The following is a 52,459-nucleotide window of genomic DNA, read 5'->3' as shown; positions in this document are numbered from 1 at the left end:
CATCGAGACGGCCTTGGAGTTGGAGCTGGCCGAGGGCGAGGTGGTGGCGGACACCCTGGAGGGGGAGCGCTGCGTCTTCCTGGCCGGGCTCTACCGCGCCGAGAGGGTCATCGCCGAGCGGCTGCGCGCCCTGGCCCGGGGGCGCCACCCTGGCCTGACATCGACACCGCGCGGGCGATCCCCTGGGTGGAGGGCAGGACCGGCCTCTCCCTCGCCACCCGCTCCAAGGTGCTGGTGATCACCGGCGGCCCCGGGGTGGGCAAGACCACGCTGGTGAACTCCATCCTGCAGGTGCTGTGTGCCAAAGAGGTGGAGGTGGCGCTCTGTGCCCCCACCGGCCGCGCCGCCAGGCGCCTGTCCGACAGCACCGGGCTGGAGGCCCGGACCATTCACCGCCTGCTGGAGATCGACCCCAAGACCAGCGGCATCAAGAGAGGCGAGGAGCGCCCGCCGGATTCCCACCTACACCGGTACCCTTCGGCGACCCGCAAAGGAAAGCTTCTGAGGTCAGAAGTGGTTCTAGAACCTCTTGCTAGTAGCTAGCCTGCCAGAATTTTTCTCTCGGGTACTGGAGGTGCCGATGGATAGAGGGTGAGACCCCGCTTCTCATCGATATGAACCCTCGCCTCGGGGTAAGCTGCTAGCGCGAGATCAAGCGAAGGCAACACGTCACGCCGGAAAAAGCGCAGCTCCTTGTAGCTCTCGCCGAACTGCGACTTGAGGGCTGGCCAGCTGACCTCGACTGGTCCGGACAGGACGTGCAGCCGGTAAGCCAGCCAGACGTAGATGTCGATCGCCATGGAACGACCTGAAACTGCTTGAATTGCCTTCTCCCGGAGAGGTAGTGGGTGATCAATCAGCGACTGGTAGAACCCTTCGTCTAGCGTGACTTGCTCTTGCCAAAGTGGCATCTGCCCGTGAGTAGAGTCCAAGGGTAGAATTGAGTCGCGTACGAACGCGCCATTTGTCACTAACTCAGAACCGCCTGAACGGCGAAAGAACGTAAGGCGACACCGTGAAAGCCGCCGCGATTGTTCACGGACGAGTTGGTAAGTCTTCCCACCAACGGGCAAGCCCATTGCGCTAAGCCAAGCATTCATCGACGCGCCCAGTTCTACCTTGCGGCTCCGAGTTCGAACGGCTTGTGTCTGCAAATAGATCAAGATTAGCCGAGCTAGTGATCCATAAGGGATGCCGATCGGCTGTCGGTTCGTGTCGAGACCGCTCTCGACAAGCAATTTGACTGATCCTGCTTCGCGCTCCCAGATCGTTTCAGCCGTCTTCTTGTGCGGCAGCGCTGCCATGGCAAAGCCGGCATGAGCAATGCCGATCTTGCCTGCCTCGTCACCCATGACCTCGAAAGCGGCCTCGACGCACAGGCGCTGGTTCGCGCAGGCACCATTTGCCTCGCGCCTTGCTGCCTCAATGCCTCTAGTCAGGATTAGATGATGAACAGCCCCCATGCCTTCCATCCGAGACGAAGTTACCCTCTGACGCAAGTTGGACTGTCCTCACGCAAGCTATTTGAAGGCTATTAGATAATTCTATTAGCTTGTGTGAGCAAAGTCCTGGGGATAAGCCCGATTCGCGTGAGTAGAGTCCAATTCTTAAGCGTGAGTAGAGTCCAAGCCGCCTACTGGGGATGGAACCCGGTGGCCGTGAGTAGGGTCCAACCGAATCGGCAGAACCTCCTGTGCCAAAGCCGGGAAGTTCTGACATCAGAATTCGAGCAACGCCTCAATGCGCGTGCGCAGAGTAGCCAGTCCATGTCGCTCAGCCTCGCTCAGCTTCTCGCCCTTCGCCTTCCGGTGCTCCAGCTTCAACGTCATTCGCTCAAGCGCTGACCAGTAGTCGGTTGACGAGGGTCGTCTGGGAGGAGGTGGAGTTGCCGCACGAGCATCACGAATTGCCCGCACTGTTAGAGAGCCATCGGTTGCCTTCTGCATCAGATGGTTCCGCACCGGACCATCTTCCAAGCGGGCTAGCTCCACAAGTACATTCCGCGGCACATCTACTGCTTGCTCCAGAAACTCCGGTGGCAGGGTTAGCATTCGCAAGCACGCACTCACCTCCGCTGGGCTGCGCCCCAACATCTCTGCCGCTGCCGCTTGGCTTACCCCCTTCTGCGTCAGCAAGCGCTGCAGCCCGCGTGCTTCCTCGACAGGTGTTAGGTCGACCCGTTGAAGGTTCTCCAGGAGCGCAGCAAGGTCGGCGTCACCTGTGTGTTCTATAGCCAGGATAGTGGTCCAGCCGCTAAACTGGGCGGCGCGCCAACGGCGTTCGCCAGCCACTAGTATCCAGGCACCGCGCTGTTCGGGATCGCGCCGCACCAGCACGGGCTGCAACTGCCCCTCGGCCTGCATCGTCGTCGCGAGAGCTTCGATATCAGCGTCGTTAAAGCGCCGGCGCGGTTGGTTCGGATCAGACCGGACGCGAGCGATTGGTGCTTCGAACGAGTGACGAAAGCGGCTATTGCCAGCCACTAGCCCTTCTGATGCCTCACCGATGGCCGCCATTGCTGCACCCAGCATAGGAGAGGGAGGCTGCTTACGCTGCTGACCCATGGCGTTAGGACTCCAATAGTTGAGGCACAAGGGTGGCATGAGGCAGGGCGCTGCCGGTCGCGAGCGCAGCAGCCAAGCGACCGTAGACTGCCGCTGCTGAACTGGGAGAAGCATCGAGTGCGATACGGCCATTGCGGGCGGCGTGCCCAAAGACGGCGCTGGCCTGCACTGGCTCCAGCACCGGAGCTTTGCCAGCCATCACAGCTACCAGATGCTCAAGCACCTCTCGATCCACCGACTTACGGGCACCGAACTGGGTGGGCAGAATTCCGCTTAGACGAAGAGCAGGGTTGAGTCGGCGCTGCACCTTGCTGATTGTGCCCAGTATCAAGCCCACACCCATACTGTCGTAGGGTTCAGTGCGGACGGGGATAATTACCTCGTCTGCGGCAGCCAAACCCATTACCGTCAGCATGCCAAGATTAGGGGGCGCATCTAGCACGATGAAATCGTAGCGCTCGCGCGAGACCTCCAGTGCCTCCCGGAGCGCTACGTCGAAGCCTGGCTCACGCCGTCCATCAGTTTCTGCCAAGTCGATATGGCTAGGCACCAAGTCGAAGCCGCCACGCGCGACCAGTAACGGGTTATCCTGGCCGTAGATCGCCTGCTCTAGCGGAAGATCGCGCAGAATGACGTGGGCCATCGTCCGCCCCTGGCGGTAAGCATCAACACTGCCACTCGCCATCATTGCGACAGTCGCAGTCGCTTGTGGGTCGAGATCGACTAGCAGCACCCGCGCACCACGACGAGCTAGTCCACACGCGAGATTGACCGCAGATGTGGTCTTCCCCACCCCGCCCTTCTGGTTAGCCAAAATCAAAATACGCGCATGGCGCGGCTGACCATTGGCCAAGCCTGCTGCTGAATGGGCTACCTCTTCGGGTATGGGCTCGCGGCCGTTCTCCCAGCGCGACACACGCGGCTTGTCGTAGGAGCGCTGCAGCACGGCGTTGAGCGCGTCTGCTAACTCCGATTGGCTCAGGCGCAGTTGCTGCCGCAGCGCCCTCAGTTCGCCTCCGTCCATAGATCGCCCCCAGTTCCAAAGTTCTGACGTCAGAACACCTTTGCCCCTAGAAGTTGTTCCCTCTTGACTCTTCCGTCAACGTCAACAATTAAGGTTGACGTTGACTGTTTTTGCAAGTGGCTGGCGGGGCGCGTGCTACTCGTCCGCGATAGAGGTCGGCGTTCCATGAGGGGGAAGCAGCTGAACCTCGCCTATTCCAGTGGCGCCAACCACCTGTTCCGCCCGGTGGAGCTAAGGTACCTTGGATCAGGATCACGCCTGCAGTTCGACGGCTTGGTTGGGCTCTCCCTGGACCCACAGGTCGCCGAGCAGGCTGGTGTGGAGCACCAGGGTTCCGGCTGGCGCCGGGGTTGGTGAGGGCAGGGGAGGGGGCGCATCGTCGGTAGGGGCTCACTCATGGCGAGTATGGCGCACCCCTTCCGTCCGGAAATATCGGTTAGCGGACGGAACGGTAGGAGAGGGCGGAGAAGTATACCCGCCGCAGCGTGACGCTGGTCAAACGGCCAGTAAAATCAGTAGGTTAGGTTATTTAAGCGGCCTCCTACGCACGATAACAGCCTATTATCGTGCCCAAGGGTGGGATAGGGGGCGGTTGCCACAAGTGAAGGCCGGCAAGCACAATTGGGAATGGTGGGAGCACGGACTCGGAGGCGCCCGCCGAAACGGTCAGAGTGGGCCAAGAAGGTGGGAACTCTAATGGAAGCTGTCAGAGTTCGCGGCAGGGGAACCAGATTGGCGAGGAAGGGCCAGTTTGGATAAGCTCCTGACGGGCGGAAAGGCTGTTGGGAGCCTGAAATGGACCATGGTTGCCCGCACTGCGTCATGTGCCCCAACCAAAGTTGTGTTGACCGAAATCAAGGTCGTCCTCCTCGACTGCACCGTCCGAGATCGACCAGCAATACCTGCTGCAGCTACGATGCCGCGCTATCTCATGAAGGTCGCCCGCCTCGGCGGCTATCTCGCTCGCGCCTATGATCCGCCGCGCAACAATTTTGTTGGAACGAGGCTCAAGTCTCTCTAAGCTCCGCCAAAACTGTGAATAGTACAATCTGCTCGGGAGATTTCATAAAATGAAACTGGTTATTTTATTCATTGCGTTCGCTATGCTCGGCCTTCCAGAAGGTCGGGCAGAAGAATTAAAGAAAGATCATGATATAAGCCCAATTATAAGTTCTATGCTGTTAAATATGCGCCTTGATCAGGGTATACGAAGGATGTCTCCGACCCCCATCCAAAGTCGAACGGAGTGGGACTTCATAGGATGTATGCCTAATCACCATGCTTGTGAAGATGAAGCAGAAGCTCGCGGCTTTCCACACCACCGCATGCGGATCGACAGCCGCGTATGCCCCGTGCATCCGCATATCGCCTGCTACGTAGGACACCACTGATTTATCTATGCAATTGTGGGAAAGAAAATGGGGCCTCCCTGACACCCTGGAAGGGCCCTGTTGCGCAATTCGGGTGAAGAGCACGACTGCCCCTCTATTCTAGTTTGGCCAGGTCTGGTTTGGTCAGGCGACAGCGAGGGTGTTGGGCATGCCGAGCTGGTTGTAGGTGTTGGGGATGGCGCAGCGGATCTGCACCTCAGCCACTTGGCGGGCGGGATCATGTGCCGCGAGCCGCTCGCCGAGGCGTTTGATGCGTGACATCGCTGTCTCGGCCAGGCTGCGGCGATGGTAGCCGCTCCAGCGCTTCCAGAGTCGCCGGCCGAAGTGCCGAACGGCACGCAGGGTCTCGTTGCGCTCGCCTGCTCCTCGGGTCGGCGTCTTCCAAGGTTTGTCGTTGCGTCGGGGCGGCACGAGCAGTTCCGCATTGCGGGCCGCTGCGGCCGCGTAGGCGGTGCGAGTGTCGTAGGCCCCGTCTCCGCCAACGGAGGCGATCTGCTCCCCTTGCGGCACCTGCGCCAGCAGATCGGCCAAAATCTCGCCATCGCCGTGCCGGTGGTCAGTCATCTCGACAGCCCGGATCTCGTGACTGTCTGCATCGACCGCCAGGTACACCTTGCGCCAGATGCGGCGACGATTGGCACAATGCCTCCTGATTTTCCACTCCCCTTCGCCCAGCACTTTGAGCCCGCTGCTGTCCACGACAAGATGCAGTGGCTTACCTCGGGCGCGGTAAGGAATGACCACGGTCAGCGCCTGCTGCCGGCGCGAGAGGGTGCTGAAGTGCGGCACCGGCCACCCGAGCCCGGCCAGGCGGATCAGACTTCCACCAAGCCCTGGGCTGCCCGCAGCGGCAGCTGGAACAGCACCTTCAGCGTCAGCGCGCACTGGATCGCGGCGCCGCTGAACACCAGCGGCCGGCCCCGCTTGCCCGTGCCCGCCGGCGCATGCCAGGCCAGGTCCAGCGATAGCCAGACGGTCAGGTCGCCGCGGGCGATTAGGCTCCGGTCATACTCGCGCCAGTTCCGCACGCGATACCGCTTCCTCGGCCGCTCAGCCCCCGTCCCATCCTTCCTCATGGCCCATCACCCACGAGTTTTCCGCAACAACGCCCCTTCGTTCTGTCCTCATGGACGCCATCTCCCAGGCGCCCGGCCCGTCCCACCACCGACCAGAGGAGGCTTCGAGAGCATGGTCCCGTCCCTCAGCAACACCATCCAACGCGGAAGCCTTCGCAGGGCCCTGGCCAGCGCAGCCGTGGCGGGCGCCCTAGCCGCAGCGCCCTGGCCGGCCCCGGCACTCGCGCCACAGGCAGCGCCGAACGGCCGGCCCACCACGCTTCTGCAACATGCCCAGCACTACTTCACCCAGAACTACAACGCGCGTCCGCGCTACTATGCGCCCCCGACGATTCCGCCAAGCTACTATCGCCGATGGGCCTCCCCGCCGCCACCGGCCTACTTCGCACCGCCTCCGCCTACGCCCTGGTTGTCCCAGCCAGCCCCGCCGCCATCACCGTTCCTGGGCTACGACCGTTACTGAGGCCCATTACGAGGTGCCCCCTCCACACTGCTTTGGCGTGCGCCGCTTCTGTGGAGCGGTGTTTGACCTCGGCCTGCATGGTGCCCAAGCCGCTGATCGGGCCGGCAAAGGGTACTGCGGACGTAGGGTCAAGAACGACAAAACGCTCAGCCCAGATACGACGCCGGGTCGCCGTGTGTGGGGGCTGCGCAGTGTCCATGTCCGAAGTCGGACAAGGTTTCGATGATCCGGCAGTCGCCGATATGGCCGCCCATGCAGTTATGAGCCATTCGCTCCAGTTCGGCTCGAAGGGCTTGAAGTCGTCGCATTCTGGCGTCCACCTCGGCAATCTGGGCCATGGCGATGGCATGGGCCGCCGAGCAATCGTCCCCGGGTCGCTCGGCAAGGTCGAGGAGGGACCTGATGTCGGACATGGAGAATCCCAGCTCCCGCGAGTGCCGAATGAATCCAAGCCGCTTCAGGTGGACCTCCCCGTAGACCCTGTGGCCGCCGTCGGTCCGGGCAGGAGCCGGTAACCACCCCTCCGCCTCGTACCAGCGGATGGTTGTCGGCTTGACCCCAGTCTCGCGCGACAGGTCACCGATGCTCATTGGCCACTTGGGCAGGCTCATCATTGGAAGGTGGTACACCGGAAATCGGTTGCCTACTGGTGGAGCAGGACAATCACCGTCTCATCCATTTTCATACCGGAGTAAAATACCTCTTGAATCTCTAGTGGCTAGAGGTGCCATTAAAGCGTCTGTCAGGCGGTGAGCCCTCTCTGATGAGGTTCATGCTGCCCCAGGCGCTGCGCGTGACAGCCAGCATTAGATGGGTTAGAGGCGCCAGCAGCATGTTCGCCGCGGAGACATCGCCGGTCTTGTCAGCCTGCCGTCGCGGGCTCTCGGCACTCCTCTGCGCGCTGATGTTGCTCCTGGCTTTGGGCTCCGCCGAAGCCGCTCTCAGGGCGGCTCCTGTCACCGTTGGCCTCGTTGAAATCCTCAACGTGAATTCCGGCAGTACGGATGAGCCTTTGCAGCCGGACAACCTTCCCTGCCATAGCGCGCACCACTTCTGTGGTCAGATTGCACCACTGCCTCCAGCCGTGGCCTCAGGACTTCCCCTATCGGAAGGTCAACAGGCCGAGTTGATGCTCGCCCCAGAACGCGTGCTGCAGTCCGGACCGTCGGAGCTGCCAACCAGACCACCCCGCGCCTAGCGAACCGTTGTTTCCTGCGGACACAGTTCGGTCTCTCCTGATCGGAGAACTGCGCGGTCCGTGTCCGGCTCGCGATTTCAGGTGCCCTCATGACAATCAAGGCTTTCTGCCTGGCTGCGATCTTCGCCGTCGCTCCGGCCGTCCTCCACGCGCAGGATACTCGTCCGGCCGTCGCACCACTCACCGTCACCTCTCCCCCACAGGCCGTTGAGGCAGCGCTCACGGCATCACCTGCCCTCCGGGGTGCGGGAGCCGCCAGGCAGGCCGTGCAGGCTGACGCCCTGCAGGCGCGCCTGCGGCCCAACCCGGCACTGAGGGGCAGCTTCGAAAACTTCGGCGGCTTCGGCGGCCGCCAGGAGAACCGCGGCTTCCGCACTCTGGAGAGCACAGTCGGCCTCGCCCAGATCATCGAGCTCGGCGGAAAGCGCTCGGCGCGGATTGGCCTCGCGGCCCGTAGTGGGGAGGTGGCCGTGCTTGACTTCACCGGCTTCCGGCTGGAGATCGCCCGCGAGGTGGTGACCGCCCTCGCCACCGCGGAGGCCGCCCGGCGGCTGGTGGGCGTCGAGCGCGAGCGCGCTAGGCTAGCTGCCGAGACGCTCCGGGCGGCTCGCGCCCGGGTTGAGGCCGGACGCGACCCGCTGCTGCAGGCCGAGCGGGCCGAGGTGGTCCGGGCCACCGCCGACATCGCGGCGGAACGCGCCCAACGGGAGCTAGAGATCGCCGTGGGGGATCTCGCCGTGTTCATCGGCGTGCCACGCGTCGAGCTCGCCCCACGACAGCCCTGGTTCGACGACATCGGCCCCAACCCGGGGCGCCCGGTCCCGGCCAACCCACTGGCCCGCCTATCCGGCAGCCCCGAGCTGGCGCGGCTGGACGCGGCCATTAACCAGCAGCGGGCGAACGTGACCCTGCAGCGAGCCATCGCCGTGCCCGACGTGACCATCTCGGGTGATGTCCGCCGCTTCGGCGACAGCAACGAGACAGCTTTCGTGGCGGGCGCTTCCATCCCGCTGCCCTTCTACGACCGGAACCAGGGCGGCATCGCCCGCGCCCAGGCCGAGCTGACCCGGGCCGAAGCCGAGGCCGAGCGCGGACGGAACATCCTGGTCGCGACGCTGGTCGCGGCGGAGCAGCGTCTCGCCCTGGCCTGGCGGTCGGTCGACACCCTGCGGCGAACGGCGCTCCCCTCGGCCGAGCTGGCCGCCCGCTTCGCGACGCTCGGATACGGCGAGGGCCGCTTCAGCTTCCTGGAGGTTCTCGACGCGCAGCGGGCTCTCTCGGACACCCGCGCCCAACTGGTGGAGGCGATGCAGGCCTTCCATGCCCTGCGCGCCCAAGTGCAGCGCCTCCGCGGCGATCTCCCCGCCGTTCCGTCCCAGCCTGTGAACGCCCCGAACGGGAGTGCCCGCTGATGCTCCGCATCATTCTCATGGCAGGAGCCGCTGTCGGCGGCTTCGCCCTGGCCATGGCCTTCCCCGCCATCCCCGAGACCGGCCGCAGCCTGCTGGGAATGGCATCCACGCCCGCCAGGGCTGCACCGGCGGCAGCGCCTGCACCGGCTGCCGCGCCCAGAGCCGGTAACCCCGGCGGTGCCGGAGGCGAGTCCCACAATGAGGAAGGCCACATCAAAATGACGGCCGAGCAGGTTGAGGCTGCCGGGATCCGCGTGGCTGCGGTCGCTCCGGGCGTGCTGGTGACCCGCGCCGCCGTTCCCGGCGTACTGGCCGCCAGCCAGGACCGTCAGGCGCGCGTGACTGCCCGTCTCGGCGGCATCGTCGCCGAGGTCCGGAAGACCCTGGGCGAGGAGGTCGCCCGGGGCGACGTGCTGGCCGTGCTCGAGAGCCGGGAGGTGGCGGACGCCAAGGGCGAGTTCCTGGCGGCGACGCGAACCGCCGCCCTGGCCGAGACCACCCTGGCCCGTGAGACCCGCCTCTGGCGGCAGCGGATCTCGGCTGAGCAGGATTTCCTTCAGGCCCGCACCACGGCCGAGGAGGCCCGCATCAAGGTCGACCTCGGGCGAGCCCGGCTGGCCGCCCTCGGGCTGTCCGAGGCGGAGGTCGCCGCCCTGGCCCGCCAGCCCGCCGCCACCCTCCGGCGCCTGGAGCTGCGGGCGCCCATGGCCGGGCGGATTACCGCCCGCAACGCTGTGCTGGGGGCCTCTGTGGCCGCCGACGCCGAGGTCTTCGCGGTGGCCGACCTGTCCGTCCTCTGGGTCGAGATAACGGTCCCGCCGCGGAACGTGCCCATGGCGCGGCAGGGCCAGACGGTGCTCGTCACCGGCGAGGGGGACACCCGGACCGAGGGCAAGATCGTCTTCCTCAGCCCGGTCCTGGATCCCGAAACCCGCTCCGCCCGGGCGGTGGCCGAGATCCCGAACGGGGACGGCGCGTGGCGCCCGGGCGGGTTCGTGACCGCCCACCTCTCCACCGCCGAGCAGCGGGTGGACGTGCTTGTTCCCCGCGACGCCATTCAGGAGGTCGAGGGCAAGAAGGTCGTCTTCGTCCGCAATGACGAGGGTTTTGAGCTGCGCGAGGTCGAGGTCGGACGCGAGGACGCCAACGGCTACGAAATCATCTTCGGGCTGGACGCCGGAGCGGAGATCGCGGTGGCCAACGCCTTTTCGCTCCGCGCGGAGACGAGCAAGTCCGAAGCCGGGCACGGTCACTGAGGAGCGACCTGACATGATCGGCCCTATCCTCGACTTCTCCGTCCGCAACCGCTGGACCGTCGTGCTGCTGGCCGTCATCGCGGCCTGCATCGGCGCGTGGTCAGTCGCCCGCCTGCCCATCGACGCCACGCCGGACATCACCAACAACCAGGCTCAGATCAACACGTTGGCGCCCTCACTCTCGCCCTACGAGATCGAGAAGCAGGTCAGCTTCCCGATTGAGACGGCGCTCGCGGGCATCCCGGGCCTGGAGAGCACCCGCTCCATGTCCCGCAACGGCTTCAGCCAGGTGACCGCTGTCTTTAGCGAGAGCACCGACATCTACTTCGCTCGCCAGCAGGTGCTGGAGCGCCTGATCGAGGCGCGCGAAGCCATGCCGGAAGGGGTGGAGCCGCGCCTTGGCCCGGTCTCCACCGGCCTGGGCGAGGTCACCATGTGGACGGTGAACTTCGCACCCCGCAAGCCGGGCGACGTCGTGCCGGACGGGCAGCCGGGCTGGCAGGCGGACGGCAGCTATCTCACGCCCGAGAAGGAGCGCCTCACCACCGAGGCCGACCGTGCGACCTATCTTCGTACGGTTCAGGACTGGATCATCCGGCCGCAGGTGCGGAACGTGCCGGGCATCGCGGGCGTGGACGCCATCGGCGGCTACACCAAGCAGTACGTGGTCCAGCCCGACACCGCCCGGCTCATCGCGCTAGGCCTGAGCTTCTCGGACCTCAGCACGGCCATCGAGCGCAACAACGTCTCGACCGGCGCGGGTTATGTGGAGCGGGGCGGCGAAGGCCTCGTGGTCCGCTCTGCCGGCCGCGTGACGAGCGTCGCCGAGCTGGAGCAGGTGGTGGTCGCCACACGGGAGGGCGTGCCGATCCTTCTGCGGGACGTCAGCCGGGTGACCATCGGCCAGGCGCAGCGCACGGGCAGCGCCAGCGGCAACGGGCAGGAGATGGTGGTCGGGACCGCCCTCATGCTCATCCGCGAGAACTCCCGCCTCGTCGCCGAGGCCGTCCACGCCAAGGTCACCGAGCTGGCTCGTACCCTGCCGCGCGGCATCGAGGCGACCACCGTGCTGGACCGCGGCATCCTCGTGGACGCCACCATCAAGACCGTGGCCAAGAACCTCAGCGAGGGCGCGCTCCTCGTCGTCGTCATCCTGTTCCTGATGCTCGGCAATATCCGGGCGGCGATCATCACGGCCGTGGTCATCCCGGTGACCATGCTGCTGACCGCTTTCGGGATGGTCCGGGGCGGCATCTCGGCCAACCTGATGTCGCTCGGTGCGCTGGACTTCGGCCTTATCGTCGACGGCGCCGTCATCATCACCGAGAACAGCCTGCGGCACCTGGCGGAGCGCCAGCACGAGAAGGGGCGCCTGCTCACGTTGGAGGAGCGCCTCCAGACCGTGGCCGAGAGCGCCAGGGAAATGATCCGGCCTTCGCTCTACGGTCAGGCCATCATCATCCTCGTCTACGCGCCGCTGCTGACCTTCACCGGGGTCGAGGGCAAGATGTTCGTGCCGATGGCGCTGACCGTCATTATCGCGCTCCTCTTCGCCTTCGTGCTCTCCCTGACCCTGGTCCCGGCCCTCATCGCCATCTGGATCAGCGGGCGGGTGCAGGAGAAGGATGTTTGGATCGTCAGGGGCCTCAAGCGCCTCTACGCGCCCGCACTCGGGGGCGCCCTGCGCGCGCCGGTGCTGGTCATCGTCGTGGGAGCGCTGCTGTTCGCCGGGTCCCTCAGCCTGTTCGCCCGCCTGGGCCAGGAGTTCATCCCGACGCTGGACGAGGGCAACCTCTCCATGCAGGCGCTCCGCATCCCCAGCACCTCGCTCCAGCAGTCCCAGGCGATGCAGTCCGTGCTGGAGCGCCGCATCTCGCGGATCCCGGAGGTGCAGGTCATCTACTCCAAGACCGGCACGGCCGAGGTCGCCTCCGACCCGATGCCGCCGAACGCGTCCGACACTTTCATCATCCTCAAGCCGCGCGACCAGTGGGCTGACCCGTCCCTTCCCAAGGCCGAGTTGGTCCAGCGCATCGAGCAATCCATCGCGGGCATCCCGGGCAACGTGCTGGAGTTCAGCCAGCCCATCCAGATGCGCTTTAACGAGTTGCTGGCAGGCGTGCGCGGCGACCTGGCGGTGAAGGTCTTCGGCGACGAGTACGGCCCCATGTTGCAGGTCGCCGCGCAGATTTCGACCATCCTGAACGGTATCGAAGGCGCGGAGGACGTCAAGGTGGAGCAGGCGACCGGCTTGCCTTTCCTGGAGATCACCGTGAACCGTACGGAGGTCGCCCGCCGCGGATTGAGCGTTGCTGATGTGCAGGCCGTGGTGGCGACCGCAGTCGGCGGACGCGAAGCAGGCATGGTCTACGAGGGAGACCGTCGCTTCGCGATCGTGGTGCGGCTGCCCGACAACCTGCGGGGCAACTTCGAGACCCTGCGGAGCCTGCCGGTGCCGCTGCCGCCCATAGCCGGGCGCCCGGCGAACTCGGTGCCGCTCCAGCAGCTGGCGGACCTGCGCGTGGTCGAGGGGCCGAACCAGATCAGCCGCGAGCAGGGACGGCGCCGGGTCGTCATCCAGGCCAATGCCCGCGGACGCGACATCGGCTCCATTGTCGCCGAGGCGCAGGCCAAAGTCGCGGAGCAGGTGCAGCTGCCGCCCGGCTACACCATCACCTGGGGCGGCCAGTTCGAAAACTTGGCCAAGGCACGGGAGCGGCTCACTGTCGTGGTACCCGCGTGCTTCCTGCTGATCCTGGTGCTGCTCTACGCGGCGCTGGGTTCGGTGCGAGACGCCCTCGTCGTGTTCAGCGGCGTGCCGCTGGCCCTGTCGGGCGGGCTTCTCGCCCTATGGCTGCGAGACATGCCGTTCTCGGTGCCCGCGGCGGTCGGCTTCATCGCGCTCTCGGGCGTGGCGGTGCTGAACGGGCTGGTGATGGCGACCTCCATCAACGACCTCATCCTTCGGGGACACCTGTCCCTGAGGGACGCGGTCTACCAGGGCGCCATGACCCGGCTGCGGCCCGTGGCCATGACCGCGCTTGTCGCATCGCTGGGCTTCGTGCCCATGGCCATCGCCACAGGGGCAGGCGCCGAGGTGCAGAAGCCGCTGGCGACCGTGGTCATCGGCGGGCTGATTACCGCGACCCTGCTCACCCTGCTGGTCCTGCCCGCCCTCTATCTGAAGTTCGGGCAGGTGCAGGCGCCGGTGGCCGAGGAGCCAGTTCCGGCCGGAGGGCGTCACGCCCCGGCCGAGTGAGTGTGCCGGGGGCCCCTCGCGAGCAGGGGCCACCGGACCGAACCACCTCCATCAGAAAGGAATCATCACGTGCGTAAAATCATCCTCGCGGCCATCGCGACCGCTTCGCTCGCCACCGCCGCCCTCGCGCAGACGCACAGTCACAACGAGCAGGGCCCGCATGGCGGGAAGATGCAGGACGTGGTGGGCGTTCAGGCGGAGCTGCTGGCCGCCGAGCGCGCGCTCACGATCCACCTCTACGACGAGGCCGGGAAGCCCGTTCCCGCGACAGGCTACACGGCCTCAGCCCTGGTCGGCTCCGGCGGGTCGCGCCAGGTCGTCCAGCTCGCGCCGGGGGCGGAGAACACGATGTCCGGCACGGCGGCGACCCCCGTCGCCCGTGGAACGTCCATCACGCTGCAGATCAAGAACCCCGCTGGCCGCAGCGGCCAGGCGCGGTTCTGAGCCCGCAGCCCGTTTGATCGCCCGCCCGATCCGGGGCGGGCGCCTGCCGCCACGCCTCTTCGCGTGGCGGTGAAGGATTGGGGAACGTCCGATGCAGACACAATCGAGAGATCCCAGGGCCGCGGAGTGGCCCCGGCAGAGCCGGGCTATGCCTACCAGGCAACAAGTGCCCGGAGGCGGCGCGTGAACGAGAGGAACCTTGGCGGCGCGGCGAGCGAGCCCCCGCATGGCGGCCCGTTCCCGGCGGAACTGCCCCTGTCTGGCGAGGGGCGCCACGTCCTTGTGGTCGAGGATGACGAGGAGATGCGCAAGCTCCTTCTGTCGCATCTCCGCCGCAGCGGCTTCCGCGCCAGTGGGGCGCGAGACAGCCTCGAGATGGAGCGGCTGCTTGTCTCGGCGCCTGTGGACCTCGTCCTGCTGGACGTGATGCTCCCCGGTAGGTCCGGATTCGAGATCTGTCGCGAACTGCGTGCCCATGGCGATGTGCCCATCATCATGCTGACCGCCCTCGGAGAGACGTCGCATCGCGTGACAGGGCTGGAACTCGGGGCCGACGACTTTATCGTAAAGCCGCCGGAGCCACGCGAGCTGGTCGCCCGGATACGGGCCTTGCTCCGGCGGACCGACGGTAGGGATGGACATGGAGCGACACCCAGGCGCGAGGTCGCGCACTTCGTGGGCTGGTCGCTCGACACGAGGCGCCGGGAGCTGTCCCAACCCGACGGCGTGGGCGTCGACCTGACAGGAGGCGAGTACGACGTGCTGTTGGTCTTTGTGGAGCGGCCCCAGCGCATTCTCACCCGTGATCAGCTCCTCGACCTCGCCCGGAACCGCCCCTATGGCGGCCTCGGCCGCTCCATGGACGTCCAGGTCAGCCGCCTGCGGTCCAAGCTGGATTCCTTGCCCGGCGCTGAAGCACGCCCATCCCTTATCAAGACGGTCAGGAACGTCGGGTACATGTTCACGAGCCCGGTCGAATGGACCGGCTGAGGGGGCTCCTTCCCGAGACGCTCGCGACCCGAACGGTCGCAGCCCTCCTGCTCGGCTTCGTGGTTCTTTTCGCCGCAATGGTGGGCGTCCACGACTACCTCCTCCGCCACGCCGTCGACTGGAGCACGGAGGAGCTCTTGTCGCAGCGGCTGGCGACACTCCTCGATTCAATCGCCGCAGCCCCGCGCGATGCCCAGGACAGCATCGCGCGGGCGATCTCCCGGCCGGGCCTCGAAATCAGCCACTCGGCCGAGCAGGTTCCAGTCGCAGATGGCACGCTGAACGCAGCCGCCCAACGGATCTCTGAGCGCACCCAGGCCCTGGTCGCCGTCGCTAGGGATTTCCGGATCGAAGCAGGGCGGGTCGATCCCGCCAACGGGCACCTCATCGGCATCGCCGCGTCCGCGCGCCTGTCCGATGGATCGCGCCTCGACATCGAGATGAGGACATTCGACCTGCTCTCGGCGGAGCTGAAGGCGCTATACCTCTACGCGGCCGCTTTCGGCCTGGCGCTACTCGTCGCGGTCGGGCTGGCCGCCCGCGCCGTCGCGGCGCCTGTCTCGGCACTGGCGGGTGCCGTTTCCCGGATGGACCCCGCGGGCGAGGCAGAAGCTCTGGAGGCGAGGGGGCCGCGCGAGGTGCGGCAGCTCGCCGAGGCGCTGAACGGGATGGCCGGGCGGACACGGGATGCCTTCCGTCAGCGCACGCTTGCCCTGGGAGCGCTCTCGCACGACCTCATGTCACCGATCACGCGCATGAGCCTCCGGGCCGACGACCTCCCGCCTGAGGCGCGCGAGCCGCTCCGCCGCGACCTGGCCGAGATGGAGACGATGGTCTCAGACGTCCTGGCCTACCTGCGCGGCGGGGATGGCACTGAGGTCGCGCGTCCCCTGGCCATCGCCGCCCTGCTCCACAGCATTACCGACGAGATCGCCGATGCCGGGCATGCCGTCGAGGAGCGTGGGATGGACAGGCGGGCCGTCGCGACCGTGCGTCGCGTTGCCCTGAAGCGGGCCGTCACGAACCTCGTCACCAACGCTCTCCGACATGGCGAGCGGCCCTGGGTGGAGGTGGAATCGACGCCGGGCGAGGCCGTTATCCGCGTCGGCGACCACGGTCCCGGCATCTCCGCAGCGGACCTCCCCCGCGTGACCGAGCCTTTCTTCCGGGGCGACCGTGCGCGAAGCAGCGGCGGCGGCAGCGGCCTCGGCCTGGCCACCGCCCGGGCCATCGCCGAATCGCATGGCGGAAGCCTCGAGATCATGAGCGAGCCTGGCCGGGGAACCGTCGCCACTATTCGTCTCCCGGCGAGGAATCCAACGCCGGTACAGACGGCGAAAATCAAGTAATACGTTTCCGAATTGTTGCTGGCTGTTTCCAGGCTTCATCGTGTTGTTTCTGCTGTGCTGACGTGAACTAATTCTCGTTGTTCGTGCATATGGGTGCCGCACAATCGGAGGCGCAACATCACCCCGAGGAGACTTCCCGTGTCGAAGTTCACAACACCCTTCGCGCTTGTCGGTGCCTCCTTGGCCCTGGCTGCCTGCTCCGGCGGGCAGCTGGCCTCGGCACCGCCGGCGACGACGGCGTTGAGCGGCGTCGTCTGCCCGCCCGCCGGGACTGTTGCGGTACGCGATGACGGCAGCCGCGTCCGCTACGCTGGAGCCGATCCGAATGATCCGGCCGTCTGCCTGGTCCGTACGCAACAGGGAACCTCCCGCGCCCTCGGCGGCCTCCTGACCACGCATCCCATGAACGAGGGCGTCCGCCGCCAGGCTCTGGCCTCTCTGTTCCCGCTGGCGCCGGGCCGCTCGTCCACGGCCCGGTACCAGCTCGTCAACCAGACGATGCGGCCCGACCTGCAGCCCGTCCCCTTCGAGGAGAGCTTCCGCGTGGTTGGCGAGACTAGGTTCCAGACGGAGAGCGAGGAGCGTCCAGCCTGGGTGGTGGAGGGTACCCTGAGAAGCATGCTGGACTCGTCCTTCGTGCTGAATTCAACCTACACGATCGACAAGGAGACGGGTGCTACCCTTGCACAGAGCGCTACGAGTTCCACCGCCATGTGGACCGCCCGCCCCTGGCGGGTCACGGAACTCACACCTCCCTCCCGGCGATAGGCAGGCACTGCTGCGGAGCGGATGCCGGTTTCGGCACCTGCTCCGCGCCGATGACGCAAAGGAGGAGGCACAGGGACAAGCCTGGGAGGATTGTACGCGCATGCCGAGAAAGTGGTGGCAGGGATGGCAGGCAAGAGCTGCCATCCTGTTGTGCCTGCCCACGTCGTTAGCCCTGGTTGGCCCGGCCGTGGCGGACGTCGCCTGGACCGAACGCGCAGGCGCCTGGAGCGTGACCCGCTACCTCGGGGAGCGCGGCGATAGCTGGTGCGGTTGGACCACAACGTGGACCGACCCGGCGGATGGCCTGGGCCGCAGCGTCTCGTTCCAAATGCGGGGCGACGAGAGCGTCCTGTTCCTGTTCGTCGAGGGAGCGGTCATGGGTGGCCTGAGTGCCGGGAGCGAGCTGACGCTTGGTATCGACCAAACTCGTGGGATCGTTGAGGTCGACCTTGTGCGGCAGCTACCGAACGGCTTCCTCATGGCGCGCGGCGTCCTCGCCGCCGACGCTGCGGACCGCGACCGTCTTATCGCCCTGCTCTCGCATGCTTCCTCGGTGGAGCTGATCCTGCCGGGTCGCGGCGTCTGGCCGCTCAAGGCGACGGGCTTGGCGCAGACGAGGCCAGCTCTCAGGCGGTGCCTGGCCGACATGGAGGCACGCCAACCGCCGCGCTGACGGCGATGCCGTCCTTCCACTCCGGCGTCTCAACCTGCCCGTATTTACGAACCAGCAATACACTAGAAAACCATAGTTTCAGTTGAGATAAAATTCCAAATACACAAATCAAAATATTTGGGTTCGATGAAAACTGGAGGTAGGAGCGTTATCTACTCGGCACGGCGAAAAAAAATCGCCAGCATTCACACGGAGAAGAGAAGATGTTCCGCAGCAAGATGGCGAAGATAACCGCGACCCTGGGCCTCGCGACCGCCATGTTCGCGCCTCTCGTCAGCACGAGTGCCTCAGCCGAGGGCTACTACCCGCCGCGGGTTTTCCAGACGCAGGTTGAGTCCCGCGGTAACCTGCGGCCCCACACGCACGAGGACCACTACCGTCCGCGTCCGGCCGAACCCGCCTACCCAGGCATCCAGGGCTCGAACCAGACCTTCCTGGAGCAGAGCGGCGCGACGGGTGGCGGAGGCCAAGGCTCGTAGCATATCCTAGTAGGGCGGCTGCCTAGCCCAGGAGCCGCACCCGGCTCCCCAGCCCCACGCTTCCAGCAGGAGACACCTCGTGAAGAATTATGCTTTCGCCTTGGCCATCGGACTGATGGCACTGCCTGCCCTGGCCCAGTCCCCGGCGAGGCAGAACCCCTCGTCACCCCAGGTCATGGTTCCCACCGCGCCCCACCCCGGGCACCCGGCCGCGACGGTCCCGGACCAGGGCGCAGGTGTGCCGGGGGCCGCGGCCTCCCCAGCGGCCCCGCACGGCCCGGATCACAGGGGTGAAGGGCCGCCGAGCCCGCAGGCTGGCGTCCCCGGCATTCAGGACCCGTCCCAGCAGAACTAGGCGGCCCACGGCCCCGGACGCCTTAACGGGTGGCCGGGGCCAGGAGGCATGCGTTCGACCCCGCACTATCCAGTCGGGCTCGTCATTTACAAAACTAAATGTCTGGGCGCGGAACAGCTTCTCGGAAGCTGGAGTTTACGGAGAACCGAGGCGTCGTACCGAGGATGCCAGGACCGGCGGGCGGCGACGGTGGGTTTGAAGTCAGCCAGGTAGGAGAGCAAGGATGCCGCAAGAGAAGCCGGGCCCGCACCACGACCACCCGGGCCACAAGGCGGGTGACTTGGACCAGCACGGACATCGGGACCAAGCGAACCGCGAGGTTCCCGGTCAACACCACGACCATTCGGGGCACACACCGGGCGACCTCGATCCGGAAGGCCATCGCGACAGGAGCGTGACGGAGCAGCCCGGCCCGCACCACGATCACCCCGGCCATAAGCCCGGCGACCTGGATGAGCACGGTCACCGCGACAAGAGCGCGCCGCCGCTCCCGTAAACGATGGGCGGGAGTCTGAAGGTTCCCTCTTGCGGGCTTGGTCGGGGAAATCGGGCAACCAGCCGGGTCTCCCTGATCATTCCACGTCGGATGGTCATCGATGGACGGACCAAGCGGGAGTGACGCGGTCGACGTTGCCGCCGCGAAGATCAACGACACAGCTATGTCTGGGCGACGCCTCGGGCCAGAAGGCCAGATCGGGCCATAGGCAGGCGAGAGCTTCTAGACCTTTGCACTTTGTCCTCGATTCTCCAGTCACTGGAGTTCTCAAGGATCTTATGGCGCGGGCGCTAGGCGCCGCGCGGATGCGGAGATCCGGATGGGAAGCGGCATCCCGAGCTGGACGTCGTGACACCACGGGCGAGTGGCAATAGAATACTTCTATCATTCAAGAATGGTTGAAGTGTTTTGCAGGAACAGCAGGCCCTCGATGCCTTCGCATCGCTTTCCCAGGAAGCACGTTTCCGCATCGTGCGGCGCCTTGTGGTGGCCGGAGCGGACGGCATGGCAGCCGGTGCGATCGGGGAGGCCGTGGGCGTCTCCGGCTCCCGCCTGTCCTTCCACCTGAGCGATCTCGAACGGTCAGGCCTCATCCGAAGCCGCCGCGAGGGGCGCTCCATCATCTACAGCGCCATCTTTACGGCCCTGTCCGATCTCGTTGCCCTGCTGATGCGCGACTGTTGCGAGGGGCACTGTGAGGTCTGTGACCAGGCCATCTCGCTGTTCGCGCGGTGCAATGGCCGCCCCCAGGCAGTGGCCGATCAGGCGCCGCGACCGGCCCTGGTGTGTTCCGAAGCCGTGCCGTCCGGCCGCCCGGGCGCCCGCCAAGGGGTGAAGGCATGAACCGCCTGCGCGACATCCTGGAGACCCACCAGGTCGCCATCTACTTCGGGACGGTGATCGGCGCCGCCCTCATCGGCTTCCTCGTACCGGCCGCAGCCGCGCTGGAAGGCGGAATCAATCCGACGCTGGCCGTGATGCTGTTCGCGACCTTCCTGCAGGTTCCCCTTGCTGACCTGGGCCGCGCCCTGGTTCGGGTCCGGTTCATTGGCGCGCTGCTGGCCGCCAACTTCGTCGCGATCCCCGTGCTCGTCTTGGGCCTCATCCAGTTCCTGCCGCCCGATCCCATGGTGCGGCTGGGGGTCCTACTGGTGCTGCTGGCACCCTGCATCGACTACGTGGTGACCTTCTCCCACATCGGGCGCGCCGACGCCCGCCTCCTGCTCGCGGCGACGCCGATGCTTCTGCTGCTGCAGATGCTGCTGCTGCCCCTCTACCTGGGCCTGTTCCTCGGGGAGGACGCGGCGGGCCTAGTCCGGGCCGAGCCGTTCCTCCACGCCTTTGTTTGGCTCATCGCCGGTCCGCTCGTCTTGGCCGCTGCCGTCCAGTTCGTCGCTGGGAGAAGCGCTGGCGCGGCCAGGATCTCGGCGGTCCTGGGCCTGCTGCCGGTTCCCGCCACGGCGGTCGTGCTGTTCGTGGTCATCGCGTCCGTGACCCCGCAGCTCGGCATGGCCTTGGATGGAGCGGTCCGGGCCCTTCCCCTCTACGTCGCCTACGCCCTGTTCGCGCCGATCCTCGGCTGGGGCGTGGCACGGCTGGCAGGCCTCGATGCTCCCGCCGGGCGCGCCGTCGCCTTCAGCGCGGGAACGCGGAACTCTTTGGTGGTCCTGCCGCTGGCCTTCGCCGTGCCGGGCGCGATGCCGCTGCTCCCGGCCGTCATTGTCCTGCAGACCCTGGTCGAGCTGGTGGCCTCGCTCTTCTACATGCAGCTGATGCCCAGGCTCGGCACGGGCCAACAGGCCGGGCTTGCCGCCGCCGAGAAAAGGTGAGGCTCGTCCCATAAGCAGTCGGTTTCGGACACCCGGCCGCGATAGTCCCGAGCCACGGCCTCCCCAGCGGCCCCGCACGGCCCGGATCACAGGGGTGAAGGGCCGCCGAACCTGCAGGCTGGCGCCTCCGACATTCAGGACCCGTTCCAGCAGAACTAGGCCGCATCAGAGGATACCCACCGGCCCAGGGCTCCCGCCCTGAACCCGACTGACGTTTACAAAAGTAAATATTTAGAAGTGGAAAAGCGGAGCGGGAGATGAGGCTTTTCCGGAGCCGAAGCATCGCGTCGCGGAACCCATAAGGGCCGGCGGCGACGACGGCCCTGGGCCAGTCAGCGAAAATCGCAAAAATCCCGTAAGAGAAGCCAGGCCATGTACCATGGCCATCCCGGCCATCCCGGCCACACGCCGGGCGACCTCGACGAGCATTGGCACCGCGACAGGAGCGTTACGGAGAAAACCACTCCCCACCACCCTTGAAGCTCTAGTGGCTGGAGGTGCCATATGAGCGGTGCAAGGCATGGGAGTTCGCATGATGGACGGATCGAGGGCGGTTGGTGCCGGTCGCGGCGGGACCGTGTCCTGGCGTGTGGAGGGCATGGACTGCGCCTCCTGCGTCGCAAAGGTGACGAAGGCCATGGAGCGCCTGCCTGGCGTCTCCGACATTGCGGTGAACCTCATGGCCGAGCGCCTCACCGCGACCCTTGCCGATCCCGCGAGCGCAGCGGCTGTGGAGCGACAGGTCGCCGCCCTCGGCTACAAGGCCACCCGGCTCGACGCGTCTGCCGCGACGACGTCTTCCCCCATCATCTCCGCCGCGCCGACGTCCGTCGCCCCCGCGACCTTGGCCTGGAAGGTCGAGGGAATGGACTGCGCCTCCTGCGTCGCGAAGGTCGAGGGCGCGCTGCAACGCCTGCCCGGCGTCTCCGACATCGCGGTGAACCTCATGGCCGAGCGGCTGACGCTCCGCCTTGCGCCCGGGGGAACCGACACGGCCACCATCGAGCAAGCCCTTACCGGTCTCGGCTACGCCGCCCGCCCCCTGTCCGGGGGCGGCGTGACCCCTCCCGCTGCGGCACGGCCCGCCCACGACCACGCCGCGCACGATCATGCCGACCACGACGACTCCGGCCATGCGCACGCTAGCGGCGCCGGTGGCCACGCGAAGGGGGCGGACGAGGGCCACGGCGGCTTCGGCCACTCCCACGCCGACCATGACGACCCGGCCGACGCGGCGAAGCCCTGGTATGCCACGGGCAAAGCCCGGCTGGTCTGGCTCCTCGGCGCCCTGGTGCTGGGGGCCTACGCGCTCTCCCTCATCCTGCCGGAACGGCTGACCTATCCGCTGTTCCTCGCGGCCACTGGCGTCGCGCTCGTGCCCTTCGGCCGGCGCGCGATCGCCCTCGCCCGCGCGGGCTCCCCGTTTTCCATCGAGACGCTCATGGTCACGGCAGCGATCGGCGCCGCGATCATCGGCGCGGCGGAGGAGGCGGCCGTCGTCGTCCTGCTCTTCGCCCTCGGTGAGCTGCTGGAGAACGTGGCGGCGGGCCGGGCGCGGGCGGGCATCCGCGCGCTCGCCTCCCTTATGCCGAAGATGGCGCTGCGGGTCCGCGCCGACGGCTCGACGGAGCAGGTCTCATCGGACCGCCTCTCGGTCGGCGACCTCATCCTTATCCGCCCCGGCGACCGTGTGCCCGGTGATGGCCTGATCGAGGACGGCGCCTCCGCCCTCGACGAGAGCCCGGTGACGGGCGAGAGCGTGCCCGTCAGCCGCGGCCCCGGCGAGGCGGTCGTCGCGGGCTCTATCAACGCCGACGGCGCGCTGCGGGTCCGCGTCACCCGCGCTGCGGCCGACAACACTATCGCGCGGATCATCCGCATGGTGGAGGAGGCGACCGCCTCCCGCGCGCCGACGCAGCGCTTTATCGAGCGGTTCTCCACCTACTGGACTCCCGGAGCGATGATCGTCTCCCTCGCGGTGATCCTCGGCGGGCCGCTCCTCCTCGGCTGGGACTGGTGGACGGGGGTCTATCGCGGCCTCGCGATCCTCCTCATCGCCTGCCCCTGCGCGCTCGTGATCTCGGTGCCCGCCGCCATGGCGTCCGGCCTCTCGGCAGGCGCGCGGCGCGGCCTGCTCATCAAGGGCGGCGCGGCGCTGGAAAGCATCGGTGCGGCCCGCACGGTCGCCTTCGACAAGACGGGCACGCTTACCGAAGGCCGCCCACGCGTCACGGACGTGGTGCCCGCGACGGGAACATCGGACCGGGACCTCCTTGCCTATGCCGCAGGCGTCGAGGCGGGGTCCGCTCACCCGCTGGCGAAGGCAGTGATGGCCGAGGCCACCGCGCGCGGCGTCGCGACGCCCCCGGCGTCGGAGGCGGGTGCCGTGCAGGGCCGCGCGGTCACCGCCCTCGTGTCCGGCCGGCGCGTCGCCGTCGGCTCTCCCCGCTACGCCGGGGAGGCCGGCGTCGACCTCGGCACGCTCGCGGGGCGCGTCGAGGCCTTGGAGAGCGAGGGCAAGACTACCGTGGTCGTCATCGTGGACGGGACCGTTGCGGGCCTCCTCGCGATCCGGGACGAGCCGCGGGATGACGCGGCGGAGGGCATCGCGGCCCTCACCCGCCTTGGCATCGGCTCCGTCATGCTCACGGGGGACAATCCCCGCACCGGGGCCGCAATCGCCGCCGGCCTGGGCCTGGACGTGAAGGCGGGGCTGCTGCCCGACGACAAGCTGCGGGAGATCGCAGCCCTTCGGAACCGCGGGTCCGTCGTCATGGTCGGCGACGGCATCAACGACGCCCCGGCGCTCGCCGCAGCCGACGTGGGTGTCGCCATGGGGGGCGGCACGGACGTGGCGCTGGAGACGGCGGACGCGGCGGTGCTGCGGGACCGCGTCACGGGGGTGGCCGAACTCGTCGGCCTGTCACGGGCCACGATGACGAACGTGAAGACGAACGTCGCCCTCGCTGTCGGGCTGAAGCTCGTCTTCCTCGTGACGACGCTGATGGGTCTTACCGGCCTCTGGCCCGCCATCCTCGCCGACACCGGCGCGACGGTGCTCGTGACGCTCAATGCCCTCCGGCTCCTGGGCTGGAAGCCGGGCGCGACGGAGGCATAGTGGTCGCGCAGCCCGAACTCCTCGCGCCGATCGCCGCGACCGGCGTCGTGGTGGCCTTTCTGCACGCCGCGATCCCGACCCACTGGCTCCCCTTCGTACTCGCAGCCCGCGGCCAGGGCTGGAGTCGCGCACGCACCCTGGGCGTCGTCGCGCTCGCCGGCACGGGCCACGTGCTCCTGACGGCGCTCCTCGGCGCCCTGCTCGTCTTTGCCGGCGTCGAGGCTGGCGGCACGCTCGGCCGGACGTTCGGCTGGCTCGCCGGCGGAGCGCTGATCGCGGTCGGAGCCTTCTACCTCTGGCGGCAGGCACGCGGCGCGGGTCACGGGCATGTCCACCTCTTCGGCAGGGGTGATCACGGTCACCAGCACGGCCATGGCGGTCACGCGCATGACGCAAGCCATCACCATGCCCCCCATCATGGGGCCCCACGCAGCGGCGCCAGACGCCGGTCCGATGTCGCCGTAATCGCGGGTCTTTTCGCGTTGCTGACCCTCTCGCCTTGCGAGGGCTTCCTGCCGGTCTACGGTGCAGGAATCGTCTTTGGATGGGCGGGTTTCGTCCTCCTCTCCTGCGTACTCGCGGTCGCGACGGTCGCGGCGATGGGGCTCTTCACCTGGCTGACCCTGACCGGCCTCGAAGGGTTCGACCTGTCCCGGATCGCGCGATGGGAGGCGGGGGTCTACGGCGTCCTGTTCATCGGCCTCGGTCTCCTCGTCCTTGTAAACGAGGGATGGTCGTGACCGTGGGCGTGCCATGCCGAAACACAGTGAGGGTCCTTCTCTGTGCTTGGTATGTCAGCCGGAAGGGCTAAGCTTTGCCCACCGGTTGTTCACAAGCGCCACCACGCATCTGGATTTGATCCTGATGATTAAAGCAAGAGCACGCACTCCTGCCCTGTTCCTGTGCGCCGACCGCGATCCATGAACCACCCAGCTCCGGAGATCGACTTGGCTAAAGAGACTGAACAGTCGGTGGAGCGGCTCGACTGCCTGATCGTTGGCGGTGGGCCGGCCGGTTTAACGGCCGCGATCTATCTCGCGCGCTATCACCGGCGGGTCGCGGTGGTCGACGACGGCAACAGCCGGGCGCTTTGGATACCGATTTCCCATAACCATGCGGGCTTCCCGGATGGCATCGGCGGTGCGGAGCTGCTGGGCCGTATGCGTGTCCAGGCCGAGCGGTACGGCGCACGCCTAATGAACGGGCGCGTCAACGCGATCGAGGCGGCACAGGATTGCTTCCTCGCGCGCGGCGAGGATCTGGCACTGGAGGCGCGCACCCTCCTCCCGGCCACCGGCACTGAGAACCGGCGGCCGAACGTCGACCCGGCGACGCACCGTGCGGCACTCGATCGCGGGTTGCTGCGCTACTGTCCGGTCTGCGACGGCTTCGAGGCGACCGGACAGGCCATTGGCGTGATCGGCGGTGACGCGCGCGGCGTCGCAGAGGCCATGTTCCTCCGCACTTACTCGAACGACATCACCTTGCTCGCCTCGGGAAGGATCGAGATCGACGAGGACGAACGCGCCCTTCTGGGCCGCACCGGCATAAGGATCGAGGAGCGTTCACTCGAAGGACTTGACTTCAGCGAGGACCGCGTGACGGCGCGCCTGCAGGATGGTACAGAGCTGGGCTTTGATACGGTGTACCCCGCTCTCGGCTCGGACTCGAATGACGTGCTGGCGCAGGCGCTTGGCCTTCGAATGGGCGACGGGTGCTGTATTGCAGTCGACCAAAAGCAGCGCACCAGCCACGAGGGCATCTATGCGGCTGGCGACATCGTCTATGCGCTGGACCAGATCAGCGTCGCGATGGGCCATGCGGCGATTGCGGCCACCGCGTTGCACAACGACCTCCGCATGCGCGATGGCAAAATGCGAGCGGGCTAACACGTTCATACTGGCGGCATGGCGCCGGGTGGCGCCATGCCACGGAACCCCTAGCGGCTGGCAGCCGTGACCGTCATCTTGTCGCAACCCTCGGCACAGCGGCGGCATGCCTCGGCGGCCGCCTTCATCTTGCCGTCAGGGTCCTCATGCGCCTCGCAGAGCTTGGCACAGGCGCGGCAGATTTCGGCACATTCGCGACACAGATGTTCGTGGTGCGGCGACTGCCGGGCCATGAAGTCGGCTGCCGTGATACAGATCTGGGCACAGTCCAGAAGGGCCACAAGGTGGTCCTTTTCGGAATGCTGGGTGCCCCCGTGCAGAATGTGGGTAACCGTCTCCGTGCAGGAGCGGTGACAATTTAGGCAATCCTGAATGCAAGACGACAGATCCATCGCTGGCTCTCCCTCAGATGAAACTAGACAAGCGCTATAACGATTCTTGGACCGCCTGGAGTTTCCTTGAACCGCCGAGGTTTCCCCGCGACACCACAGTCAGAGCCCGGAACTCCGTACCCTCGCCGAGACAGTCATCCGCTCCTGGAAGGAGGAACTCCGCGACTGGGAGGCCCTCCTAGCCTGCTATCCCGGCTGCTGACGGCCTCTTCCATGACCGAAGCAACCACGAGAGGATCCAGGGGCACTCCGGTCAGAGCCATAACGTCCCATATCTCGCGGAAGGCAGCATGTTCGCGCGGCAGCCTCGGGAAGCGGCATACCGGCTACTCGTCGGAGTTGGCGAGAACCTCAATGACGTGACACTCGGCGATGCGTCCGTGGGTACCACGTTCCACCATCGCTTCCAGCTCTTTGCGGAGGGCTGTGAGCTGGTCAATCTTCTGCCCGACGGCAGCCAAGTGGGTGCGGGCGATCGCATCGGCCTCGTCGCAGGGCTGCTCCGGCAGGCCCGCCAGCGCCAGGAGTTGACGAATGGCATTCAGGTCGAAGCCAAGGTCACGGGCGTGCCGGATGAACTTGAGGCGCCGCACGTCCATGATGTCGTAGCCGCGACGATTGGCGCCGGTGCGGGCAGGGACGGGTAGCAGGCCGATGCCTTCGTAATAGCGAATGGTGGCCACCTTCACGCGGGCGAGCCTGGACACTGTTCCGATCGGCATTGGCTGCGACATGCCCGCTTGCTCCTCTAGTAGCTAGAGGATGTAGCAGGGTTCTCTGGCCGGTGAAGATGATTCGCTTGTGCCGGGAACTGAGCCTTGACGCGCTAACCGTTCATTACGATGCGCGTTGAAGGTAGGGGCGAGGACGTGCCAACACGGCGCGTGGTCGCTCGCGTTTGCAACCAAGAGAGGAAGCAGTCATGCCGCAAGAGAAGCCTGGTCAGCACCACGACCACCCCGGACACAAGCCCGGCGACCTCGACCAGCACGGGCACCGCGACAAGGCCGCGCAGGAAGTTGCCGGTGAGCACCACGACCACCCCGGCCATACCCCTGGTGATCTCGACCAGCACGGGCACCGCGACAAAGCCACGCAGGAGGTTGCTGGTCAGCACCACGACCACCCCGGCCATACCCCTGGTGATCTCGACCCCCAGGGTCACCGGGACCAAAGTGTGACGGAGAAGCCCGGCGCCCACCACGACCACCCTGGCCACAAGCCCGGCGATCTCGACGAGCACGGGCACCGCGACAAGAGTGCCTCGCCGAAGACCTGAGGAACGTGCCTGACGACAGGGCCGCACGGACGCGGCCCTGTCGTTACCTTTTGCCAAGCGCCGTCCTACCGCCCGGCACCGAATCCGGAAACCCAGGAGCAGCAAATGAGCGATCCGACCACTGAACGGCCTGCCGTCGGCATGCCCTGCCCGCGCTGCCGCGTGGATCTGGTCATGAGCGACCGGCAGGGCGTCGAGATCGACTATTGCCCGCAATGTCGCGGCGTCTGGCTCGACCGCGGAGAGCTGGACAAGGTTATCGAGCGCAACGCGCAGTTCCAGGCGCCTTCGGTGCCGGATGCAGCGGCTTCCCAGCCCCCTCCTCCTGGCACGGCAAGCCCGTGGATGGCTCCCGGCCAGGCAGCGCCCAGCTATGCCCCAGGTGCGCCGCCTCCTCCCGGCTGGGGGCAGCAGCAAGGCTACGATCAACATGGCGGCTACGGCGGGCACGGAGGAGGGCATGGGGGTGGGCACGGCGGGGGACATGGTGGGAGCCGCGACGGGCACAACAATTCGTTCCTCGGCAGGCTGTTCCGCTGAGCGGAGTCGTGGCAGCAAAAACCTTGACCGATCCGGAACAGAGCAAGCGTGGCGAGCCCGACCGCGCCAGTCAGGTGTTAATGCCCGGCACGACCTGCTGGCGCTTGGCTCACGCTGACCGTATGGCCGTGATTATCGATGCGGCCGACTACTTCCTCCACCTCAAGGCCGCGATCCTGCGGGCACGGCACTCCATCCTGCTCGTCGGCTGGGATTTCGACGCCCGCATCCAACTCGACCGCAGCGGCAGTGCCCCAGCCTCGGTGCCCAACAAGATCGGCCAGTTGCTGAACTACGCCGCACGGCGCAACCCGGCCCTGCGCGTCTACGTGCTGCGCTGGGACCTCGCCTTTCTCAAGATGCCGTTCCGCGGCACGACGCCGTTCTTCCTGCTCGAATGGCTCGGCGGGCATCGCCTCCACTTCCATCTGGACCAGCACCATCCGCCAGGCGGCTGTCACCATCAGAAAATCGCGGTGATCGACGACGCGGTCGCCTTCTGCGGCGGCATCGACGTCACGGGGGGCCGGTGGGACACATCAGCTCACCGCGACGACGATCCGGCTCGCCTGTGGCCCAACGGAACGCCGCACGGCCCCTGGCATGACGTGACGACGGCGGTGGACGGCGAGGCCGCACGCGCGCTCGGCGACCTCGCCCGGAACCGCTGGTTCGCGGCCAGCGGCTGGCGGCCCGACCCGCCGCATCCCGAACGGGACTGCTGGCCCGAGGGCTTGGAGGCGACGTTTCAGAACGTGGATGTCGCGATTGCCCGGACCCAACCCGCCTATCGCGGCCAGCCAGAAGTGCGCGAGATCGAGGCGCTTTACCTGGCGGCGATCGCCTCGGCCCGTCGCAGCATCTACCTGGAAAGCCAGTATTTTAGTGCACACCGGATCAGCGAGGCCTTGGCGCAACGACTTGCCGAGCCGGATGGGCCTGAGGTTGTCATCATCAATCCCGATCGGGCGAGAGGCTGGCTCGAGGAGGAAGTGATGGGGGCGGGCCGCGCCCTCCTGCTCGGGCGGCTGCGTGAGGCGGACCGTCACGGCCGGCTGCGCTTCTGCACCCCTGTGACTGCGGGCAGCGCCGCCATCTACGTTCACGCCAAGGTGCTGGTGGTGGACGACACGCTGCTGCGGATCGGCTCGTCCAACATCAACAACCGCTCCATGGGCGTGGATACGGAGTGCGACCTGGCGGTGGAGGTCCGGCCGGAAGACGCAAGAGCGTCGGATGTGCGCGCCGGCATCCTGCGGGTGCGCGACAGCCTGCTCGCGGAACACCTGGGTGTCGGTTGTGACGAGTTCCAGGCGGTCTTGCAGGCAGCGGGCGGGTCGCTCATTCGGGCATTGGACCAGTTGGCGCGACCGTCAGGCCCTACCCTGGTGCCCTTCCATCCACCGAAACTGTCGGAAGCGGAGCGCGAACTGGCTGAAACCCACGCGCTCGACCCGCACCACCCCGAGGCCATGGCCGAGACGTTTGTCCGCGCGCTTCGCCTCCTTCCACCCATTCGGGTGGCCATTGCCGCTGCTCTGGTCGCGGTCGGCGCCGGTGTGGCCGCCTGGCGCTGGCAACGCGCAGGCCGACGCCGTGGCCAGCGGATCGGGTAGGAGGAGGCGTGATGTTCGACTGGATCGTCGGCTTGGTGGAGCGGGGCGGCTATCTTGGCATCACGCTGCTGATGCTGGCTGAGAACCTGTTCCCGCCGATTCCCTCCGAGCTGATCATGCCGCTGGCCGGCTTCTCGGCCGCGCAGGGCAAGCTGAACGTTATGCTGGTCATCCTGTCCGGCACGATCGGGTCGGTGCTGGGAGCGCTGGCCTGGTACTACGTCGGGCGGTGGCTTGGACCGGATCGGCTGCGGCGCTTCGCCGCCCGCCACGGCCGCTGGCTGACCCTCTCACCGTCGGAGGTGGACCGCGCCCGAGCCGCCTTTACCCGCTGGGGGGCACCGGCAGTGTTCGCCGGGCGGCTTGTGCCGGCGGTGCGCACGCTGATCTCCGTCCCGGCCGGCATTGCCGCCATGGGCCTGGGCCGCTTTCTGGCCTGGACCACGCTCGGCACGGCGCTGTGGACCGCCTTCCTGGCAGGGCTCGGCTACTTACTCCAGGAGCAGTACCAAGCCGTGGCAGCATGGGTGAACCCGATTTCGAACCTCATCGTCGGTGCGCTCGTGCTCCTCTATCTTTACCGCGTGGTCACCTTCCGCGCTCAGGAGCCCCTGACCGGGCGAGGAACACGCTAATGCATGGCAGTCACACGCAGGCACCTACGACCGGCTCAACCACGGCACGGCACAAGCGCCGGATGGCCTGGGCACTGGGCCTGACGCTCACCTACATGGGTGCCGAGGTCGTCGGCGGGCTGCTCACCGGCAGCCTCGCCTTACTTGCCGATGCTGCTCACATGCTGACCGACGCCGGCGGCCTCGCCCTCGCGCTCCTGGCGATCCGCTTCGGGGAACGGCCGGCAACGCCGCAACGGACCTACGGCTACCTTCGCGCGGAGATCCTGTCCGCACTCGCCAACGCCGTCGTCCTGCTGGTCCTCACCATCTACATCCTCTACGAGGCGTATCGCCGCTTCGTGGACCCGCCGCAGGTGCTGGGCTGGCCCATGCTGCTGGTCGCCGCTGTGGGCCTGGTGGTCAACCTTATCAGCATGCGCCTGCTTTCCGGTGGGTCGTCCGAAAGCCTCAATGTCCAGGGCGCCTACTTCGAGGTGCTGAGCGACATGCTCGGCTCGCTCGGGGTGATCGTGGCAGCCCTCGTCATCATGTGGACGGGTTGGGAGCTGGCGGACCCGATCATCGGGGCCGGTATCGGACTGTTCATCGTGCCGCGGACCTGGAACCTGCTGCGCCAGGCCACTCACATCCTGCTGGAGGGCACGCCGCCACGTGTGGACGTGGGCCTGATGGAGCGGAACATCGGCGCCATCCCAGGCGTCGTGGCAGTGCACGATCTGCATGTCTGGACGATCACCTCTGGCTTGGACGCCATGAGCGCGCACGTCACCGTGCAGGACCCGGCCGAGGGCGCCCGGGTGCTGCGCGACGTACGTATCCTGGTCAAGGAGCAGTTCGGGATCGACCACATCACGGTGCAGATCGAGGACGAGGATCTGCGCGGGACAGAGGTCGCGATGCAGGTATGACTACTCGATCAACAACCCGGGCCAGGGAAGCGGCATGACAAGCTCCTTATGGGGCGTTTGGGGTGATGTCACGAACCACCTCGTGCGCATGGCCCTGGCCTTCCTCTTCACCTTGCCGATCGCCTGGAATCGGGAGCATGGAACCAGGAGTGCCGGCCTGCGCACCTTCCCGATCGTCGCGCTGGCGAGCTGTGGCTTCGTGGTGCTCGCGATCGAGGTGCTCGGGGAGCGCTCGCCCGGGCAGGCGCGTATCCTGGAAGGCCTGATCACCGGCATCGGCTTTATCGGCGGCGGGGCCATCCTCAAGGCCGGCAGTACCACGCACGGCACTGCGACAGCGGCAAGTATTCTGAACACCGGCATCGTCGGCGGCGCGGTGGGATTCGGCTTCTACGACATCGGCTTCGTGCTGGCGCTGGCCAACTTCCTCGTCCTCGTCATTCTCGGCCGGCTCAAGCCAGACGGTGACAACAAGCCCGGCGGAGCGGAAGGATAGCCTCTGGCCTTCACCCGGCGACACCTCCGCCGCGCCAACAACCTTTCCTCATTGCCGGTCCTGGCGGGCAAGACCTGACCGAAGAATGCCAAGGACGAGACATGCTGAGCGAAGCCGTCGGCTACACCCTGATACCGCTGGCCGGGCTGCTCCTGGGAGCCTTGGCAGCGGTGATCCGGCCACCCGGACCGCAGACCAAAAGCGCGATCCAGCACTTCGCGGCCGGAGTGGTGTTCGCTGCGGCCGCGAGCGAGATCCTGCCGGGGCTGAAGCACCAGGGAGCGGGATTGCCCATCGCCGTCGGCGGCGCACTGGGAGTAGTCGCTATGCTGCTGGTGAAGGAGGCGGGGCGCCGCGCCGGCGGCTCGGCCGGCCTCGCTGCGATCGGCGCCGTGGACATCTTGATCGACGGCCTCGTGCTTGGGATTGGCTTCGTGGCGGGTCAGCAGCAGGGCGTGCTGCTGACGGTGGCACTCACCTTAGAGGTCGTGTTCCTGGGCCTCACCACCACACTGGCACTGCGGGAGCGGATCACGTCACGCCTCGCGGTGCTCTTGGTGGCGGCCGGCATCGGCCTGTTGCTGCCCGTCGGCGGTTTCCTCGGCGGCTTGGCCGGTACGCTATCCCGCCCCTACCTGGACGCGTTCTTTGCGTTCGGTTTGGTCGCGCTGCTCTACCTCGTGACCGAGGAACTGCTTGTGGAGGCGCACGAGCAGCCGGAAACTCCGGCGGTCACCGCCGCCTTCTTCGTGGGCTTCCTCGCACTACTCGTGCTGGAGGAAGCACTATGACGGCCGTGATCGGTCATTCTCCTATCTGGCAATGAACCATCTCGTCACAGAGTACTCGCCGTGACCAAGGGTTTGTTCGTCATCGGTGTCCTTGCGGCGATCGCCCTGATCGCAACCGATGCGGCGCTCGCCCTGAAGCGCCTCTTCCCAGATAGCCTCGCTCCGATCTTTGTCGGGCCGATCATGTCGGTCGTGGGGGTCCTACTCTTTACGTGGTACCTCAGGCGGCGAAACTGAAGCCGCTCGCCCCCCCGGAGGAGCCGCTTGGCCGAGGCGCCGATCAGCCGAATGCAGCAGACAGCAGGACCAACGTGACGACCGAACCGGATTCCGGGCATGCCAGCGCCGTCGTCGGCCCGACGAAACCGCGCCTCTTCCAGGTGCTCGGTCCCGGCCTGATCACCGGCGCTTCCGATGATGACCCGAGCGGCATCGCAACCTACTCCCAGGCGGGCGCGCAACTCGGCTTCTCGATTACCTGGACAATGCTGTTCACCTATCCCTTGATGTCCGCCGTGCAGGAGATCAGCGCGCGCATTGGGCGGACCACGGGCCGCGGCATTGCCGGTAACATCCGGCGGCACTACCCCAACTGGATGCTCCAGGGCATTGTCGTCCTGCTCTTCATCGCCAACACAATCAACATTGGCGCCGACCTCGGTGCCATGGCCGACGCGCTCGGCCTCGTGGCCGGCGGGCCGCACCTCCTCTACGTCGTCCTGTTTGGCGCGCTTTGCGTCGGCCTGCAGATCCTTCTCCAGTACGCGCGCTACGTCTCGGTCCTGAAGTGGCTCACCCTCTCACTCTTTGCCTATTTCGGCACCGTCGTCGCGGTCGATGTCCCCTGGGGCGAGGTCGCGGAAGGCCTCCTCGTACCGACGCTCTCGGGCGATGCGCGGTTCTGGTCCACGGTTGTCGCGGTGCTCGGCACAACGATCAGCCCGTATCTCTTCTTCTGGCAAGCGAGCCAGGAGGTGGAGGACCAGCACGCCAGTCCCCGCCGGGAGCCGCTCGTGGACGCGCCGGAGCAGGCCCCCCGCGCCCTGGCCCGCATCCGGCTCGACACCTACGTGGGCATGGGGTTGTCGAACCTTGTGGCGCTCGCGATCATCATCACGACCGCCGCCACCCTGCACGCGAACGGCATCACCGAGGTCGAGACGTCTCGTCAAGCCGCGGAGGCGCTCCTCCCGGTAGCAGGCAAGTTCGCCTTCGTCGTCTTCGCGCTCGGTGTCATCGGAACGGGCCTGCTGGCCGTGCCGGTGCTTGCGGGGTCGGCGGCCTATGCGCTCGGCGAGGCGAGGAAGTGGCCGGTTGGCCTGGGGCGGCAACCGCTGGAAGCGAAGGCATTCTACGCCACCATCGCGTTCGCTACCACCATCGGTGTGGGACTCAACTTTTCCTCGATTGATCCGATGAAAGCCCTGTACTGGAGTGCGGTGATTAACGGCATCGTCGCGGTTCCCGTAATGGCCGTGATGATGCTCATGGCGTGCCGGCGGGAGATTATGGGCGAGGTAGCCGTGTCGGGGTGGCTCCGCGCTGTTGGTTGGGCGGCCACGCTCGTCATGGGGGCCGCAGCGATCACGATGCTCGTCAACCTCGCCTTATGAGGATGTTCCGCTACGAGAGATTCAGTAAGTTATATGTTCAGCTGGATCACCTTAAGGATGTGACCTGACCATCGGAACTCACCTTAATCACATGCAGACGGTCATTGTTTGTGACCGTAACTCTTTAGCTTACCGCATTGCCGTCGGGCTCGACTTCCGCCTCGGCGGCTCGCCCACCCACCCTCTGTTCAGCAATGACGATTGCTTGCCGGAGCGTCGTGCGCGCGTTCTGCATGTCGGTGAGCTTGAGTCGAGACTGAGGAACTGCTTGTGGAGGCACACGAGCAGCCAGAAACTCCGGCGGTCACCGCCGCCTTCTTCGTGGGCTTCCTCGCACGGCTCATGCTGGAGGAAGCACTATGACGGCCGTGATCGGTCATTCTCTCATCTGGCAATGAACCGTCTCGTCACAGAGTACTCGCCGTGACCAAGGGTTTGTTCGTCATCGGTGCCCTCACGTCCATCGCCCTGATCGCGACCGATGCGGTGCTCGCCCTGAAGCGCCTCTTTCCGGACAGTCTCGCCGCAAACTTTGTCGGGCCGATCCTGTCGGTTGTGGGCGTCCTGCCCTTTACATTGTATGTCAGACGGACAGGGTAAGTTTTGTCGGCCACCAACTGTTCACAAGCCCCACCACGCACCAAATCTGATCCCGATGATTAAAGCAGGAGCACACGCTCCTGCTCTTTTGCTGTTCGCCGACCGCGAATCCGTGAACCACCCAACCCCGGAGACCGACTTGCTCAATGAGGCGGAACAGTTTGTTGAGCGGCTCGACTGCCTAGGGCCTGTCCCCAGATGGGGGATTCCCAGGATGGCGCTGGAGTGATTCATAGGGTGTCGGCAAGTTATGGAGCAGCCAGCGAATGCGGCGATACGCGTTGCGTGACGATCAGTGGGTGCGGATCGAGGAGCTGCTGCCCGGTCGAGCTGGGCATGTCGGCATGACGGCGCGGGATAACCGCCTGTTCGTTGAAGCGGTACTCTATCGCTACCGCGCAGGTATTCCCTGGCGCGACCTGCCGGACCGGTTCGGCTCATGGAAGGTGGTGCATACGCGCTTCAGCCGCTGGGCCAAGGGTGGCGTGTGGGAGCGCCTGCTCCGGCATTTCGCGGTGGATGCGGACACGGAATATGCGATGCTGGACAGCACGGTCGTGCGCGCTCACCAGCACGCCGCTGGAGCCCACAAAAAAGGGAGCACGAGCAGGCGATTGGGCGCAGCAAGGGTGGCCTGAGCACCAAGATCCACGCTCTGGTGGATGCGCTCGGCAATCCGGTCGGCTTTGCTCTGACGGGGGGCCAAGCCCATGATCTCGCCGGTGCTGACGCACTGCTGCCCGACATGGCGGCTGACGCGCTGATCGCCGACCGGGCCTTCGATGCCGACGTCCGCGTGTTGGAACCACTGGCTGCGGCAGGCAAGGCGGCCATCATCCCACCCAAAGCGAACCGGAAGCACAAGCGCGACTACGACCGGCATCTCTACAAAGCACGTCACCTGATCGAGAATTTCTTCGCCAAGCTCAAGCAATTCCGTGCCATCGCCACCCGCTACGACAAGACCGCTCGCAACTTCCTCGGCGCCATCCACCTCGCCGCAGCCTATGTCTGGCTCATCTGAGGACAGGCCCTAATCATTGGCGGCGGGCCGGCCGGATTGACAGCCGCGATCTATCTCTCGCGCTACCATCGCCGGGTCGCGGTGGTCGACGATGGTAACAGCCGGGCACTTTGGATCCCAATCTCCCACAATCATGCGGGCTTCCCAGACGGGATCGGCGGCACGGATCTGCTGGGTCGCATGCGTGTCCAGGCCAAGCGGTACGGCGCACGCCTGCTAAACGGGCGCGTCGATGCGATCGAGGCGGGTCAGGATTGCTTCCTCGCGCGTGGCGAGGGGCTGGCACTGGAAGCGCGCACCCTCCTCCTGGCCACCGGCACCAAGAACCGGCGGCCGAACATCAACTTGGCGACGCACCGTGCAGCACTCGACCGCGGGCTGCTGCGCTACTGTCCGGTCTGTGACGGCTTCGAGGCAACCGGGCAGGCCATCGGCGTGATCGGCGGTGACGTACGCGGCGTCATGGAGGCGATGTTCCTCCGCACTTACTCGGACGACATTACCCTGCTCGCCGCAGGGAGGGTCGAGATCGACGAGGACGACCGCACCCTTCTGGGCACCGCCGGTATTAGGATCGAGGAGCGTTCATTCGAAGGACTCGACTTCGGCGAGAACCGCGTAACAGCGCGCCTGCAAGATGGCACAAGACTGAGCTTTGACACGGTGTACCCCGCTCTCGGCTCGGACTCGAATGACGCGCTGGCGCAGGCGCTTGGCCTTCAGATGGGCGACGGGTGCTGTATTGCGGTCGACCAGAAGCAGCGCACGAGCCACGAGAGCATCTATGCGGCCGGCGACATCGTCTATGCGCTGGACCAGATCAGCGTCGCGATGGGCCATGCGGCGATCGCGGCCACGACGTTGCACAATGACCTTCGCGCGCGTGACGGCCAGACGCGAGCAAGCTGACACGTTCATGTCGATGGCACGGCGCAGGATAGCGCCATGCCATGGATTTCGCGGCCCCTAGGTTACACCTGACAGCAATTCAACGGCTGTTACCCGTTCACGAAACAATGCGTTCTTTCCAACTTACATTCAGAAATAAAATGGCAAAGAATATTTACAATGTTTCTGAACGTAGTTGTGGTAGATTATATTTAATAAATAAGAAATCTTCGTACAGTGGGTTTTTCATACCGACGCAGTATCTGCCTCCGTAAACTCCGGAGGTGTTGCCGTGGATCTGTATCGTTTTGCTTTCGTTGCTACCCTGACATGTTTCGGGGCATTGTCGCCCAGCGGTGCCTCATTGGCCCAGGGACAGGCCCCATCTGGTGATCAGGTGACGACCGGCACCCGTTCCGCGACCAGCAATCCGACCTTGGCCCATGACGGCGTCAGGTGGTCCGGCATCCGGCCCATAGTCACGCTCGCGGACGGCAACTTCACAGTGCAGCCAGTGGCCCGCATCGATCTGCACGCGGGGTCCTACTTCGACCAGCCCGCAGGCTTGACCGACCGCTTCTCCAGCGGCACCAACGTCCGGCGTGGGCGGCTGGGCCTGCGGGGCACCGTTGCTCGTGACATCGCCTACAACTTTACCTGGGAACTCGCCCCCTCTACGCCGCAGGAGCCCCCCCGCGGAGGGCGACTATTCGAATTATCCGTCGCCTACACGGGGATCCAGGGCGTCAATATCCAGGCCGGCGCCTGGACGCTTCCGCATACGCTCGCCTACGCTACCAGCTCGTCCGAGCTGATCTTCATCGAGCGTCCCAGCATCACGGCGTTAGCGACCAGCATTGCCTCGGGCGACACCCGAATCGCCGCTGGCGCCGAGTTCCGCGGAAGCCGCTGGTACACCTCCGCCTTCCTGACGCAGGGTGTCGCCTCGACCCTGCACGACAGTGACCAGGGCGGCGTTGTGGGCCGCGCCGCAGGCCTGGCGCTCGACGGTACTGTGAAGGTACAGCTGGGCGTCAACGGGGCCTACCAGTCGCATCCCGGGTCTAACAGCAGCGAGGCCCAGCGGCTGCGCGACTACCCGGAGCTGCGGCTCAATTCATTCCGCTACGCCGATACCCGAAGCATCCCGGCCAACAGCTCCTGGGCGATCGGGCCCGAGCTCTCCGGCATGATCGGGAAGCTGCACTTTGCGGCCGAGTACCAAAACATTGAGATTGCCACCAAGACGGGCCCGGACCTCAACTTCGATGGCTGGTACATCAACGTGGCCTACCCGCTGCTCGGCGAGCCGCGACGCCACAATGCCAACAGCGCCACTTGGCGCCGCGGTACGGGCAAGGACGTGGACTTCCAAAATGACTGGGGCGCCCTGGAGCTTGCCGCCGGCTATAGCGCGGTGAACTTGAACGACGAGCGGGTACGCGGCGGCCGCCAGGGAATATGGAGCACGGCGCTGAACTGGTATCCCACGACGCAGACGAAGCTGACCCTCCAGTACCAGAACGGCACCATCGACATCCCTGGACGTGACCGAGACTTCCAGAGCATCGCGCTCGCCTTTATCTTCAATCTTTAGGCGGCCCCCGCGCGAGGTTAATTGTTCACGCCAGAGTAGAGGCACGGCAGGGATTCCCTGCGGTGCCTCTGCTTGCCATGGCATAGGCGCGCTGTGGCGTTTGCTCTTCCCGAGTGGCGACCTCTCTGCCTCTCTGTAGGGCGGTCCCATTTCAGGTCACGGCGCGGAGTAAAACTAGGTCACTTCACCTGCCCCTGGCGGATGCAGCGAACCTACCAGGAGATAATCTGCTCAAGCCCTTACGGCAGATCCAAGTTTGAAACCATGGGGGCTGGGGAGCTCGCCGCGGGGCGGGTAAGTGGCCTGAAATTCGGCCGCCTTCTACACGCCTTAGACGGTCGAGCAAATCGCTTCGCTTCTCAAGGGGTAGCGTCCACGGAGGTGGTGGAAAATCCGGCGTGGTCCGGAGTGTAGGGCTTGGGTGGCCATCGGACCTGGCGGCTAGGGTGGAGTTGCGAGGCTCCCACCCCTGACCGGCCGAGGACCCGATGACCGAGGACAGACTGCCACTGGCTGACCTGCTGGCGAAAGCAGGAGATGGTGACTTCCTACGCAGCGTCGCCGAGGCGGTGCTGCAGATGCTGATGGAGGCGGACGTGGAGGGGCAGATTGGCGCCGCCCGGCACGAGCGCACCGGCGAGCGGCTGAACTACCGCAACGGCTTTCGCGACCGCACGCTGGACACCCGGCTGGGGTCGCTGCAGCTGCGGATCCCCAAGCTCCGGCAAGGCAGCTACTTCCCACCCTTCCTGGAGCCCAGGAAGACCAGCGAGAAGGCGTTGGTGGCGGTGATCCAGGAAGCCTGGATCGGTGGCGTCTCCACGCGACGGGTCGACAAGCTGGTGCAGGCCATGGGGCTGTCGGGCATCTCGAGGTCGACCGTCTCCGAGCTGTGCCGCGACATCGACGAGCGGGTCACGGCCTTCCTTGACCGACCACTGTCGGGTGAGTGGCCCTATCTCTGGCTGGACGCCACCTATCTCCGCCAGCGCGAGGGCGGCCGCATCGTCTCGGTCGCGGCGATAATCGCCGTGGCCTGCGATGCCGAGGGGCGGCGCGAGATCGTCGGCCTGCACATCGGCCCGTCGGAAGCCGAGACCTTCTGGGCCACTTTCCTCAAGAGCCTGGTGAAGCGCGGCCTAAAAGGCGTGAAGCTGGTGGTCTCCGATGCCCATGAGGGGCTGAAGGCGGCGATCGCCCGCGTCCTCTGCGCGACCTGGCAGCGGTGCCGCGTCCACTGGATGAGGAACGCCCTGGCCCATGTCGGCAAGGCGCAGCAGTCCATGGCCTCGGCCGCGCTGCGCCAGGCGTTCCTGCAGTCTGACCAGGAGGCCGCGCGGCAGACCTGGCGCCATGTCGCCGATCAGTTCCGGACCCGATGGCCCAAGCTCGGCAAGCTGATGGACGACAGCGAGCATGACGTGCTCGCCTACATGGCGTTCCCGGCGCCGCACCGGACCAAGCTGCACTCGACGAACCCGCTGGAACGCCTCAACAAGGAGGTGAAACGCCGCGCCGACGTCGTCGGCATCTTTCCCTCTGAGGCGTCCATCATCCGCCTGATCGGCGCTGTGCTGCTCGAGGCCAACGACGAGTGGCAACTGCAGCACCGCTACATGGGCGTCGAGGCCATGGGCGAGATGCTCAACCCGGCGCCCACCAACGAAACCCTGCAGCTCCCACCCAAAGCCGCCTGAGCCGTGTTCCCCTCAAGCCCAAATGCAATTTCCACCACATTGACGGACGCTACCTCTCAAGGCGTCTGTCGCTTCTCGCCTGAGCCGTCGTAACACGCCGCCGGAGACTGTCAGACGACGCTGCCGCTAGGATGGAGAGTAAGGCTGTCGCACGAGAGCAAGTCCGATATCGTCCGCTGTCTCAAACGCTCCATGGCCCGCAAATTTTTTTGGCACCCCTGCCGCCCTGGGCCATTCACTCCGGGCAGCTACAACGTCCACTTGAAGGCTGTAGGAGCTTCGATGCCGACCGAGATTGTGAACCAACTCTCGTAACGCCCTGCGAGAATTGCTTACGCCTGCACGACAGCCATTATGAGTTCGCACCGGATTCCGGTCGTTGAAAGACATTGTGTGTCCGGGCTGTTTACTTTCTTTTCTGAAGCCTCCTTCGGCTGAAAGCGGGTTTAATCGGCGTCTCCAACACAGCATTTGATGTAGGGATGCCCAGTAGCAGTAGGGTTGCTGGATCGAACAGAAAGGACCGACATGCTTCAGCTCGGCGACACGGCACCGGACTTCGAGGCTCAAACTACCCAGGGGTCGCTCCGCTTTCACGACTGGATGGGCACCTCCTGGGCCGTCCTGTTCAGCCATCCAAAAGATTTCACTCCGGTCTGCACGACCGAACTCGGCACTGTCGCCCGGCTTAAGCCGGAGTTTGACCGCCGCAATGTCAAGGTGATTGGCCTCTCAGTCGATCCGATCGAGGATCACCACGCCTGGGCCAGTGACATCGCCGAAACCCAAGGACAGGCGCTGAACTTCCCGCTCATCGCCGACGCCGATCGCTCGATTTCCAAGCTCTACGGGATGATCCATCCTCAGGCGAGCAACACCTTTACGGTCCGCTCAGTCTACGTAATCGGGCCGGACAAAAAACTGAAGCTTAGCCTAACCTATCCGGCCAGCACCGGCCGCAACTTCGCGGAGCTGCTGCGGGTGATCGACTCCCTACAGCTGACTGCCATGCACAGCGTTGCAACGCCCGCCGACTGGCAAGCGGGCGAGGACGTCATTATCGTCCCCTCCATCACGGACGAGCAGGCGCGGGAGAAGTTCCCGGGCGGATGGACGACGGTGAAGCCCTACCTCCGCGTCGTGCCCCAGCCGGGAATCCGGTCGGAGAAGGATGACAGTGGCTGCTGATGCAGGACCACCCAATCGTCCGGGCCTTCCACCACCCGCCGACAGGCAGCTTGGCCTACGTCGCCTCGGACCCGGGCACAGGGCGCTGCGCCATTATCGATCCGGTGCTCGGCTTCGACCGACGCTCGGGGCAAGTGGACACGCAGTTTGCCGACACCATGGCGCTCCACTTGCAGACCGAGGGGCTGAGGGCAGAGTGGGTGATCGACACCCACCCCCACGCCGACCACTTCTCGGCGGTGGCCTATCTAGGCGAGCGCCTTGGCGCGCGGACGGCGACGGGCGCGACCGTCACCATGGTGCAGGAAATCTGGACCAAACTCTACAACCTGCCCGAGCTGCGCTCGACGGCGTGGTGGGACCGACTGCTGATCCCCGGTGACCGGCTGGAGCTCGGCAGTCTGTCGATCGAGGCGATCGCTAGCCCCGGCCATACCGCTGCCTCGGTCACCTATCTGATCGGAGACACCGCCTTCATTCACGACACGCTGTTCATGCCTGATATCGGCACGGCGCGGGCAGACTTCCCGGGCGCCGACGCCCGCGCGCTTTATGAAAGCATTCAGGGCCTCCTTTCCCTTCCGGAAGGCACGCGCCTGTTCACCGGACATGACTACCCTCCAGAGGGCCGAGCGGCAGCATGGGAAACCTCCATCGTGCAGCAGCGCGCCACTAATATTCATCTGCGCGGCAACCCAGACGCGGCAAGCTTCATAGCCATGCGGCAGGCGCGCGACCAATCCTTGCCCTTGCCCGATCTGATGCTGCTCGCCCTGCAGGTCAACCTGCGCGGTGGTCGCCTGCCTGAGCCAGAAGCGGACGGCCATGCTTACCTCCGACTGCCGCTGGACCGTTTCGCAGCCGCTCCTGCTCGGCCTCGCACTGGCGCTCGACCGCCCTCTCCACCGCTCCGTGCGCGATGTGCCCTCGGCTCTCCGTCCCGACTACCCGGTTAAGGAGACCTGTGCGCGGATGTGTGTGGACCCGGCGCGACATAGGCCCATTCACTGCCTGTGTAGACGAGGGAGGTCAACATGTCGCGGCGGCGGATCGGTCAGGAAGATCTCATCGCACGGGCGGAACCGTGAGCGGCACTGCCGCTGTTGGAACTCGCCGTATTGCTGGACTGGACTGAGATAGATCGTCACTCGGCTGATATCTCGGCTGCGGCAAAGGGCGAACGTGGCTGGCCCCCACTGGCTCTCTTCCGTGGCTTGTTGCTGGCCACCTGGTATGACCTGTCGGACGTGAAGCTGGCCGAGGCGCTGGACGACCGGACCAGCTTCCGCCGGTTCTGCGGCTTCGCTGCCTACGAGCCGACGCCCGAGCGCACCGCCTTCGTCCGGTTCCGGCGGGAGTTGGTGTGGCGCAGCCTCGACCGCGGGCTGTTCGAGGCGGTGACCCGCCAACTCGAAGCCAAGGGCTTGATGGTGCGCACCGGCACGCTGGTGGACGTGACGCTGATCCCCTCGGCCCGCATCCAGAAGGACGATGGTTTGACGTATACGTCGAACCGCTGGGCCGGGCATCGCCGCCGCAAGCCCGTGCACGGCTGCAAGGCGCATGTGGCGACCGATGAAGGGGCGGCCCTGATCCGCGGCCTGGCGGTGACCACGGCCAACATCCATGACGCCGCCGAGCTGGAAGCTGTGCTGCCGCCCGAGGCAGGAAACGTCTATGCCGATAGCGCCTTCAACGGTGACAAGCCTTGGAAAGCAATCCTTGCGCGTGGCGGCATGCCGCAGGTCGTGCAGACGGGTACCTGGGACGGGGCCGCGGCGCTCGCACAGCTGAAGACGCACAACGCGCAGGTCCGGCGCATACGCCGTCGGATTCAAAAGGTGTTTGGCACCTGCAAGCGCTCCTATGGCCTGCGGCGGATGCGGTGGCTCGGTCTGGCTAAAGCCGGACTGCAAGCCCGTCTCACCGCCATTGCCTACAATCTCCAGCGCACGGTCACCCTGCTGCACGCTGCCGCTTAGGGCTTGTCAGGGGATAACCGCTTCATCTGAGTTGCTGCGCGGGTGGATGGTGTAGTTCCATTCGCCATGAAAGTCGTGGCGGGTGATGTTGAGGGAAGCCATCTGCTCGTCGGAGACGGCGGTACCCTTTGGATAGTGGGTTTTGTCGAGCTCGCAGTGTACGGTCAGGCCGGTGGTCGTGGTGGTGGCGCTGATCAGGTCGACGATGACGCGGTAGCTGACCAGCGGCTTGGCACGCCAGTTTATGCTGATGAACGAGAACAGGCGATGCTCGATGCTGTTCCACTTGCTGGTGCCGGGCGGTAGGTGGTGCACCTCGATGCCGAGGCCGATCTCGTCAGCCAGGCCTTGCAACGCGTACTTCCACAGCCGCAGGCGCGAGCCGTTGCTTCCACCGCCATCGGCGGTGATCACCAGACGCTCGGCCGCGGGATAGCGCACACGGCCGACGTCTTGCCACCAGCGGCGGATTGTCTGCACCGCGAAGGTGGCGGTGTCGTGGTTCATGCCGACACTCACCCAGCCCGCATTGGCTGCCAGGTCGTAGAGGCCGTAGGGCACTGCACGGCCGAGTTCGGGCAGCAGGAAGTCGTGCACCCGCACTTCCTCCGGGTTGCCTTGCGGGCGCCACTCGCGGCCCGCGTTCTTGAAGTCGCCGACGAGTTCCTTCTTTTTGGTGTCTACCGAGATCACCGGCTGCCGTGCGGCCAGCGCCGCGGCCACGCTGGCGTTGATGTGGGCGAACTGCGCATCCCGGTCGGCATGCTCGCTGCCTTCCCGCGTCTTGCAGTTGGCCTGCAGGCTGAACTTCTCCCGCGCCAGCAGCTTTCCCACCACCGTGCGGCTGACCGGATGGCCGCGCGCCGTCAGTTCCGCCGCCAGCCGCCGCAGGCTCCTGCAGGTCCAGCGCAGGGGCGACATCGGATCGCCCCGTGCCCCTGGTTCCACCAGCGACAGCAGGTCAGGCAGTAGCCCGGGGTCCCGCTCCACCGCCGTCTTGCCGCCGCCACCGGATTTGCGAACACGTCCCGGCGGTAGCCCGCACGCCAGGTCTTTCAGGCCTCGACCAATCGTGCTCGCCGCCAGCCCCGTCGCCCGCGACACCGCAGCGATCCCGCCATAGCCCGCAGCGCGCGCCTCTGACGCCGCAAGCAACCGGCGACCGCGTTCGTCCAAATGCGCCGATAGATCCGAAAACCGCGCCTGGACCCCCTCGATGTCGATCATCCCGCTACGCTACGTCTCGGCCTCACGCAGGAGAATCCCTGCTCCATAGCCGCAACCCCAAAGCCGATTCACTTATCGGTGGACGGGCCCTTAGTACAGGACGAGTCTGCCTGGATCACACCAGCAGGCCGCACCACGCTGCTATGCGGGCACACCTGCCACCTCGACGGCGCCCAACACAAGAAATGGCAGGAAACCCACGCCTGCCCGCACATCCGCGCACCGGTCTCACAAGGCTCTCTTGCACCGCGTCCACCACCGCCGCGAGTTCCGCCGCCTCGTCGGGCTTGCCCGCTGTCTCGCGCGACCAAACCTTCCATCACGCGCCTCCGTTCGCCCTTGCTACGTCAAGCTTGCCCTATGAGGGTGTTCCGCTACGGAAGGTTCAGTGAGTTATCTGTCCAGCTGGATCACCTTAAGGATGTGACCTGACCATCGGCACTTACCTTAATTTCCTGCAGACGGTCATTGTTTGTGACTGTGACTCTGTAGCTTACCGTATCGCCATCGCGCTCGACTTCCGCCTCGGCGGCTCGCCCACCCACCCTCTGTTCAGCAATAACGATTGCTTGCCGGAGCGTCGTACGGGCGTTCTGCATGTCGATGAGCCTGAGCCGAGTGAAAAACTCCTCCATCTGCTGGCGATCGGTCCTCGTAACCTGCCCGGAGTTGGCATCCACGAAGTGCCTCATGATCATGCCGTCGGCGCCGAGCACTTTGATTTCATAATACCCACCCCCTCCGATTTCAAAGCCAGCCTCGATAGCGCGCCCGGACTCTCGGCTCTCGGCCGCTTCGACGGCCTCCAAGAGCGGAACCCTGACCGTCTGCTGCTCTCGCAGATCGCTGGCACGGTGACCTCCACCGGCACCGCGCGAGTCGATTACTCTCCCCGCAGTCACGCCTCTCTCCCTGTTGGTCGGAGAAGGTCGATCCGTCTGGGCTAGTGCCAGCGTCGTCATCAGCGCGAAGGGACTAACAGCGGTATATAGCATTGCATGAAACCGCCATTTGCAGAATTGAAGCATCGGATATCTGTTTCCGCATTGTGTGAACATCTGACGTATAAAAACCTGGTCCATCAAGCGCGACGTCGCTTGTGACTTGGTCGGGCTGGAGCCAACCTTGAGCCGTCGTCTCGGCTGCCTTCCAAGGCAGGCTTCTAAAACGCTGTTCGGAGCCGCAAGGCGAACACGTGCACAGGCCCACGATCGCGATTGTAGCCTGGGTTCACGACGAGCTGGTAGTTCAGAGCGGCGTTGATTCCCGACGCGACACGCATGTCGTAGTAAGTTTCGGTCACAACCTCCGGACGGTAGTTCAGGCGACCGTCGCCTACGATGAACCCGATCCCGCCTGCTTCGAGGTAGCGACGCTGCCCCGTGGATAGCCAACCGACGTTGGTCGCGAGGCCGACGGTGTCCGCAGGGCGTCCCCACTGCGCGCCGCGGAGCGAGAGCCCGCCGGATGCCGCACGGTCCATTTGCGTGAACATGAAGTTTTGAATCCGGCCGTCGCTCCAGGAGAGCCGCGCGAAGGCGCCGAGATCGGCCGTGATCTCCTGCTCGATGTTCAGGGTCGCATTGTGTTTGAGGCGGTAGCCTGATGGGTTCTGATAGTAGGTGTCGAAGCCGTTCTCGGAGATCTCCCCCCAGGAGGACTGGCGGGCGCGGGTCGCACCGTAGATGAGGCGCACCGCGCCCGGCCGTCCGCCTACCTCGTAGAACCGATCCACCTCGCCGAGTACCTGCCAACCCCGGGTGAGAGCCGTATCGAGGAACAAGCCATTGGCGCGGCGAGGAACGCGGAAGGCACCCGTGCGGACACCCCAGGCGCCATCATCGTACTCGACCGCGATTCCCTCGGTCCAGCCGCGAGCATCGGCCGCATAATCGAAAGCGGCGCCCCCAACGAGCCCCCAGTTGAGGAACTGGGTGCGCGGATCATGGGCGTACTTGTTATCATCAAAGATGTCCCACACGCCGAACTTGCCGGCTGTGATCGTGATCCGCTGCCGCGGCAGCGCCCCCTCGAAGCGCAGCGAATCACCGTCGTAGGGAATCGTGTCCGCCGAGAGGCCGATCGTTTGCCGTACGAAGGCGCGCGGCGTGTAGACGTAAGGCTCCGTCGTGCCGAGCCGGAACGCCTCGTTGTTCGGAAATGCCGCGACGCCCACGGAGTTGGAAAGACCGAAACCGCGCGTGACCGACACGTCCACGATCGCCTCTGCCCCGTCCCAAAGCCGACGCCCGAGGACAAGGTCGATGGAGGTCGTGTTGCGGGCCTGTGCCGCGGGGCGAAGGCTGGCGTCCGAGCGGTAGGGAGAGCGGAAGCCGGCCTGCCCCTGGAGGACGAAAGTGCCCTGACCCCGCAGGATCCATCCCGCCTCCTCCAGCCGGTCCTGGTACTCCGCCAGCGCCGGGAACAGCGCATCGGACGGCGGGCCGGAGTTCCCAACGGCGGGGCTCCCGAAGCCCTGACCTAGGGCGGGGCCGGCAAGGACGGTAGTGAGTGCGAGACCTGCCAAGCGGCTCGTGTATCGGCGAATGATCATGGAAGTAGAGTCACGAAAACATGCGCAGGGGCAAGGCATGAATTCGTGACGGAGGTTCTGCCGAAATCCGCGGCATGAGCCTGCCGCGATCACCCGACCTGCCGTAGGGTCCAAGCATCAGCTGAGCGAGATGCAAATGGCGAAGAGACCCGAAATCAGAGTTGCCGTTGTCCTGTTCTGTGCGGCGCTCATGTCCCTTCCCAGTCGCGTGGCGCTTTCGCAGCCCGGTCCAGGACGTTCTCCCGCCGGGGAGCGAATGACGGAGACGCAGCTTGACCGCTCCGTCGCTGCGCTCGTCGCGGAGGGCTGGCAGATCGTCGCCGTATCCCAATCCGGTCCCGCCTTCGCCTATCACCTTGTCCGCGAGGGTGCCCTCGCGCTCTGCTACTTCAACCTCGCCGAGCAGCCGCCGAACAGCCTCTGCTACCGCATGGCACCCGTTCGATAGCGGCCCTGCCTGCCCTGGACATGCGTGACGAGGTGGCACTTCGTGCCGGGTTCAACCCGGCCTTCGCGTCCCCATGTTTTTACAGGTAGCTATGTGGCTCTCAACCCTCAGCGTGTTTTCGCCTTTTGCGCAGAACTCTCAGCCCGGGGAAGTCGCCACCCCTTTACGGTTGCATAGATTGCCGGGATGACCAGCAGGGTCAGCACCGTCGAAGACACCATCCCACCAACCATGGGGACAGCAATCCGCTGCATGAGTTCCGACCCCGTACCAGTGCTCCATAGGATGGGCACCAAGCCTGCCATGATGGCTGTCACCGTCATCATCTTGGGCCTCACCCGCTCGACTGCGCCCTCCATGATGGCGTGGCGGAGGTCCTCGCGAGTCAGTGGCCTTCCCTCGGCACGACGCTGCTCTATTGTCTCCGCGAGAGCGTGATCCAGGTAGATCAGCATGATGACACCTGTTTCGGCTGCGACCCCGGCCAGGGCGATGAAGCCGACGGCGACGGCCACGCTCATGTTGAAGTTCATGAGGTACATGAGCCAGACGCCGCCGACCAAGGCGAACGGAACCGAGAGCATGACGATGAGCGTTTCGGTGAGGCGGCCAAAGTTCAGATAGAGGAGCACAAAGATCAGCAGCAGGGTCACCGGCACCACGATGGCCAGCTTTGCCTTTGCGCGCTGCATGTACTCGAACTGTCCACTCCACTCGACATGGTAACCTGGGGCCATGCTGACCTGTTCAGCGACAGCGCGCTGGGCATCCGCGACGTAGCCGCCGATATCCCGGCCATGCATGTCGACATAGACGTAGTTCACAAGCTGGGCGTTCTCGGTTCGGATCGTCGGCGGACCGCGGCGTAGCTGGACCGCCGCTAACTGCCCCAGAGGTATGGCGGCTCCCTGGGCGGTCTGGACGAGAACCTGGCTTGCGATGCCCTGCGGATCGCTTCGGAGCCCGCGAGGATAGCGGACGTTGACGGTGTACCGCGCCCGGCCCTCGACGGTGGTGGTCACCGGCTCTCCGCCCAGAGCGGTGGTGATTGTCTCCTGGAGGTCGCCGACCATCAGGCCGTAGCGGGCCAATGCCCCCCGATCGGGCTCGATCTCCAGGTAATAGCCGCCCTCTACCCGCTCGGCGAAGGCACTGGTCGTGCCAGGCACCGATCGCACGGCGGCCTCGACCTCACGCGATAGCCGATCAATGCCAGCGAGGTCTGGGCCATAGACCTTGACGCCCACCGGGGTGCGGATGCCCGTGGAGAGCATGTCGGTGCGGGCCTTGATCGGCATCGTCCACGCGTTGCTGACGCCCGGCATCCGCAGCGCGGTGTCCATTTCAGCAATGAGGGCGTCCACAGTGATCCCGGGCCGCCATTCCTTCTCAGGTTTTAGGTTGATGATGGTCTCGAACATCTCGGTCGGAGCGGGGTCCGTCGCTGTCGCGGCGCGACCAGCCTTTCCGTAGACGCTCGCGACCTCGGGAAAGGTCCGGATGATCCTGTTTTGGGTCTGAAGAAGTTCGGCTGCCTTGGTAATCGACATACCGGGCAGGCTGACCGGCATGTACATCAGTGTTCCCTCGTTCAGGGTCGGCATGAACTCGCTACCAAGGCGTGCCAGCGGCCAGGCGGTCAGGCCAACGGCTACAACGGCGACCATGATGGTCAGCGTCTTGGCTCGGAGAACGCCTGCAATGAGCGGGCGGTAAACCCAGATCAGGAAGCGGTTCACCGGGTTGCGGCGCTCCGGCATGATCCTGCCCCGGACGAATAGCACCATCAGCACTGGCACCAGGGTTACCGAGAGCAGCGCTCCCGCGCCCATGGAAAAGGTCTTTGTGAGTGCCAGGGGCCGGAACATCCGCCCCTCCTGATCCTCGAGGGTAAAAACCGGGAGAAAGGACACGGTGATGACGGCTAGGCTAAAGAACAGCGCCGGACCAACCTCCACTGCGGCCTCTGTCAGCACCTGCACCCGGGATGCTCCAGGCGCGGCCTGCTCAAGGCGCTTGTGCGCGTTCTCGATCATCACGATGGCCGCATCGACCATGGCACCCAGCGCGATGGCGATCCCACCCAACGACATGATGTTGGAGCTCAATCCCAGGAGATGCAGGAGTGCCATGGCGATGAGGACGCCGACCGGCAGCATCAGGATGGCCACCAGGGCGCTCCTGACGTGGAGCAGGAAGACTACGCAGACGAGGGCGACGATGACGCTCTCCTCGATCAGCGTTCCTTTCAGGGTTTCGATGGCGCGCTCGATCAGAGCGGAGCGATCGTAAACCGGGGAGACAGTCACCCCCTCAGGCAGGCTACCCGCGATCTCAGCGAGACGCTGCTTCACGCTCCCAATGACGGTCAGAGCATTCTGTCCCTCCCGCTGGAGCACGATGCCGCTGACCACCTCGCCCTCACCGTTCAGCTCCGTGATGCCACGACGTTCCTCTGGGCCGAGCTCTACCCGGGCGACATCGCGCAACAAGACGGGGACGCCGTTCTGCATGGTGAGCACGATCTGCTCGATATCCCCGATACCACGCAGATATCCGCGCCCTCGAACGAGGTACTCCGTCTCCGACATCTCGACGGAGCGGCCACCAACGTCCCGGTTGCTGGCCCGCACAGCCTCGGTGACCCGGGACAGCGGGATGCGGTAGGCCTGGAGCCGCTGTGGATCGACCACGATTTGGTACTGCTGGACGAAGCCGCCAACGCTGGCGACCTCGGCCACGCCCTCGGCTCGGGCGAGCTGGTAGCGCAGGAACCAGTCCTGAACGGACCGGAGTTCAGCCAGGGTCCTCTGCGCCCCTGTGACAGCGTACTGGTAGACCCAACCCACCCCGGTGGCGTCGGGCCCCAGGGATGGCGTCACTCCCTCAGGAAGGCGCCGAGCGGCTTGGCTCAGGTACTCCAAGACCCGGCTGCGCGCCCAGTAGAGGTCTGTGCCGTCCTCGAATACCACGTAGACAAAGGAGGAGCCGAAGAACGAGAAGCCTCGGACTGTCTTTGAACGGGGAACCGTCAGGAGCGCCGTGGTCAGCGGATAGGTGACTTGGTCTTCCACGACTTGAGGCGCCTGACCGGGATACTCGGTGTAAACGATGACCTGGACGTCCGAGAGATCTGGGACGGCATCCAGCGGGGTGTTTCGGATAGCCCAAATCCCGGCGCCAATGACGAACAGGGTGGCGAGCAAGACCAGGAATGGGTTGGCCACCGACCAGCGGATTACGCGGGCGATCATCGAGGTTGCTCCTGGGAGGGGACAGGAGCTGAGGGGGGTGGTGAGAATGACTGTAGGGCAGCCCTCAGATTGCTTTCGGCGTCGATAAGGAAGTTGGCGCCAACAACCACGCGCTCGCCAGCGTTGAGGCCTTGCCGAATTTCTACCTGACCGTCTGCCCGACGGCCAACAGATACCGTTCGAGGTTCGTAGCGGCCTGGGGCTCGCTCGACGAGAATGGCTTGGCGCGTTCCGGTGTCGAGCACCGCAGAGTCCGGCACGGTCACAACCGAGGTGGAGCCTAGGGCGGCCGCGATCTCGACGGTGGCGTACATGTCCGGCTTGAGCAGCTGGTCCGGGTTGGGGATCTCCACCCGGACCCTGGCCGTGCGCGTGGTGGCGTTGACGGTCGGATAGACAAAGGTGACCACTCCGGTGAACCGTCGATCGGGGTAGGAAGTCAGCGCGATGCTGGCCTCCTGTCCGGGGCCCACGATCCCAAGGTCCTGTTCGAAGACGTCGGCCAGAAGCCAAACGGTTGACAGGTCCGCGATGCGGTACAGCATCTCCCCTGGCGCAAAGCGCATCCCCTGCAGGGCGGCTTTCTCCATGACAACACCATCCATCGGCGAAGTCAGGGTCAGCGCCCGGCTGACGATTCCCGTGCGCCGCAGGCGAGTTATCTCCTCCTCGGGGAGATCGAAGTTGCGAAGCCTGGAGAGCGCCGCGTTGGCGATGCCGCCATCCACTCGGCGGGCGACGACATACTCCTGCTCGGCGAGCGCCAGGTCAGGGCTGTAGACCTCGAACAGGGGTTGTCCCCTCCGGACTGGTTGCCCGGTCTCATTGACGAGGAGCTTCTGGATCCAGCCCTCGAACCTGGGGGCCACTACCGCGAGGCGACGTTCATCCACAGCGATGGTGCCGACGGCTCGGATCGAGCGGGTCATCGTGCGCTGAGTGGCGGCCTCCGTGCGCACGCCCAGCAACTGCACCCGCTCTGGGCTGACGGTAACCGTACCGGCAGGCTGGTTCGCCTCCTCTTCAAAGACGGGAAGATAGTCCATCCCCATGGAGTCCTTTTTGGGAACGGGGGAGGTGTCAGGCAGCCCCATAGGATTTCGGTAGTAGAGGATCCGGCCACGACCGCCTGGTGACGGCGATCGAGATGTCGGTGGGGACGCTGGCGGAGCAGCAATATCCTCATAGACCGGAGTGAAGTCCCGTTCGTTGGCAGTCTTCCTGGGCGTCGCAGAGTACTCAGGCTGGCCTGAGGGGTCCCGGTAGTAGAGGGCGGGGCGCCCTGGAGACGCCGGTGGCGTGGAGAGCGACGGCATCGGCGTGGAGTTGGTTGGCGGAGGTGTGGAGGGCGTCCGTTCACTCTCGTCGTAGACGGGAACGTAGTCCCGACCCTGGGCGTCCTTCTTTGGAACCGGCGAGAAGCCCGTGCCACCGTCGGGTGCCTGATAGTAGAGGGGCTGCCGAGCCGGGGAGGATGACTGCGCCAACGCGGCTCGCGCCGCGACGGGGGTGAACTCTCCGTCACCCAGCCAGTAAGCGCCGAGGGTAGCCGCTCCAGCGAGGAGGATCCCGCCCACCAGGATGAGGGGGCGCGTGCTCATAGATCGCCCCCGATCAAGCGCTCGATGGTGGCGACCTGACGCTGGGCATCGAACTCAGTGGAGAGAAGCTGCAGGCGGTAGCCGACAAGGTCG

At 65.7% G+C, this 52,459-nt stretch carries 45 protein-coding genes and 2 pseudogenes; 35 read left to right on the top strand and 12 right to left on the bottom strand.

Features of this window, described 5'->3' with window-relative positions; translation table 11 throughout:
* Window positions 1-450 (top strand): annotated as a pseudogene (locus tag D9599_RS23435) (AAA family ATPase); the annotation flags it as partial.
* Window positions 451-539: 89 nt separating this feature from the next.
* Here the strand turns inward: D9599_RS23435 and D9599_RS23430 are convergent.
* From D9599_RS23430 to D9599_RS23420, 3 genes are all read right to left on the bottom strand, one after another.
* Window positions 540-1,463 (bottom strand): replication protein RepA, encoded by a 924-nt coding sequence (locus D9599_RS23430; RefSeq protein WP_198383723.1) that lies wholly within the window; start codon window positions 1,461-1,463, stop codon window positions 540-542.
* 255 nt (window positions 1,464-1,718) lie between these two features.
* On the bottom strand, window positions 1,719-2,564 hold the full coding sequence (locus D9599_RS23425) for a ParB/RepB/Spo0J family partition protein (RefSeq protein WP_198383716.1): 846 nt from the start codon (window positions 2,562-2,564) through the stop codon (window positions 1,719-1,721).
* Window positions 2,565-2,568: 4 nt separating this feature from the next.
* Window positions 2,569-3,588: a ParA family protein gene (locus tag D9599_RS23420; RefSeq protein WP_198383715.1), complete on the bottom strand. Its 1,020-nt coding sequence runs from the start codon at window positions 3,586-3,588 to the stop codon at window positions 2,569-2,571.
* A gap of 165 nt (window positions 3,589-3,753) precedes the next feature.
* Here D9599_RS23420 and D9599_RS23415 point away from each other — a divergent pair, with 165 nt between their 5' ends.
* Window positions 3,754-3,945 (top strand): hypothetical protein, encoded by a 192-nt coding sequence (locus D9599_RS23415; protein ID WP_198383714.1) that lies wholly within the window; start codon window positions 3,754-3,756, stop codon window positions 3,943-3,945.
* Between the two features lie 394 nt (window positions 3,946-4,339).
* Window positions 4,340-4,609 (top strand): hypothetical protein, encoded by a 270-nt coding sequence (locus tag D9599_RS23410; RefSeq protein WP_198383713.1) that lies wholly within the window; start codon window positions 4,340-4,342, stop codon window positions 4,607-4,609.
* A 493-nt stretch (window positions 4,610-5,102) separates the two neighbouring features.
* On the opposite strand, the pseudogene D9599_RS23405 reads toward D9599_RS23410, so the two are convergent.
* Both D9599_RS23405 and D9599_RS23400 read right to left on the bottom strand, forming a co-directional pair.
* A pseudogene (locus D9599_RS23405) lies at window positions 5,103-6,055 on the bottom strand (IS5 family transposase).
* Between the two features lie 609 nt (window positions 6,056-6,664).
* Window positions 6,665-7,132, bottom strand: a complete 468-nt coding sequence (locus D9599_RS23400) for a helix-turn-helix domain-containing protein (protein ID WP_232480818.1) — start codon at window positions 7,130-7,132, stop codon at window positions 6,665-6,667.
* A gap of 673 nt (window positions 7,133-7,805) precedes the next feature.
* Between D9599_RS23400 and D9599_RS23395 the strand changes: the two genes are divergently transcribed.
* The 14 genes from D9599_RS23395 (at window position 7,806) to D9599_RS23325 (ending at window position 26,033) form a co-directional block, all read left to right on the top strand.
* Window positions 7,806-9,128 carry a TolC family protein gene (locus tag D9599_RS23395; RefSeq protein ID WP_198383712.1) on the top strand — a complete coding sequence of 441 codons (1,323 nt, stop codon included), beginning with the start codon at window positions 7,806-7,808 and terminating at the stop codon, window positions 9,126-9,128.
* The gene (locus D9599_RS23390) at window positions 9,128-10,384 is read left to right on the top strand and encodes an efflux RND transporter periplasmic adaptor subunit (RefSeq protein ID WP_198383711.1); all 1,257 of its coding nucleotides are present in this window, start codon (window positions 9,128-9,130) and stop codon (window positions 10,382-10,384) included. Before D9599_RS23395 ends, D9599_RS23390 begins: the two co-directional genes overlap by 1 nt.
* Before the next feature lie 13 nt (window positions 10,385-10,397).
* Window positions 10,398-13,643, top strand: a complete 3,246-nt coding sequence (locus tag D9599_RS23385) for an efflux RND transporter permease subunit (protein ID WP_198383710.1) — start codon at window positions 10,398-10,400, stop codon at window positions 13,641-13,643.
* A gap of 69 nt (window positions 13,644-13,712) precedes the next feature.
* A complete protein-coding gene (locus D9599_RS23380; protein ID WP_198383709.1) occupies window positions 13,713-14,087 on the top strand; it encodes a hypothetical protein in 375 nt (124 codons plus the stop codon).
* A gap of 183 nt (window positions 14,088-14,270) precedes the next feature.
* Window positions 14,271-15,077 carry a response regulator transcription factor gene (locus D9599_RS23375; protein ID WP_309228694.1) on the top strand — a complete coding sequence of 269 codons (807 nt, stop codon included), beginning with the start codon at window positions 14,271-14,273 and terminating at the stop codon, window positions 15,075-15,077.
* Window positions 15,065-16,426 (top strand): HAMP domain-containing sensor histidine kinase, encoded by a 1,362-nt coding sequence (locus tag D9599_RS23370; RefSeq protein ID WP_198383708.1) that lies wholly within the window; start codon window positions 15,065-15,067, stop codon window positions 16,424-16,426. Before D9599_RS23375 ends, D9599_RS23370 begins: the two co-directional genes overlap by 13 nt.
* A gap of 138 nt (window positions 16,427-16,564) precedes the next feature.
* Window positions 16,565-17,194: a hypothetical protein gene (locus tag D9599_RS23365; protein WP_198383707.1), complete on the top strand. Its 630-nt coding sequence runs from the start codon at window positions 16,565-16,567 to the stop codon at window positions 17,192-17,194.
* 229 nt (window positions 17,195-17,423) lie between these two features.
* Window positions 17,424-17,867, top strand: a complete 444-nt coding sequence (locus D9599_RS23360; protein ID WP_198383706.1) for a hypothetical protein — start codon at window positions 17,424-17,426, stop codon at window positions 17,865-17,867.
* 203 nt (window positions 17,868-18,070) lie between these two features.
* The gene (locus D9599_RS23355; protein ID WP_198383705.1) at window positions 18,071-18,346 is read left to right on the top strand and encodes a hypothetical protein; all 276 of its coding nucleotides are present in this window, start codon (window positions 18,071-18,073) and stop codon (window positions 18,344-18,346) included.
* Window positions 18,347-19,605: 1,259 nt separating this feature from the next.
* The gene (locus D9599_RS23350; RefSeq protein WP_198383704.1) at window positions 19,606-20,040 is read left to right on the top strand and encodes a helix-turn-helix transcriptional regulator; all 435 of its coding nucleotides are present in this window, start codon (window positions 19,606-19,608) and stop codon (window positions 20,038-20,040) included.
* A complete protein-coding gene (locus D9599_RS23345) occupies window positions 20,037-21,026 on the top strand; it encodes an arsenic resistance protein (protein WP_198383703.1) in 990 nt (329 codons plus the stop codon). The genes D9599_RS23350 and D9599_RS23345 overlap by 4 nt, the downstream gene beginning before the upstream one ends.
* A 532-nt stretch (window positions 21,027-21,558) precedes the next feature.
* Window positions 21,559-24,144: a heavy metal translocating P-type ATPase gene (locus D9599_RS23335; RefSeq protein WP_232480817.1), complete on the top strand. Its 2,586-nt coding sequence runs from the start codon at window positions 21,559-21,561 to the stop codon at window positions 24,142-24,144.
* Window positions 24,144-24,884: a hypothetical protein gene (locus D9599_RS23330; protein WP_198383702.1), complete on the top strand. Its 741-nt coding sequence runs from the start codon at window positions 24,144-24,146 to the stop codon at window positions 24,882-24,884. Before D9599_RS23335 ends, D9599_RS23330 begins: the two co-directional genes overlap by 1 nt.
* 207 nt (window positions 24,885-25,091) lie before the next feature.
* Window positions 25,092-26,033: an NAD(P)/FAD-dependent oxidoreductase gene (locus tag D9599_RS23325; protein ID WP_198383701.1), complete on the top strand. Its 942-nt coding sequence runs from the start codon at window positions 25,092-25,094 to the stop codon at window positions 26,031-26,033.
* A gap of 50 nt (window positions 26,034-26,083) precedes the next feature.
* Here the strand turns inward: D9599_RS23325 and D9599_RS23320 are convergent, their stop codons facing one another.
* Together D9599_RS23320 and D9599_RS23315 are read right to left on the bottom strand one after the other, a co-directional pair.
* Window positions 26,084-26,314 (bottom strand): four-helix bundle copper-binding protein, encoded by a 231-nt coding sequence (locus D9599_RS23320; protein ID WP_232480816.1) that lies wholly within the window; start codon window positions 26,312-26,314, stop codon window positions 26,084-26,086.
* 437 nt (window positions 26,315-26,751) lie between these two features.
* Complete coding sequence (locus D9599_RS23315; RefSeq protein ID WP_232480815.1) at window positions 26,752-27,159, bottom strand: helix-turn-helix domain-containing protein; 408 nt, start codon at window positions 27,157-27,159, stop codon at window positions 26,752-26,754.
* Between the two features lie 188 nt (window positions 27,160-27,347).
* On the opposite strand from D9599_RS23315, the gene D9599_RS23310 reads away from it, so the two are divergent.
* The 17 genes from D9599_RS23310 (at window position 27,348) to D9599_RS23230 (ending at window position 43,282) form a co-directional block, all read left to right on the top strand.
* On the top strand, window positions 27,348-27,704 hold the full coding sequence (locus D9599_RS23310) for a hypothetical protein (RefSeq protein ID WP_198383699.1): 357 nt from the start codon (window positions 27,348-27,350) through the stop codon (window positions 27,702-27,704).
* 105 nt (window positions 27,705-27,809) lie between these two features.
* Window positions 27,810-28,244 (top strand): zf-TFIIB domain-containing protein, encoded by a 435-nt coding sequence (locus tag D9599_RS31535; protein ID WP_232480814.1) that lies wholly within the window; start codon window positions 27,810-27,812, stop codon window positions 28,242-28,244.
* A gap of 23 nt (window positions 28,245-28,267) precedes the next feature.
* A complete protein-coding gene (locus D9599_RS23300) occupies window positions 28,268-29,860 on the top strand; it encodes a phospholipase D-like domain-containing protein (RefSeq protein WP_232480813.1) in 1,593 nt (530 codons plus the stop codon).
* An 11-nt stretch (window positions 29,861-29,871) separates the two neighbouring features.
* Window positions 29,872-30,495, top strand: coding sequence for a DedA family protein (locus tag D9599_RS23295; protein ID WP_198383698.1), 624 nt, complete (start codon window positions 29,872-29,874; stop codon window positions 30,493-30,495).
* On the top strand, window positions 30,495-31,406 hold the full coding sequence (locus tag D9599_RS23290) for a cation diffusion facilitator family transporter (protein ID WP_198383697.1): 912 nt from the start codon (window positions 30,495-30,497) through the stop codon (window positions 31,404-31,406). The genes D9599_RS23295 and D9599_RS23290 overlap by 1 nt, the downstream gene beginning before the upstream one ends.
* Before the next feature lie 88 nt (window positions 31,407-31,494).
* Window positions 31,495-31,902, top strand: a complete 408-nt coding sequence (locus tag D9599_RS23285; RefSeq protein ID WP_232480821.1) for an MgtC/SapB family protein — start codon at window positions 31,495-31,497, stop codon at window positions 31,900-31,902.
* A 101-nt stretch (window positions 31,903-32,003) separates the two neighbouring features.
* Window positions 32,004-32,693, top strand: a complete 690-nt coding sequence (locus tag D9599_RS23280; RefSeq protein WP_198383695.1) for a ZIP family metal transporter — start codon at window positions 32,004-32,006, stop codon at window positions 32,691-32,693.
* Window positions 32,694-32,753: 60 nt separating this feature from the next.
* On the top strand, window positions 32,754-32,930 hold the full coding sequence (locus D9599_RS23275) for a hypothetical protein (protein WP_198383694.1): 177 nt from the start codon (window positions 32,754-32,756) through the stop codon (window positions 32,928-32,930).
* Window positions 32,931-33,004: 74 nt separating this feature from the next.
* Window positions 33,005-34,306 (top strand): NRAMP family divalent metal transporter, encoded by a 1,302-nt coding sequence (locus D9599_RS23270; protein WP_198383693.1) that lies wholly within the window; start codon window positions 33,005-33,007, stop codon window positions 34,304-34,306.
* A gap of 423 nt (window positions 34,307-34,729) precedes the next feature.
* On the top strand, window positions 34,730-34,906 hold the full coding sequence (locus tag D9599_RS23265) for a hypothetical protein (protein ID WP_198383692.1): 177 nt from the start codon (window positions 34,730-34,732) through the stop codon (window positions 34,904-34,906).
* A gap of 266 nt (window positions 34,907-35,172) precedes the next feature.
* A protein-coding gene (locus D9599_RS23260; RefSeq protein WP_375373066.1) for an IS5 family transposase occupies window positions 35,173-35,930 on the top strand; the annotation gives its coding sequence in 2 pieces (ribosomal slippage) (window positions 35,173-35,512 and window positions 35,512-35,930; 759 coding nt in all).
* 12 nt (window positions 35,931-35,942) lie between these two features.
* Window positions 35,943-36,839, top strand: coding sequence for an NAD(P)/FAD-dependent oxidoreductase (locus D9599_RS23255; RefSeq protein WP_198383717.1), 897 nt, complete (start codon window positions 35,943-35,945; stop codon window positions 36,837-36,839).
* A gap of 271 nt (window positions 36,840-37,110) precedes the next feature.
* The gene (locus D9599_RS23250) at window positions 37,111-38,415 is read left to right on the top strand and encodes an OprO/OprP family phosphate-selective porin (protein ID WP_198383690.1); all 1,305 of its coding nucleotides are present in this window, start codon (window positions 37,111-37,113) and stop codon (window positions 38,413-38,415) included.
* Window positions 38,416-38,903: 488 nt separating this feature from the next.
* Complete coding sequence (locus D9599_RS23245; RefSeq protein ID WP_198383689.1) at window positions 38,904-40,112, top strand: IS256 family transposase; 1,209 nt, start codon at window positions 38,904-38,906, stop codon at window positions 40,110-40,112.
* Between the two features lie 504 nt (window positions 40,113-40,616).
* Window positions 40,617-41,300 carry a peroxiredoxin gene (locus D9599_RS23240; protein ID WP_255531648.1) on the top strand — a complete coding sequence of 228 codons (684 nt, stop codon included), beginning with the start codon at window positions 40,617-40,619 and terminating at the stop codon, window positions 41,298-41,300.
* Window positions 41,300-42,256 (top strand): MBL fold metallo-hydrolase, encoded by a 957-nt coding sequence (locus tag D9599_RS23235; protein ID WP_198383687.1) that lies wholly within the window; start codon window positions 41,300-41,302, stop codon window positions 42,254-42,256. The genes D9599_RS23240 and D9599_RS23235 overlap by 1 nt, the downstream gene beginning before the upstream one ends.
* Before the next feature lie 147 nt (window positions 42,257-42,403).
* Complete coding sequence (locus tag D9599_RS23230) at window positions 42,404-43,282, top strand: IS5 family transposase (protein WP_232480811.1); 879 nt, start codon at window positions 42,404-42,406, stop codon at window positions 43,280-43,282.
* A 6-nt stretch (window positions 43,283-43,288) separates the two neighbouring features.
* Here the strand turns inward: D9599_RS23230 and D9599_RS23225 are convergent, their stop codons facing one another.
* From D9599_RS23225 to D9599_RS23215, 3 genes are all read right to left on the bottom strand, one after another.
* Entirely contained in the window at window positions 43,289-44,509 is a 1,221-nt protein-coding gene (locus tag D9599_RS23225; protein ID WP_198383686.1) for an ISAzo13 family transposase, read from the bottom strand.
* A gap of 410 nt (window positions 44,510-44,919) precedes the next feature.
* Window positions 44,920-45,537 (bottom strand): PepSY domain-containing protein, encoded by a 618-nt coding sequence (locus tag D9599_RS23220; RefSeq protein ID WP_198383685.1) that lies wholly within the window; start codon window positions 45,535-45,537, stop codon window positions 44,920-44,922.
* A 134-nt stretch (window positions 45,538-45,671) separates the two neighbouring features.
* Entirely contained in the window at window positions 45,672-47,063 is a 1,392-nt protein-coding gene (locus tag D9599_RS23215) for a carbohydrate porin (protein ID WP_198383684.1), read from the bottom strand.
* A 256-nt stretch (window positions 47,064-47,319) separates the two neighbouring features.
* Between D9599_RS23215 and D9599_RS23210 the strand changes: the two genes are divergently transcribed.
* Window positions 47,320-47,511, top strand: coding sequence for a hypothetical protein (locus tag D9599_RS23210; protein ID WP_198383683.1), 192 nt, complete (start codon window positions 47,320-47,322; stop codon window positions 47,509-47,511).
* Between the two features lie 107 nt (window positions 47,512-47,618).
* Here D9599_RS23210 and D9599_RS23205 read toward each other — a convergent pair whose 3' ends face one another.
* On the bottom strand, window positions 47,619-50,765 hold the full coding sequence (locus D9599_RS23205) for an efflux RND transporter permease subunit (RefSeq protein WP_198383682.1): 3,147 nt from the start codon (window positions 50,763-50,765) through the stop codon (window positions 47,619-47,621).
* Complete coding sequence (locus D9599_RS23200) at window positions 50,762-51,811, bottom strand: efflux RND transporter periplasmic adaptor subunit (protein WP_198383681.1); 1,050 nt, start codon at window positions 51,809-51,811, stop codon at window positions 50,762-50,764. The genes D9599_RS23205 and D9599_RS23200 overlap by 4 nt, the downstream gene beginning before the upstream one ends.
* Window positions 51,812-52,459 lie beyond the last annotated feature (648 nt).

Origin of the sequence: Roseomonas sp. KE2513 (assembly GCF_016107305.1) — a bacterium.
Taxonomy (GTDB): domain Bacteria; phylum Pseudomonadota; class Alphaproteobacteria; order Acetobacterales; family Acetobacteraceae; genus Roseomonas.
Note: the sequence above shows the minus strand (reverse complement) of the source record. Positions and strands in the feature narration are given on the sequence as shown.

What these genes read in the sequence shown, in the direction of transcription:
- D9599_RS23215 (WP_198383684.1), bottom strand. Translation starts at nt 47,063, where the DNA reads ATGATCATTCGCCGATACACGAGCCGCTTGGCAGGTCTCGCACTCACT.
- D9599_RS23220 (WP_198383685.1), bottom strand. Translation starts at nt 45,537, where the DNA reads ATGCTTCAATTCTGCAAATGGCGGTTTCATGCAATGCTATATACCGCT.
- D9599_RS23235 (WP_198383687.1), top strand. Translation starts at nt 41,300, where the DNA reads ATGCAGGACCACCCAATCGTCCGGGCCTTCCACCACCCGCCGACAGGC.
- D9599_RS23425 (WP_198383716.1), bottom strand. Translation starts at nt 2,564, where the DNA reads ATGGGTCAGCAGCGTAAGCAGCCTCCCTCTCCTATGCTGGGTGCAGCA.
- D9599_RS31535 (WP_232480814.1), top strand. Translation starts at nt 27,810, where the DNA reads ATGAGCGATCCGACCACTGAACGGCCTGCCGTCGGCATGCCCTGCCCG.
- D9599_RS23295 (WP_198383698.1), top strand. Translation starts at nt 29,872, where the DNA reads ATGTTCGACTGGATCGTCGGCTTGGTGGAGCGGGGCGGCTATCTTGGC.
- D9599_RS23390 (WP_198383711.1), top strand. Translation starts at nt 9,128, where the DNA reads ATGCTCCGCATCATTCTCATGGCAGGAGCCGCTGTCGGCGGCTTCGCC.
- D9599_RS23395 (WP_198383712.1), top strand. Translation starts at nt 7,806, where the DNA reads ATGACAATCAAGGCTTTCTGCCTGGCTGCGATCTTCGCCGTCGCTCCG.
- D9599_RS23400 (WP_232480818.1), bottom strand. Translation starts at nt 7,132, where the DNA reads ATGATGAGCCTGCCCAAGTGGCCAATGAGCATCGGTGACCTGTCGCGC.
- D9599_RS23245 (WP_198383689.1), top strand. Translation starts at nt 38,904, where the DNA reads ATGACCGAGGACAGACTGCCACTGGCTGACCTGCTGGCGAAAGCAGGA.
- D9599_RS23335 (WP_232480817.1), top strand. Translation starts at nt 21,559, where the DNA reads ATGATGGACGGATCGAGGGCGGTTGGTGCCGGTCGCGGCGGGACCGTG.
- D9599_RS23210 (WP_198383683.1), top strand. Translation starts at nt 47,320, where the DNA reads ATGACGGAGACGCAGCTTGACCGCTCCGTCGCTGCGCTCGTCGCGGAG.
- D9599_RS23355 (WP_198383705.1), top strand. Translation starts at nt 18,071, where the DNA reads ATGTTCCGCAGCAAGATGGCGAAGATAACCGCGACCCTGGGCCTCGCG.
- D9599_RS23315 (WP_232480815.1), bottom strand. Translation starts at nt 27,159, where the DNA reads ATGTCGCAGCCAATGCCGATCGGAACAGTGTCCAGGCTCGCCCGCGTG.
- D9599_RS23385 (WP_198383710.1), top strand. Translation starts at nt 10,398, where the DNA reads ATGATCGGCCCTATCCTCGACTTCTCCGTCCGCAACCGCTGGACCGTC.
- D9599_RS23310 (WP_198383699.1), top strand. Translation starts at nt 27,348, where the DNA reads ATGCCGCAAGAGAAGCCTGGTCAGCACCACGACCACCCCGGACACAAG.
- D9599_RS23370 (WP_198383708.1), top strand. Translation starts at nt 15,065, where the DNA reads ATGGACCGGCTGAGGGGGCTCCTTCCCGAGACGCTCGCGACCCGAACG.
- D9599_RS23280 (WP_198383695.1), top strand. Translation starts at nt 32,004, where the DNA reads ATGCTGAGCGAAGCCGTCGGCTACACCCTGATACCGCTGGCCGGGCTG.
- D9599_RS23420 (WP_198383715.1), bottom strand. Translation starts at nt 3,588, where the DNA reads ATGGACGGAGGCGAACTGAGGGCGCTGCGGCAGCAACTGCGCCTGAGC.
- D9599_RS23415 (WP_198383714.1), top strand. Translation starts at nt 3,754, where the DNA reads ATGAGGGGGAAGCAGCTGAACCTCGCCTATTCCAGTGGCGCCAACCAC.
- D9599_RS23430 (WP_198383723.1), bottom strand. Translation starts at nt 1,463, where the DNA reads ATGGGGGCTGTTCATCATCTAATCCTGACTAGAGGCATTGAGGCAGCA.
- D9599_RS23290 (WP_198383697.1), top strand. Translation starts at nt 30,495, where the DNA reads ATGCATGGCAGTCACACGCAGGCACCTACGACCGGCTCAACCACGGCA.
- D9599_RS23225 (WP_198383686.1), bottom strand. Translation starts at nt 44,509, where the DNA reads ATGATCGACATCGAGGGGGTCCAGGCGCGGTTTTCGGATCTATCGGCG.
- D9599_RS23200 (WP_198383681.1), bottom strand. Translation starts at nt 51,811, where the DNA reads ATGGACTATCTTCCCGTCTTTGAAGAGGAGGCGAACCAGCCTGCCGGT.
- D9599_RS23345 (WP_198383703.1), top strand. Translation starts at nt 20,037, where the DNA reads ATGAACCGCCTGCGCGACATCCTGGAGACCCACCAGGTCGCCATCTAC.
- D9599_RS23205 (WP_198383682.1), bottom strand. Translation starts at nt 50,765, where the DNA reads ATGATCGCCCGCGTAATCCGCTGGTCGGTGGCCAACCCATTCCTGGTC.
- D9599_RS23285 (WP_232480821.1), top strand. Translation starts at nt 31,495, where the DNA reads ATGGCCCTGGCCTTCCTCTTCACCTTGCCGATCGCCTGGAATCGGGAG.